The sequence below is a fragment of the Psychrobacter lutiphocae DSM 21542 genome, from assembly GCF_000382145.1.
Classification (GTDB): domain Bacteria; phylum Pseudomonadota; class Gammaproteobacteria; order Pseudomonadales; family Moraxellaceae; genus Psychrobacter; species Psychrobacter lutiphocae.
The window spans coordinates 1-42,273 of the sequence record NZ_KB907648.1 but is presented as its reverse complement, the minus strand read 5'-3'; the positions used below and the strand labels follow the sequence as shown (position 1 = coordinate 42,273).

At 42.5% G+C, this 42,273-nt stretch carries 29 protein-coding genes; 9 read left to right on the top strand and 20 right to left on the bottom strand.

Annotated elements, in window-relative coordinates; translation table 11 throughout:
* The 9 genes from H140_RS16525 to H140_RS0110045 form a co-directional block, all read right to left on the bottom strand.
* Positions 1-239 (bottom strand): transposase (locus H140_RS16525; protein WP_083932744.1); only part of this gene is annotated, 239 nt, incomplete at its 3' end.
* 105 nt (positions 240-344) lie between these two features.
* The gene (locus H140_RS0110080) at positions 345-1,616 is read right to left on the bottom strand and encodes a DNA cytosine methyltransferase (protein ID WP_019673534.1); all 1,272 of its coding nucleotides are present in this window, start codon (positions 1,614-1,616) and stop codon (positions 345-347) included.
* A gap of 10 nt (positions 1,617-1,626) precedes the next feature.
* On the bottom strand, positions 1,627-2,790 hold the full coding sequence (locus H140_RS0110075) for a hypothetical protein (protein WP_019673533.1): 1,164 nt from the start codon (positions 2,788-2,790) through the stop codon (positions 1,627-1,629).
* 261 nt (positions 2,791-3,051) lie between these two features.
* A complete protein-coding gene (locus H140_RS0110070; protein WP_019673532.1) occupies positions 3,052-5,994 on the bottom strand; it encodes a valine--tRNA ligase in 2,943 nt (980 codons plus the stop codon).
* Between the two features lie 327 nt (positions 5,995-6,321).
* Complete coding sequence (locus H140_RS0110065) at positions 6,322-6,822, bottom strand: YbjQ family protein (protein ID WP_019673531.1); 501 nt, start codon at positions 6,820-6,822, stop codon at positions 6,322-6,324.
* Between the two features lie 133 nt (positions 6,823-6,955).
* Complete coding sequence (locus H140_RS0110060; RefSeq protein ID WP_019673530.1) at positions 6,956-7,405, bottom strand: YbjQ family protein; 450 nt, start codon at positions 7,403-7,405, stop codon at positions 6,956-6,958.
* Positions 7,406-7,441: 36 nt separating this feature from the next.
* A complete protein-coding gene (locus H140_RS0110055) occupies positions 7,442-7,993 on the bottom strand; it encodes a YecA/YgfB family protein (RefSeq protein ID WP_019673529.1) in 552 nt (183 codons plus the stop codon).
* Between the two features lie 72 nt (positions 7,994-8,065).
* Positions 8,066-8,308, bottom strand: a complete 243-nt coding sequence (locus H140_RS0110050) for a PA3496 family putative envelope integrity protein (protein ID WP_019673528.1) — start codon at positions 8,306-8,308, stop codon at positions 8,066-8,068.
* 232 nt (positions 8,309-8,540) lie between these two features.
* Positions 8,541-10,034: a hypothetical protein gene (locus tag H140_RS0110045; protein ID WP_019673527.1), complete on the bottom strand. Its 1,494-nt coding sequence runs from the start codon at positions 10,032-10,034 to the stop codon at positions 8,541-8,543.
* 99 nt (positions 10,035-10,133) lie between these two features.
* On the opposite strand from H140_RS0110045, the gene serB reads away from it, so the two are divergent.
* The 5 genes from serB (at position 10,134) to hemJ (ending at position 14,980) form a co-directional block, all read left to right on the top strand.
* Entirely contained in the window at positions 10,134-11,447 is a 1,314-nt protein-coding gene (gene serB, locus H140_RS0110040) for a phosphoserine phosphatase SerB (protein ID WP_019673526.1), read from the top strand.
* A gap of 388 nt (positions 11,448-11,835) precedes the next feature.
* Positions 11,836-12,324 (top strand): AciT family ciprofloxacin tolerance protein, encoded by a 489-nt coding sequence (gene aciT, locus H140_RS0110035; protein WP_019673525.1) that lies wholly within the window; start codon positions 11,836-11,838, stop codon positions 12,322-12,324.
* Positions 12,325-12,570: 246 nt separating this feature from the next.
* Entirely contained in the window at positions 12,571-13,077 is a 507-nt protein-coding gene (locus tag H140_RS14455) for a hypothetical protein (RefSeq protein WP_019673524.1), read from the top strand.
* 247 nt (positions 13,078-13,324) lie between these two features.
* Positions 13,325-14,452 carry a biotin synthase BioB gene (gene bioB / locus H140_RS0110025; RefSeq protein WP_019673523.1) on the top strand — a complete coding sequence of 376 codons (1,128 nt, stop codon included), beginning with the start codon at positions 13,325-13,327 and terminating at the stop codon, positions 14,450-14,452.
* Positions 14,453-14,545: 93 nt separating this feature from the next.
* The gene (hemJ, locus tag H140_RS0110020; protein ID WP_019673522.1) at positions 14,546-14,980 is read left to right on the top strand and encodes a protoporphyrinogen oxidase HemJ; all 435 of its coding nucleotides are present in this window, start codon (positions 14,546-14,548) and stop codon (positions 14,978-14,980) included.
* A 115-nt stretch (positions 14,981-15,095) separates the two neighbouring features.
* Here the strand turns inward: hemJ and H140_RS14450 are convergent, their stop codons facing one another.
* From H140_RS14450 to H140_RS0109995, 5 genes are all read right to left on the bottom strand, one after another.
* The gene (locus H140_RS14450; protein WP_019673521.1) at positions 15,096-15,743 is read right to left on the bottom strand and encodes a hypothetical protein; all 648 of its coding nucleotides are present in this window, start codon (positions 15,741-15,743) and stop codon (positions 15,096-15,098) included.
* A gap of 162 nt (positions 15,744-15,905) precedes the next feature.
* Positions 15,906-16,397 carry a hypothetical protein gene (locus H140_RS0110010; RefSeq protein ID WP_019673520.1) on the bottom strand — a complete coding sequence of 164 codons (492 nt, stop codon included), beginning with the start codon at positions 16,395-16,397 and terminating at the stop codon, positions 15,906-15,908.
* A gap of 7 nt (positions 16,398-16,404) precedes the next feature.
* Positions 16,405-17,121 carry a ribonuclease PH gene (gene rph, locus H140_RS0110005; RefSeq protein WP_019673519.1) on the bottom strand — a complete coding sequence of 239 codons (717 nt, stop codon included), beginning with the start codon at positions 17,119-17,121 and terminating at the stop codon, positions 16,405-16,407.
* Between the two features lie 245 nt (positions 17,122-17,366).
* Positions 17,367-19,133 (bottom strand): AMP-binding protein, encoded by a 1,767-nt coding sequence (locus H140_RS0110000; RefSeq protein WP_019673518.1) that lies wholly within the window; start codon positions 19,131-19,133, stop codon positions 17,367-17,369.
* 308 nt (positions 19,134-19,441) lie between these two features.
* On the bottom strand, positions 19,442-21,169 hold the full coding sequence (locus H140_RS0109995; RefSeq protein WP_019673517.1) for an AMP-binding protein: 1,728 nt from the start codon (positions 21,167-21,169) through the stop codon (positions 19,442-19,444).
* 513 nt (positions 21,170-21,682) lie between these two features.
* Between H140_RS0109995 and mutY the strand changes: the two genes are divergently transcribed.
* Positions 21,683-22,891 carry an A/G-specific adenine glycosylase gene (mutY, locus tag H140_RS0109990; RefSeq protein WP_051086892.1) on the top strand — a complete coding sequence of 403 codons (1,209 nt, stop codon included), beginning with the start codon at positions 21,683-21,685 and terminating at the stop codon, positions 22,889-22,891.
* Positions 22,892-22,898: 7 nt separating this feature from the next.
* Here the strand turns inward: mutY and H140_RS0109985 are convergent, their stop codons facing one another.
* A complete protein-coding gene (locus H140_RS0109985; RefSeq protein WP_019673515.1) occupies positions 22,899-23,348 on the bottom strand; it encodes a hypothetical protein in 450 nt (149 codons plus the stop codon).
* 399 nt (positions 23,349-23,747) lie between these two features.
* Here H140_RS0109985 and H140_RS15915 point away from each other — a divergent pair, with 399 nt between their 5' ends.
* Both H140_RS15915 and H140_RS0109980 read left to right on the top strand, forming a co-directional pair.
* Positions 23,748-23,885, top strand: coding sequence for a hypothetical protein (locus H140_RS15915; protein WP_156819152.1), 138 nt, complete (start codon positions 23,748-23,750; stop codon positions 23,883-23,885).
* A 219-nt stretch (positions 23,886-24,104) separates the two neighbouring features.
* Positions 24,105-25,424: a lytic murein transglycosylase gene (locus H140_RS0109980; RefSeq protein ID WP_019673514.1), complete on the top strand. Its 1,320-nt coding sequence runs from the start codon at positions 24,105-24,107 to the stop codon at positions 25,422-25,424.
* 290 nt (positions 25,425-25,714) lie between these two features.
* Here H140_RS0109980 and H140_RS0109975 read toward each other — a convergent pair whose 3' ends face one another.
* The gene (locus H140_RS0109975; protein WP_019673513.1) at positions 25,715-26,611 is read right to left on the bottom strand and encodes an acyl-CoA thioesterase; all 897 of its coding nucleotides are present in this window, start codon (positions 26,609-26,611) and stop codon (positions 25,715-25,717) included.
* 529 nt (positions 26,612-27,140) lie between these two features.
* Here H140_RS0109975 and plsB point away from each other — a divergent pair.
* Complete coding sequence (gene plsB / locus H140_RS0109970; RefSeq protein ID WP_019673512.1) at positions 27,141-30,137, top strand: glycerol-3-phosphate 1-O-acyltransferase PlsB; 2,997 nt, start codon at positions 27,141-27,143, stop codon at positions 30,135-30,137.
* Between the two features lie 53 nt (positions 30,138-30,190).
* Here the strand turns inward: plsB and H140_RS0109965 are convergent, their stop codons facing one another.
* From H140_RS0109965 to H140_RS0109950, 4 genes are all read right to left on the bottom strand, one after another.
* Positions 30,191-32,143: a ShlB/FhaC/HecB family hemolysin secretion/activation protein gene (locus tag H140_RS0109965; RefSeq protein WP_083932740.1), complete on the bottom strand. Its 1,953-nt coding sequence runs from the start codon at positions 32,141-32,143 to the stop codon at positions 30,191-30,193.
* A gap of 489 nt (positions 32,144-32,632) precedes the next feature.
* The gene (locus H140_RS0109960) at positions 32,633-37,195 is read right to left on the bottom strand and encodes a two-partner secretion domain-containing protein (RefSeq protein WP_019673510.1); all 4,563 of its coding nucleotides are present in this window, start codon (positions 37,193-37,195) and stop codon (positions 32,633-32,635) included.
* 732 nt (positions 37,196-37,927) lie between these two features.
* A complete protein-coding gene (locus H140_RS0109955) occupies positions 37,928-38,797 on the bottom strand; it encodes an OmpA family protein (protein WP_156819150.1) in 870 nt (289 codons plus the stop codon).
* 113 nt (positions 38,798-38,910) lie between these two features.
* On the bottom strand, positions 38,911-42,273 hold a 3,363-nt coding region (locus tag H140_RS0109950; protein WP_019673508.1), incomplete at its 5' end, for a YadA family autotransporter adhesin.

The following is a 42,273-nucleotide window of genomic DNA, read 5'->3' as shown; positions in this document are numbered from 1 at the left end:
TGTAGTATTTTGTCCCATAGACCTGAGTGATTAGCTCGCCTAAAGAAACTCCATACTGTGGTGTAAGGCGGAAAGTCATTAGGAAGCAGACGCCACTGACAGCCTGTCTTTGTGATATAGAGTACCGCATTGACTAGCTCTCGCTTGTCCCATTTATAGCGCCGATGATGGCTAAAGTGAGGTTCAATGCGTCTCCATTGCTCATCGGTTAAGTCGGTTGGATATATCTTTCTATTCATGTGAGTATTTTAATTTACTTATCCTTGTGAATACAACTTCTTAGTTTAAATATTATAAAATATTGAGTATTTACAAAGCTCGAAAATTAAGCCTCATTCTAAAGCTCACTCGAGGGCATCTAAAAACTTAATACACTGCTTAGCAAGAGCACTGGCTAACTGTGGTGGTACTGCGTTACCTACATGCTCACAGCGCTTCGAATGGTTACCAATAAACTTATAGTCAATGGGGAAACCAGTAATTACAGCAGCCTCCCTAACTGTAATACTGCGGTGTTCGATCGGATGAACTGGAAAATTACTATGACCTGGTACTAAGGTTGGTGCTAATAAGTCCATTGATAATCGCATAGTATTGCCACGTGAATAAAAACTACTAATTTTTAGCTCATCAGGCAATTCATCCATACATTCTTGAATATTAGAACCTGCTTTAATATATTTAAATCTCTCTACAGTCTTTGGCGCATGGTTCATTGGACGGTTGTCAACATCTTCAGTATTAGTATAGTCAATAGCAGCTAATGCCTCACCAATACTAATAGGCTGTTTGAACTTAACATTCTCGATGCCCTCAAAATCTAGCTTTGTAGAGATTTCGCTAGAGTGATACTCTGGCATGGGATAAATAAAGCTATTAGGTAGATCTTTACGTATAGCTATAATAATTATACGCTCACGTTTAGTAGAAGAACCATACCAAGCTGAATTGAGAATTTTATGTGAAACATTATATCCAATCCTATCATAGATATGATACAAATCATCAAGAACAGATATAAGATAATTATTGTCTACTAACACTTTTAATAAACTTTCTTTTTCTTTACGTAATTCCGCTCCTCTTTTGAGAAACTCATCTGATATAGCACCTTTTTTACGTAAGTCCGCCTTTTGTCCTTTATAGTTTTCTAACGCTTGCCAGACAATGTCAACCCTATCTTTAATATCCTGAGGTGTATTTTCAGATAAAACCTTACCATTTGAGAATGCCTTAACATTCTCAATAATACTTATTTTGGGTTGTAAAACATCAACTAATTCCAGCTGTTTATGATAAAAATAGTTTCTCTCATCGTTTGGGGAACGTTCACCAGCCAAACTAAAGCCTTTACAAACAATTCCCCCCATCATTACGTCAAGCTCACCTCTGTCAAGCTTAATATTTTTCAATAAATTATCTGTATCAACATCTAAAATACTTTTACAGTCGACAAATGCACCTTCTTCAATCTCAGGATTATTGAGTAACAGTGTATCAATGCAATCTTGATTGTAATCATTTACATATACTGTTTTAAATCCGTTCTGCTTAAAACCAATATGGGAGCCACCAGCTCCCACAAAAGTTTCAAAAATTGTATAACTATTTTTCATGTTCCTCTCATTAACTTAAAAGTTTTCCCAACCTTGTTACATAATTATGAGCTTTGGTATGCATCTCAATTTTTCTAAGCAAGTAAGCATCTCTAAGTGAAGTAGGGTTATAGTTAAAAGTACGTTCTGTACTTCTTGGATCAAAATCAATGCAACCGAAATCATCACGCAATATATTCAACCACGATGATAAATAACGTGTATCAGACTGTGTGAAGTATAATATTTCTCTGCCATTATATAAATCTAAATAATCCTGCTTAATATCTGCTAGGGACTTATTTAAATTAAGATGATTTGAATCAAAATAGCTCATTAACTTGTCAATATAAGGATTGACATAAGATTTATACATTTCAAACAAAAACTCACTTACTTTCAAGCTACCATATTCCATACCTTTTTTTGTAGGCATATTATTACTATCTATAAACCCAAAAGAAGATAAACTAATAAAAGCATTGCGCCAGTTTCTGTTGTTGATTGAATCAGTTTCGCGCATTTTCTCTTCAATTTCATATCTATTCAGTTTTACTTCTTTATTAACTTTATAACTCAAATAACATAGATACTTTAAAAGCATATATATTTCAAAAAGGCGGTTGTCTCTAACATAATACTGGGAAATACTTGTAATATTATTAACCTTTGCATCTTCTAATGCTTTTAGCTCTTTTTTAGAAACTTCTCTAACTGCATTATTTACTTCATTAACTTCAATTATCTTAGTAGTATCAGGGTATTTAAAAAGCCCAACATTAAATAATTTGTTCTGAAATATGGAAGATGGAATAAATAAAACACTTTTGAATTCGGAACTATAACTACTATCAGATGGAGTACGATTAGAGGTAATACCCTTTTCCCAAAAGTATTCATATTGTAAAACCTGACCAATACCACGGACGTAACTAGTTAACCCAATATCAGCAGCCTTTACCTCAATAATCGCTTCGATTTGATTATCGTACACCAAAGTAAAATCAGCAATAATACCGTTTAAATATCTATCTTCATGAATAAGATTGAGAGCATCAAGAGAGGTTGGTAAGTCAAGAATAGATAGCAAATCAGACTTAATGTTATTATTACTAATAATCAGGTCATGAAAGTACCTTTCACGTACCGCTTCTTCTCGTAAGACTAATTCGTCAATGTCAATATGGTTAGCCACTAATCACCTCACTTTTGACCACTTACTAATATACTATTATAAGTCAATAAGGTTATTATACAACCATAGCATTTGATGTAAATTAAGATATAAAAGATGAAAACTCCTAAATAAATTAAAAATTTAGGCTTTTGCGCGAGGGACGAGCGCCGAGCAAAGTCATTAACAGTCGCCTACGCATGACCCGCATATTTCTCCCTGTCTAAATCAACAGATGCTGAGGCCATGCTTTTTAGGCTTTTGCTTTTTGTTTTGGCGCTTTTATAGCGCTTTTAACTGCTCAACTTGTTCACTCATCACCTTCAGTTGACTTTGTAACTCTTCAAGCTTAACCTTCTCGCCTGCAACCACGTCAGCTGGGGCTTTGCTGACAAACCCTTCGTTGGCCAGTTTGCGGGCGATGCCTTCGGCTTGCTTTTGTAGTTTTTCTTGCGATTTTGCGAGGCGTTTTAGCTCAGCGGTTGGGTCGATTAAGCCTTTCATCGGCACTAATACACGCAGTTTGCCGACCATGCTAGAAGACGATAACGGCACATCCTCCCCCTCGCCAACAATCGTTAAGCTCTCAACTTTGGCAAGCGCTTTGAATTGGTTTTCGATACGGCTGAGGCGTTCGGTTTGCTCAGTGGTGATGTTCTCAAGCAATACCGGCAAGCGTACTGCGTTGCCCAGTTTCATCTCGCCGCGAATGTTGCGCACGCCAGCAATCAGCTCTTGTAGCCAGGTCATGTCGGTTTCGACTTGGGCGTTGACTTGCGATTCATTGACGCTAGGGAAGTCGGCAATCATGATGCTGTCGGTGGTTTTGCGATTTAATAATGGCGCAACTGTCTGCCAAATCTCTTCGGTCAGATACGGCATGACAGGATGGGTAAAGCGCATCGCCGTCTCTAATACGTGCAGTAACACGTAGCGAATCTGAGCCTTACGCTCATCGGCAACGCTGTCATCATTAAGGCTGGCTTTGGCAAGCTCAACATACCAGTCACAATATTCATTCCAGATAAAGTCATAAATATCATGGCTGACCATGTCCAAACGGAACTGCTCAAAATGCTGATGGATATTGCTAATGGTTGAGTTCAGTCGGCTGATAATCCACTTCTCTGGTAGCTCCCAAACGTCTGGATTGGCTTGGCCATCAATGGGTAAGGCGTTGCCTTCTTTGTCGATACAGTTCATCAACACAAAACGGCTGGCGTTCCAGATTTTATTCGCAAAGTTGCGGTAGCCTTCAACTCGTTTTAGGTCAAAGTTGATGTCACGGCCGGTGCTTGCCAGCGAGGTGAAAGTAAAGCGCAGCGCATCGGTACCATAAGACGGAATGCCTTCTGGGAACTCCTTTCGGGTTTGCTTTTCAATCTTGGCCGCATCTTTTGGATTCATCATATTGCTGGTGCGCTTGGCAACCAAGGTTTCAAGATCAATACCGTCAATTAAGTCGATCGGATCTAGTACGTTACCCTTAGATTTTGACATCTTCTGACCTTGGCCATCACGCACCAGACCATGCACATATACCGTCTTAAATGGAATTTGTGGGGTGCCGTCAGCATTTTTCATAAAGTGCATGGTCAGCATAATCATGCGAGCGACCCAGAAGAATATGATGTCAAAGCCCGTCACCAACACGCTGGTTGGGTGGAAGGTTTCGAGCACTTTTTTGTCCGCTTGTGGATCGCCCCAACCTAGGGTGCTAAACGTCCATAAACCTGAGCTAAACCAAGTGTCTAACACGTCTTCATCTTGGCGCAGTTCAACACTATCATCTAGCTTGTACTTAGTGCGTACTTCGGCTTCGTCACGGGCAACATAGATGTTGTCATCATTGTCATACCAAGCAGGGATGCGATGCCCCCACCACAGTTGACGACTGATACACCAGTCTTGAATATCTCTCATCCATGACATATACATGTTTTTGTATTGCGCTGGTACAAACTCGATGTCGCCATTTTCTACCGCTTCGATAGAAGGTTTGGCAAGCTCTTCAACTGCCACATACCATTGGTCGGTTAACCAAGGCTCAACGATGACGCCACTACGATCGCCACGTGGCGCTTTGAGCTGATAATCTTCGATATCTTCTAGCCAGCCCTCTTCTTTGGCTTGCGCCACCAACTGCTTACGAGCTTCAAAGCGCTCAAGACCAACATATGCCTCTGGTGTAGTCTCTAGCTGTGGATCTCGAGTTTGCAAATCTGGATAAATCTGCATTTCAGGCAAGATATGTGCATATTTATCAAAAATATTAATCAGTGGTGTGTTATGACGACGTCCAAGCTCATAGTCATTAAAATCATGCGCTGGGGTAATCTTCACCACACCCGTACCAAAGTCGCTTTCGACATAATCATCGGCAACGATCGGTACTTCACGGCCAGTAATTGGCAGGGTGATGGTTTTGCCTACAAGGTGGGTATAACGCTCATCTTTTGGATTGATCGCCACCGCAGTATCGCCTAGTAGCGTCTCTGGACGGGTAGTAGCAACCACCACATAGTCTTTGCCGTCTTGGGTCGTTACTGATTTGTCAGTAAAATAATAGCGAAAATGCCACAATGAGCCTTTTTCGTCATGGTTTTCTACTTCTAGGTCAGACAGTGCGGTCTGAAACTTAGGATCCCAGTTCACCAAACGTTTACCACGATAAATTAAGCCTTCGTCATGCAGACGCACAAACACTTCTTTCACCGCATTAGACAAGCCTTCATCCATCGTAAAGCGTTCACGTGACCAATCTACCGAACTACCAAGACGGCGAATTTGGCTGGTGATGTTACCGCCCGACTCTTCTTTCCATTCCCACACTTTATCAATAAAGTCTTCACGACTCATGTCCGTACGCTTAATACCTTCGGCATTTAGACGGCGCTCAACGACCATCTGTGTTGCAATACCTGCGTGGTCTGTACCTGGTTGCCATAGCGTATTGTCACCCAGCATACGGTGATAGCGGGTTAGCGAATCCATGATGGCGTTATTAAAGCCATGCCCCATGTGCAATGACCCAGTGACGTTTGGCGGTGGCAAGGCGATTGAAAAAGACGTATCGCTATCAAAACTTGGCTTAAAATAGCCACTGTCTTCCCAGCGCTGATACATGCCCTTCTCGACTTCACTTGGGTTGTATGCATTTTCTAATTGCTTCAGTGCCGATTGAATGGATGCTGTCAGATTGCTATTTGTATTGGGATTGCTCATAATTTGAATATCTTTTAGTTTGTTTGTTAAAAGGTTTGTATGTTGATTAGATTACAAGGGGCTATATAACCAGAGAGTTACTAAACGCAGTGTCTCGCTAAGCCTACATGTGTAGTACTTGCACTCGGTTGCCTTGTCACCCTTTTAGGCTTCTTTCATTATAAATAAAAAACATTCGATACAAGAATGAATAGATTGATTTTAACTCAGAATGCTAGGGTTTGTTAATTATTCAGGAAGCTTAATGCGTTGATAGCGCTAAGTCGATTAAACGCTGGTGACACAAACTTATATGCTATACCTACAAACACCAATGCTAAACATATCCTAAGCCATGGCCGTATGCAACGGTGGTGGTATCTTTGGATTGTCCACTGTATAAACTGCTGTACCATAGGCAATGGCTTCAACCATACCGCCAGTAATATTAATATTGGTCACCTCCAAACGTAAACCAAACACCTGATTGTAGCCCAAAAACTGCGCTTCTAGCTTCATCCGCACCACAGCTTCTCGGCGGGCACGATCCAGTAAGGTCTCATAGGTGGTTAGGTTTTTGCCAAAGATATTAAGTATTCTGGCCACAATCATTTTAAAATAATCTTGCGCAATCACCACACTCCCTATGACCAAGACCCCTTGAGTACCTTCAGCAATTTTAGGCTGATAGAAGCGCTCGCTTGAAACAATGATATGTCCCAGCTCTTTTTCGGCAACCGCTAGCTTTTTTAGATGATCATGTTCATTATAACGACCAAATACCCAGCCCAATATAAACAGCCCAATAATAATGCTGTTGTTAAGTAAAAAATTAAGCAGTATCTCCATCCACTTTTGCCCTTAATCTACCGGTTAGCTGCTATTAGCAATCGCCGTTCGTTCAGCCCAATTAACCTTACTCTAACCAGACTTTGCCAAGCAAAGCTGTCATCAGGATCTGCCAAATAAAGCACGGTGTTACTTAAAGTTGATCCGTATTGGCGTTGGCTGACGAGCCTGGCAAAGGTGGGACATCTGATGACTCTGATTCAAAAGTCGGCTCAGATGATAGTGGCGGTGGCGCAGTGACGGATTGAGGTGGGTTGTTATTAGGCACGACTCTCACTGCTGTCCCATATACGAATAACTCAGAAGCACCTTGCGCAATGCTTGAAGTCGAAAATCGCAAGCCCACAATGGCATCTGCGCCCAAGGCTTGTGCTTTGACCAACATACGATCTATCGCTTCTTGGCGAGACTCTTCTAGCAGTTCGGTATAAGCGGTAAGCTCACCACCGACGATGTTTTTTAAACTAGCAAAGATATCTTTGCCGACATGCTTTGAACGCACCGTACTGCCATATACCACATCCAATCTTTCGGTTATGGTATAGCCAGGAAGGTGTTCAAGATTAGATAACAGTACGCTCATAGTAAACTCTTTGATGTCATAGATCTTTTCAAGAGATTATTCTTCTGTATGGAATAATAAAAATAACTCAGTTAAATTACCTTCGATGCTATTTGCCATTTGTGCCAACGCATCGTCATCACGACGAATTGCAGCTAAGCCCTCATCCTCTTCGCCATCCACCGTGTCTATACCACTAAACACCATCATAGGAAGAGTGAGCATAGCAACATCTTCACTGATCTCTTCATCGCTAAACCAATCTACGTTTTCATCACCATACATGGCATCAACAAAGCCAATTGACCAAGCCGTTAGCTCAGACTCAGGTGAAAAGTCCATTTCGCCAGACTCTTCGTCAAACTCTAATGGCAGCGCAATGCCCTCTTCACTTTGTAGGTCACCTAACATCTCCTCACGCCAGTTGATAATGGCATTTTTGATATCAGTAGCCACTTTATCCTCTTGACCTTCAAACAAATGGGATAGCCAGTTGGGCAGTGGCATGCCGACTATGGTTGCCGTCAAAAAACCATGAGTAGCAATGCTATCTAACCCATATTCATTGGCATCAGAGTTGAGGTAATCTTGTAAATCGTATAAGGTCATGATGGTCTCTTTTTTTTATCAAGGTCTATTGGCTACAAATAAAATGCGGTTAGCTTTTGCCAACCGCAAGTGTTAATCGTCATCATCGTCGAAATCGTCATCATCGTCGAAATCGTCATCAAAGTCATCGTCAAAGCCATCTTTTAGCTCACGGGCCAAACGCTTTTCTTCTAACATATTATCAATAAGACGACGCTTTTCAAGACTGGTTAGACGTGCCGCTTCAGCTTCTGCTTCCACTTCATCAACTTTTTTTGCATCATCATCATCTTCAAAGTTATCATCATCGAAATCATCAAGATCATTATCACTCATGTCTGCTTCCTCTTATCCTAATGGTCTGATTGACCGAGTAAATAGTAATGGCCACTCTTAGCTATTGATGTTATTGCTACTGTATTAACAACACCTTCTAAAAGTAGCTGCTTCAAGAATCAAGCGGTCGAATTCTATACAGCCCTGCTCAAATAGGCAATAGCTGAAGACTCGCTGGCAATATATCCAGTTTATAATATCGCCAGCTAACGACACATAAACCGCTGATCTATTAGCTTAACGCTGATAATAACACCCCATCACGCACGTTAATTAAGCGTTGCATCATAGAGTCACTTACCCCATCTAAATGGGCACAGTCACGCTCATACACAGTGGTTGGATTCTTCAAGCTACTCAACTGAATCAAGCCGCGTAACTGTTTAATACCTTCAACTGGCAATAAAGTCAAGATATCATTAGCTTTCGCATTATTTAGCATCAGATGCTGTAACTTATCACTACTCTCTTGGTCACTCACTCCCACCATGATCTCAAGCGCAAAACGCTGTAACTCTCGATGTTTCATATAAGTGACCTGATTAAGCATTACATAAGCTTTGGCAAGCATCATCGCTGCTAAGCCTACCTTACTATGACTGGTCGTGCCAATAAATTCAACCGTTGCTCCATTTTCATCAAATATAGGCTTATTTTTTAATTTAATACCAAATAATATTTGCTGCTTTAACAATTCTTCAATGGTGCGCTCTAGTAGCTGGGTACATAGTGCAAAATAAGGCTCTGACTTTTCATGCGCCAAAGTCTTTAACAAAGAATTCGGGTCATAAAAGTGAATCTGCACACTGGCTACCTTCAAAGCTCTGTCCGCTACTAAGGCTTTTGTCGCACCATCACTATTACTGTTGTGTTCAGCACCGTTTGCACTTAGGCTACCGTTTGCACTTAGGCCACCGTTTGCACTTAGACCACCTTCAGAACTGACGCTACCAGCACTATAATCGACAGGAAGATGCTCGTTAGGTTGACTACTACTCCGCTGCAAAGCACTCTGCCCTATGGCTGGGTCTGTCTTTGCGCTATTATCTACTGGTATCTTAGTATCACCAGTCTCAGTTGAGTCTTGATGTGCTTTGATATAGTCACCAAGTGCTTGATGTATATTCAAGCCAGCTTGCCCTGATGTGCTTGTGGCTGTGGATACGCCTTGCCCAGCTATGGGTAACCGATTTTGGCGAATCAAATAATCTTGCACTTCACGGCTTAATGCTGCCAATTGTGCTCGTGTTGGACGTGCAATATAACCATACAGCAGCCAAATTAATAAATGGGTGATAAACGATCCCAAAATAAACAGCCACTGAGACGCAATTATCTCGCCATTACTGGTCTTACGTAGTGTCATCTGTACCGAGCCAATCACCGTATCACCTAAGATCACTGGCTGCTCGATATTATCACCTTCAAGCATTTGTGCTTGCCCAGTTTGTAATAGCACTTCGTTGTCGATATCTTTGATGGTCAAGCTGGCCACATTATTTTCACTGGTGTAACGTCCAGTTAAAACACTCAAGCTGACCTTATCTTTACTTAATAAAGGTAGCTTCACCTCTTCAATCAGCTGCACTAGCATGCGCTCACCTGTTTGCATCTTGAGCTCATCGATTTGTTGACTGCTACTGATCAACAACAAAAGTGTCTGTATAAAAAAGCTGATAAGAATAATTATGGCAAACAAGCCTTGCCGTGGCGCTAAATAGGTCATGTTATGCTAAACTTTTGTTAATAGGTAGGGGGTGCGCTATTTTTGAGCACGCTCTATTATTCCTAATCTTGCTTACGCTTACAAGGGGCAACGCTCACCATGACAAAAAATACTACAACTAATTACCAAAATAATGCCATTTTGACCACGCAAACGGACATTAACGTGGCAAGTGACAATCAAAACTTAGCAAATTTTGCAAGCTTTGGCGCAGGCATGACCGCTCATTTGCAATCTTGGCTGACCGCCTTACAAAAAGCCAACGACTTATTGCCACAACAATTACGCTTTGATGATGTGCAACTGCAATGTAGCCAAAAAATTGCCGGCCAAATCTCGCTCAGCTTAATCGAGCAATTAGAGGCCTTGCCCGTATTTGCACTCTCCGTGGTGGTGCAAAAACAAGCACTCATCACCCCTGATAATGCAGACGCTGACAAAAAGACTGCGTTTGAAACACATATTGACGGCTGGTCACAACAAAACCCGTCCTGGCAACTTATCAAGGTGGCGCACAATACCGATGAGCTACAAGACATCAGTGGTAGTGATCGCTTAACGCCTGTCCTCACCTACCGCTATATCTTAATGCCAACCGATACCGCAACTATGCAACCAGGCAAAAAAGCCGCCGCCGCTCGTTTGCTAGATGATGGTATGACCTCACACCTACGTCAATTTATCGCCACCTTACCGATTACAGATAAGCTTGGCGGTGATGCAGCCATTGACTGTCATATCGTGTCCTTAGCCAAAATGTTACGCCCACACAAGGTGGCGGTATTTGATATGGATTCAACCTTAATTGAGCAAGAGGTGATTGTTGAGCTGGCCAAACATGCCAATATCGGTGACCAGGTCAGTGAAATTACTGAATCTGCCATGCGTGGCGAGATAGATTTTGACACCTCTTTTAGCCAGCGTGTGGCATTATTAGAAGGGCTATCCACCGAGGTATTAGATACTATCCAAGACAAGCTTAGCTTGTCAGCAGGAGCTCGTACCCTAATCGCTACCTTAAAGTCGCTCGATTATCATACAGTGTTAGTCTCTGGCGGATTTACCTACTTCGCCCAGCGTATCGCGAAAGAGCTTGGTATCGATGAGGTCTATGCCAATGAGCTAGATATAGAAGATGGTATTGTTACTGGCAATGTTGTCCTGCCTATTGTGAATGGGGAGCGTAAAGCCGCTATCGTTGAGCAGGTAACTAAGCGTATGGGAATTTCAACAGCACAAGCGATCTGTGTCGGTGATGGAGCCAACGACCTAGCCATGATGGCGATTGCCGATATTGGTGTGGCATACCATGCCAAACCAATTGTCCGTGCCCGTGCCGATGCAGCCATTAATGCCACTGGACTTGAAGGGGTGCTCTATGTACTAGGGTATTCAGCACAAGACTTGCTTTAAGCGAGCTGTATACAGCCTCTAGCAAAAAGCCAGACTTCTACTTTTGTGGCTGTGGAGTCTGGTTTTTTTATTTACTCAATTTAAATTATCTGCTTACAGCGTTGATTTGGTAAAAAGATGGATGTCAACATAAAACACCAACAATTGACACAGTTTTTTAACAATTTTTTTTAGCAATTAATTTTTTTGCGAACATTATGAATTATCTAGCCTACACACCCGAGTCGATTTTTTAAAAAAAATAAACGACAACTGCTGTCGTAAATTCGCCAGATAGTCTTTGTATTTTCATAAAACATCTGCATAATAACAAGTAACCAATCGCAACAATCAACACAGATGACTCATACTTAGTCTGTCTTTGTTGACCGTTCATGAGGCAATTAACATGGCAATTCTTACCATTATGGCGACTAGTCACACGGGTTCTACCAGCGCATTTACTTGGTCCACACTAGGCTTTGTGCTGCTTACTATCGGCTTAATCGCCACCTTTTTTTCAGACCGCCGCTACTTGCTTGGCTACTTATTTGCAGGCATGAGCTACTGGATTGTTATTGAAGGCATTCAATCAATTCTTATCAATATCACAGCCCTCAGCAAAGGCTACAGCTATGTCGCTGCATTGCTTATAACTTGGGTTACCCTAGCTGCATTTATTGGCTACCGCTACAAACAATACGCCAAACAAAACCGAGCAACAGTTAAACGTGGTGTTGAACCATTACCCCCTCGGCGTCAAGTCGTGCATAAGGTAAATACCGCAGCTCATAAACCGGTATTTATGCGTAACAGTGCAAAAGTACGTAAGCAACAAGATAAGTACATTGAGCACACCCCTATTTATAACAATTACAAGCCACGTTTTCGCAATTAACTGATTGCTAACGGCAACCTGCCCTTCATATAGCAGTTATGAAAAGCTTTATTCAAACAAAGTCTCGTCAATAGATGGGGCTTTGTTTTATTTGGTTTGGGTTTTGTTTTCATTTTTGTTTTAATAAACCTTGAGTTTGCATAAGTTCTAAAATTAATGTCAAAATAACTTGCAGACTGTTGAAGAAGACGGTATAAAGCATTATATCTGCACCTACTTCACTTACTTTTTAATCTGGATTTAACCATGTTTACGCTTCCTATTTTAGACATCAAACCCAATCCATTAGACGCTCTACTGGCTGCGATCGGTATCCGCTTGACCATGCTTACCAAAAGCAAAAACCCTGAGATTCAACAACTATTAAATGAGCGTAAAATTAGCATCGAGTTTGGTAGTAAAACAGATGGTATTGCCCGTTACTATGTCTTTGACACAGGAACCTTCAAACAGTACGCTGGTACTGCTAATCAGCCACGCCTACGCATTGACTTCAAAGACTCTATGACAGGTGTAAAACTGCTTACCGCTGGTGACATGGCCGCCTTTATGAGCGCTATTCAAGACAAAGAAATGACGGTTGAAGGTGATTACAGCCTGCTAATGTGGTTTGGCCAATTGGCAAAATATATCGTGCCAGAGATACCAGATGAGGTAAAGCCTCTGTTAGAAAAAGCTCGTCCTTTTGCAGAAAAAGCACAAGGCTTGGTGGCACAAGTCATTAGTAAAGCCAGCAATAAGCACTCACGCTAAGATACGCTGGTAAATAATTGGTTGCTATTAAGCCGTTACTATTAATTAATAGCTGTTAAATAGTTGATAGCTGTTAAATAGCTTATGCGCCTAAGTAGCATCTACTTGGGCGTTTTTGTTTGCGCGTTTTTATTAGCCCGTTTTTTTCAATTTTTTTAAACGTTTTTGTTTTGGCTACTTCGTTGTTAGAATACGATAACCAAATACAACAACTAAAAACAATAACTAAAAAGAACAAAGGACTGATATGAGAATCTTAGCCAACATTAAAGAGCCCGGCACCAGCACCTGCTTAAACCAGCAAGCAACAGACAGCCAAGCGCAACAACCCGCAGCTAACACAGTGAATAACCTAGATAATAGCACCACAAACACAACAAGCCGTGAGCGCATTGCCCAGCTGTTTGACTTACCCTTAATGGACTTACTGCTACAAGCGCAAAACGTACACCGCCAGCACTTTAACGCCAATGAAGTACAAATTAGCACCCTACTGTCGATCAAAACCGGCAACTGCCCAGAAGACTGTGGCTACTGCTCACAATCTGGTCACCACAGAGACAAAACCGGCTTGCAAGCAGAAAAGCTATTGGCCATCCAAAAAGTACTCACTGCGGCAAAACAAGCCAAAGCCTCAGGTTCTTCACGCTTTTGTATGGGTGCAGCTTGGAAACATCCCAGCGCCAAGGATATGCCCTATCTGGTTGAATTAATTAAAGAAGTCAAAGCATTGGGACTTGAAACTTGTATGACCTTAGGTATGCTAGACTCACAGCAAGCCGAGCAGCTGGCCGAGGCTGGGCTGGATTATTACAATCACAACTTAGATACCTCACGCCGCTATTATGATGAAGTAGTCAGCACCCGCAGCTATGATGAACGCTTGCAAACACTGGCACACGTACGCCAATCTGGCATCCATGTTTGTAGTGGCAGCATTGTTGGGATGGGAGAAAGTCGCGAAGATCGTATTGATTGGGTGTATGAGCTGGCAAGTATGCCCTTACCGCCAGAATCTATACCAGTAAACTTGCTGGTACCGATTAAAGGAACGCCTTTGGGTGATAAGGTTTTAAAAAAAGGTCAACTCCCTGTTTTGGAATGGATACGCACCATTGCCGTCACCCGCATCTGTTGTCCAACCAGCTATGTGCGCTTGTCAGCAGGGCGTGAAAGCTTGTCTGATGCGGAGCAAGCCTTAGCTTTTATGGCAGGTGCTAACTCTTTTTTTTATGGTGATAAGCTGTTAACCACCAATAATGCCAGTCAATCGAATGATGATAGACTAATGCAAATGTTAGGGCTCACCGCAACCAGCGCAAAGCCAAAGCTTACAGTGACCGATGCTGTCAGTGGTGAGCAGGCGCACATTTAAGTTTTAAGCCTTAACCTTTAATGTTAAATATTTAAGCTTTAAACGACAACCTTTAAAGCAAGCAAACCCATCTTTAAGTGAGTAAAATAAGTTATGGCAGAATATTTAAACTGGATAAAAGCGGCACACGTTATCGCCATGGTGTGCTGGTTTGCCGCTATTTTCTATTTACCAAGGCTGTTTGTGTATCATGCCATGAGTGAGGATAAAGTCAGTCAAGAGCGCTTTGAGCTGATGGAGCGCAAACTGTATCGCGGCATTATGACGCCCTCTATGATTGCCACTTGGCTATTGGGCTTGTGGATGTTGTATATAGGCTGGGATGTTTATAAAACGCAAGTTTGGCTACACCTGAAGCTGTTATTAGTCGTACTCCTATCAGCTTATCACGGGATTTGTGGTGCTTATCGCAAAAAACTAATTGACGACCCTCACTACAAAAGCCACGTGTTTTGGCGCTGGTTTAACGAGCTACCAGTATTTATCTTAATTGCTGTTGTGATTTTGGTAATCGTCAAGCCCTTTTAATCAGTTTCAAACGATAGCAACTTTTGTCAATGAAGCTAGAGTCTGTTGATATGCTATCAAGGTCGCCTAACCTATCTTGCAAGGTCGCCTAACCTATCTAGCAAGATTACATAGCCTATCTTGGTCGCATAATATTGTAGGTATGCGACACATCATAGACCTTATAGCGGGCAGGCTCTTGGCGGTTTTCGCCAGCATAGCTTAAGATTAACGCTTGATTGGCTTGACGATCTAGCCAACCGACAAACAAGCCGCTGTGCTCGACATCATTATAACTGTGATTGACATAATACAACCAGTCGCCCGGCTGTATCTCATTGGTGTCAACAAAGGGACCATAGGGATACTCGCCTTTAAATACCGTATCGCGTGTCACCCCTGCCCGCATAAAGGCAGCATTTAGATAGTCCCAGCATGAGCCATTGATAATTTCTTTGTGATCTAACGTCATTTGGCGCACAGTTTGTAATACTTGTTTACTAGCAGGGGTGGCCTGTTGCTCGGCTAAATATAGGGTATCTATATGTGCAACATCAATATTCGGTGCTGTGGCATAGCTTTGATAAAAATGCTGTGTGGCAGTGATCGTAGAAGGCGTGGGTGTGCTAGCTAAAAAAGACTGGGTCTTGAGCTGAATAAGGTCTGCTAGATCATCGGCATTGGCAGTTAATGGACTAATCAAAGCCGCACATAAGATTGCGCTGGCGATTGACTGTGGCTGTCGAATAGATAGCATCAGCTTAGCGATTGTGTGTTTATCCATCTCATCACCTTCTATCTCTATTAAAACCCCTTCTTGTCTTTATCAAAAATTAGCTAAGAGTATTAGACTAATTATTAGTGCTGTTTCTAGTTTTGATTCTGGTGTCGATTCCGGTGTTGCTGGTGTTGTCCGACATCTTGCTTTAGTATATCAACGACTGATTTAAGACGACTGCATCTTAATATTAGCATGACGTTTACCAAACTGCTGTCCTTCCAAAATGGCCTGCATCACTTGCGCTTCTTTTGCCGCATCAAAGCCTGTCACCTGACAGGTCACTTGGCCTTGTGCATCTTTAATCAACAAAGTACTCCCATTGACCGTCACCACCTCATCGGCTTGTATCACAATACGCTGGGCTTGCCCCATCCAATTGTGTACAAACTGACCTGGTTGCACTTTGACAATGCCAGCACTGATTTGGGTGGCCGTCCCCTTTTTTTGTCGGTTACGTCGTTTGTTAAATATAAAACTAAATACCACCAAGGCAGCCAGCGCCCCTATTGCCAAACGCTCTGGCAAAAGACTCATCGCCATTGCCACGCCAATAGCACCAAATAATAAAGCCACAGCAAACCAAAACAACCCATCACCTGTGCCACGCGCCTTGCCAGATAAGGTGATATTGGCTCCATTATCAGTAATTTGTAGCATGACTGACCTACCAACCTAAGGCTGTTTGTTGCAGCTTAACCAAGTCGGCAATACCCACTTCTGCCATCGCTAACATTTTATCGGCTTCCGCACGGGTAAAAGGTTTTTCTTCCGCTGTACCTTGGATTTCAATAAACTCACCCTTTTGGGTCATGACCACGTTCAAGTCTGTGTCACAGTTTGAATCTTCAGCGTAGTTTAAATCAAGCAATACCTCGCCATCTTTGACACCAACCGATACCGCTGCTACCAACCCGATTAACGGGTCTTCTTTTAGTTTTTTCTTTTGTTGTAGCACCTCTAATGCATCAATTAAGGCAATAGCTGCGCCTGTGATACTGGCAGTACGGGTACCACCATCGGCTTGTATAACATCACAATCAAGATAGATGGTACTTTCACCCAGCTTATTGAGATCTACCATGGCACGCAGGCTACGGCCAATCAGACGTTGGATTTCTTGGGTGCGTCCTGACTGCTTGCCACGAGCGGCTTCACGTTGATTGCGGGTATTGGTGGCACGTGGCAACATACCGTATTCGGCAGTCACCCAGCCTTGGCCTTGACCTTTTAACCAGCGTGGTACACCTGACTCAACACTGGCAGTGCACAGCACTTTGGTATCGCCAAAGCAGACTAGGACCGAGCCTTCTGCATGTTTGGTGTAGTTGCGTTCAAAAGTTACTTGGCGAAGTTGATCTGGCTGGCGGTTGTCTATACGCATTACTAAGTTGTTTCCTATATAAATACTGGCTCTAAAAGCAAGCGGCAAAGAGCGTCTTACTTTCAAAAAACAGTATAAGTTTTTATTTGTTAGTTTTTAACACCATTGATGATAAAGCAATAACAACACAATGAAAAGAGGAAGACGGCGCCCTCCCCTTTTTGTTGCTCGCATCATCTCTCGCACTGGCTTAAGTCTGTCGATATGAGTTTGACTTAATTTAATGCACCTTAGTCTAATGTGATTTAGTCTAAGCCTTCCATTTTACGCAACTCTTTACGTAATATTTTGCCCACGTTTGATTTTGGTAGCTCATCGACAAACTGTACATGACGAGGACGTTTATAGCCAGTCAGCTGTTTTCTACCAAACTTTAATAGCTCTTTTTCAGTCACATTTGAGCCTTTCTTTTTCACGACAAAAATCTTCGGCTCTTCGCCACGCTCTTCACTTGGAATGCCAATAGCACCTACTTCTAGCACATCTGGATGCTGTGCCATCGCCTCTTCAATCTCATTTGGATAAACATTAAAGCCAGAAACCAAGATCATATCTTTTTTACGATCTACAATTTTGATAAAGCCTTTTTCATCCATAATACCGATGTCACCAGTTTTGAAATATCCATCATCAGTGAAAGTATCTTTAGTCTCTTCTGGACGATTTTGATAGCCAACCATTACCTGTGGACCTTTGACACAGATTTCACCACGCTCAGCAATGGGCATCACATTGCCATCGTCATCAATTAAGATCACATCCGTATCTGGCGCAGGCACCCCAATTTTGGCGGTAAATTCAGAAATATTCATCGGGTTAAAGCTCACCACAGGCGAGGTTTCTGATAGACCATAGCCTTCAACAATTGGCAAGCCAGTAGCATCATGCCAAGCTTTTGCCACACTCGGCAACACCGACATACCACCACCGATGGATGCTTTTAGGTTTGAAAAATCCAAGTCTTTGAACTTTTCATGATTGACCAAGCCATTAAACAAGGTATTTACTGAAGGAATAAAGGCAGGCTTGTATTTGCCCATCTCTTTAATCAAACCATCCAAATCACGTGGGTTTGGAATCAATAAGCCAGTACAACCTTCATACATAGCATACATGCCACACACCATAAAGGAGAACACATGATAGAGCGGTAATGCAGTTAAAATGACCTCACCGCTGGCCATATCACCAAAGGCGGCATCCATGACCGCATTAATTTGTAGCATATTGGCAATTAAGTTGCCGTGGGTCAACATCGCCCCTTTGGCAACACCTGTGGTACCGCCAGTATATTGCAACAAGGCCACATGGCTTAAATCCAGCTCAGGACGCTTGTATTGATGTGCTGATACCGCATCTAAGACATGTTTAAAGCTGACACTGTTTGGTAGCGAAAAGCTTGGCACCATTTTTTTGACATGGCGCACCACAAAGTCCACCACAAAGCCACGTACCATACCCAGCATATCACCCATGCTAGAAATAATCACATGCTCAACATCCCCTTTATCTTGCACGTCTTGGAAGGTCTTGGCAAAGTTTTCAACAATAAAGATGGCTTTTGCACCACTGTCATGAATCTGATGTTCAAGCTCACGGCTGGTATATAGTGGATTAACATTGACTAAGATCATACCAGCACGTAGCACACCCAACGCCACCACAGGATATTGCAGCACGTTTGGCATCATCACTGCCACTTTATCACCGACGCTCAATCCTAAAGACTGCAAGTAAGCAGCGATTTGACGGCTATAATTGTCTAGCTCACGATAGGTAATCGAGGCACCCATGCAGATATAAGCATCGCGGCTGGCATAACGGGAAAAGTTGCGCTCAAACACTTCCAGTAGCGAGGTATCATCTGCTGGCTTTTCGATATGATCGGCAATGCCATAGCGCTCATAAGAGGCTAACCAAGGACGGTCACTTGGAATATCAGGGTAAGTTGGAAAGGTGCCATGTAGCTCACTGACGGGAGAGGTTTGATTGGCATTTGTATCTGTAGTCATGAAGTTACCTGTAATGTATATTGTTTATATATATGATTTTACTAAATGAATTATATGGTTATCTAGTTTACTACGTGTTAATTGAGTTGGATTGGTTTTTTACAGTTATTCTTATTATAAAGGCTACTCATGCTGACCTATATACCGCAACTGTAAAAGTGCGTATAAAAAGCGAATACAAAAAAAGGATACGGCAATTGCTCGTATCCTTTTTGAACTGTTTTTAATTGTACTCGTTAACTACAAAAACTTAAAGCTCAAGATGCTATATCAACTCAATCTTTACTGTAATCAGCTCATATTTATGACTATGCATTCTGCTTCGCTTCCATCTCACGCAAGTCTTTACGTAATATTTTACCGACATTCGACTTAGGCAACTCATCAACAAACTCAACAATACGTGGGCGCTTATAACCGGTTAAATTTTTCTTAGCATAATCAATTACTTCTTGCTCAGTTAAGCTTGGGTCTTGACGTACCACAAAGATTTTTGGCACTTCACCACTTTTATCACTATGCACGCCAATAACACCACACTCTAAGATTTTTGGATGACCGGTCATCACATCTTCTACTTCGTTTGGATAGACGTTAAAGCCAGACACAATGATCATGTCCTTTTTGCGATCGACAATCTTAAAGTACCCCTCTTCATCCATCACACCGATATCACCAGTACGGAAGTAGCCGTCTGGAGTCATGACTTCGTCGGTCGCTTCTTGACGCTTCCAGTAGCCCTTCATCACCTGTGGACCACGGACACAAATTTCACCGCGCTCACCGATCTCAACTTCATTACCCTCTTCATCTAAGATGGCCATGTCAGTCGCTGGGAAAGGCACGCCAATATTACCTGGGAACTCATCTAGACCCATTGGGTTGGCAGATGCCACAGGCGAGGTTTCTGATAATCCATAGCCTTGGACAATCACGTTACCTGTACCTGCTTTCCACTTCTCAGCAGTATCTTTTAATACCGCCATACCACCACCCATCGACATCTCAAGCTTACTGTGATCAAGCACCCTAAAGTGCTCACTATTAATCAAACCATTAAATAAGGTATTAACTGCTGGGAAGAATGCAGGTGGATAGTCTTTATATGCTTTTAGCAAGCTCTTGCCATCACGTGGGTTTGGCACCAGTGAGTTGATCGCCCCTTTGCGTAGACCATACATACCACAAACGGTAAACGAGAAAATATGATACAAAGGCAAAGCAGTCATAATAACTGGCTGTTCATTGCGCTCTTCGAAGTGATCAAAAGCATCACCAATATAAGTATCGGCCTGAATTAAGTTGGCAACTAAGTTACCATGAGTCAACATAGCACCTTTAGCAACCCCTGTGGTACCACCGGTGTACTGCAATACTGCCACATCATCAAGGCCGATATTGGTTGGACGAGTATAGCTCTTTTGTGCGCCTGTTTTTAGCGCTTGCTTGAAGGTCACACTGCCTGGGATATTAAACGGCGGCACCATCTTTTTCACATGACGTACCACAGTATTGACGATAAAGCCTTTGAACGGGCTCATCAAATCACCCATCGCGGTCACAATAACGTGATCTACCGTCTTTTTGGCGATATCAGCGTAAGTCTTAGCAAAGTTTTCTAAGATGATAAGCACTTTGGTTTCTGAGTCTTCAAGCTGATGCTCAAGCTCGTGCGTGGTATACAGTGGGTTGACATTGACTAGGATAAATCCAGCACGCAAAATGGCCAAGATAGACACGGGTGATTGCAAAATATTTGGTAGCATCACCGCCACTTTATCGCCTTTTTTAAGGCCAAGTGACTGTAAATAAGCGGCCATCTGACGACTATAACGATCTAAGTCATCATAGGATAGCTCTTGATTCATACACACAAAAGAGGTGCGGCCAGCATGCTTGGTAAAGTTTTCTTCCAAAATCTCAATCAGCGACGTATCCGCTGGTGGCATTTCAATCTCATATTGCATGCCATATTTTTCATAAGTCTTCAACCAAGGTCTATTATAGCGACGCAATTGGGTGGTTTGATTATCCATAATCTGTGGATCTCCTACAAGGTAATGATATTAATAAAATAAAGTTTAATACTTGATATAAGACGGTTAACAACAATAAACGTACTAATTTTATATGGTTTCACATGTTATTTAGTTGCACATGTTATATAGCTTCACACCGTTTTTGGTAAATATAGCCCCTAAAATTTGCTCCAATGTAACGGTAATTTTTCTGCAATAACGGTTAAATAACAAACAGTTATATATTCCAATCTAAAATACACTATTTCATTGGCTATTGACAACCTCAAACTGCGTAATATGCCATAAAATAAGAAACTGTACTGTCATAATAAGGCATTTAACCCATCAATTGTAAAAATATTAGCAAGCTTGTAAAGTTTGGGTGTCGCTATGCCACTGCCAATCTACGCCACACGCTTGATTTGTAGTATGGATATAACAACACAGAACCCAAGGATTATTTAGCTTCCAGTAAGCTGAATGGGCTATAATGATAGTTTTTGTGCGTTGATAAGTGTTGTTGCTATTATGATAACGTCTAACCCTATGTCTGTGCGTCACCCTAATACTAAGATCGACACCTTCTCCCGCCGTATCCTTAACTGGTTCGATACTCATGGTCGTCACGATCTGCCGTGGCAACAGCACAAAACCGACACCCCAAACCCCTATATCGTTTGGCTGTCTGAGGTCATGTTGCAACAAACCCAAGTCACCACCGTTATCCCCTACTTTCACCGCTTTATGGACTCGTTCCCCACCGTACAAGACCTTGCCAATGCAGACTGGGATATGGTGGCGGAACACTGGGCAGGATTGGGCTATTACGCCCGTGCTCGCAATTTGCACAAAGGCGCCAAGCAGTTGGTCGAGATTATTAATGACACTGGCGACTTTCCACAAACTGTCGAAGATTGGGAGGCCATCTCTGGCGTAGGACGCTCTACTGCTGGGGCGATTGTGGCGATGGGATTGCATGGTTATGGCGTGATTTGTGATGGTAACGTGAAGCGAGTGCTGACCCGCTGGGCAGGTGTTGAGGGTGATATCACCAAATCTGCAACCAATAAAGAGCTGTGGGCGCTGGCAGAGCGTTTGACGCCTGCCGATGACAGTGGCCACTTTGCGCAGGCGATGATGGATATGGGCGCAACCTTGTGTACGCGTCGCAATCCCAGTTGTGAGGCCTGCCCTATCCATGCCGACTGTATTGCTTATGCCGAAGGCAGGCCAGAATTTTATCCAGTAAAAGCCAAAAAAAAACCAAAACCTAGCAAGTTTAGCAATGCGTTAGTTATCCAAAACCATAAACACGAAATACTATGGTTACAGCGCCCTGATAGTGGGATATGGGGCGGACTTTGGGTATTACCGCTTCAATTTGAGAAAAAAACGCTGGGTAAAAAAGTGGTTGCCACTTCCGCAGAAGACTCAGTTTATGAGAGTGAAAATACGGTTGCCGAGCAGATTGTTGATAAATGGTTAGTTGATAATAGCTTGTGTGCTGACTCTATCACCGATGGTTTATTAGAGGCAGCCCCGATTAAGCATACCTTGACTCATTTTCATTGGTACCTGCAACCCAAACAGCTTATTTTGGATAATAAGCAATCGATAGCGTTAACACAGCACCTTGAAAAAGCGGATATTAACTTGGTTTGGTTATCAGCTAATGAGGCAAAGACAACGCTGGGATTGCCGAAGGCTATGCTTAAGGTGTTACAAGTATTGTCCTAATCAGTAGCTAGTTATACTTTGAGCAGTCAATTTCTGAAGAATACTCTGCCTTTTGGATATCTATCGCGTTTATGCCGCTCATCCAGTTTCTCTTATTGTCTGGAATATACTTACCATCTAGAAAAGTTTCAAATTCTGAAGAATCTGACGTGATAAATCTCTCACCACTGCATACATTTATAAAAAAATAAACCAAATCATAGCTCTTATTAGAAGGCACTTTGGTAGTAGAACCATAGACATAAGGCTTTTGTATATACCAACTATCTACGGCGGTAACTCTTGCTGCTAATGTCTTACCTTTATAGGTTAGGTTGTAATTATTACTAGATACGTATCTTAGCTTCAGATCACCTAATATGGGTGGCAGATAATGCTTATTAATAATGAATAATATAAAGCTCACAATTAAAGACAAAGTGATTAAAATAAAGGCTCTTTGCATGATTTTTTTCATACTTTCTCTTATTTTGGATGGTTGTGCCTATTTATTCATCTGAGATGCCGAATAGAGCTTTATTAAGATTACATCTGTCTGATAATCTCTGTTTAACTGTCACCTTAAAAAGGGTACAGAAGAAGTACAAGCCTCTGAAAATAAGGTGTGCAGGTAACGATACCCAGCAATAAACCCATGTAAAGTAGCCAATGAATAGCGATGCAAGGCTGTGTGGGCTGCCTTAACAAGGCGGTTTAGTCCCTGAGCACCGTTAAAAAATTACACTGCAATTTTAGGTGCGCAAGAGAAATCGCTCAAAGGCGATTTTCTAAAGTGAATATCCTTGCACGATCACTGGCTTGCAGTGACTTAGCTTCTCAGAAAATAACAGGTTTTTTCTTGTGTCGGGGTGAAGCAATGCTTCACTCTATCCCTTCTCAAGTCACTCAAATGTTGGAACGCACCAAGCCAATAATCACTGCGCCAGTGGGTGGTCAAAGTAGAAGCGGATGGCTGGATTGGCTCCAATATTTTAATGCTTTTATGTACAAATAGCTTTAAAAAATAATTATTGAAATCGTCTGCTCATCACGTCGCCCATATCGACTTTAAGCCGATTTATTGATACAGTGTTTTGACTTAATATTTTTAGCTTATAGTAAGGTCTGTTGATTCGGCAAACATTTGGTGGAGCTAAGCGACACGCTCGACACGATAAGCTGACCTGACCTTTTTATAACCCACAATATCACCAATAATATGAGACCTTCTTTCATGCAAAAGCAACTCGCTAACTTTCAATTAAAACATGGTCTAGCGCTTATTTCAGCGCTATTTTTGGCAAGCTGTTCAACCAAGCCTGTACAACAGGTACCTGTTATCACCCCAAAGCCTGCACCAGTAATTGTTATTAAGCCAGATACCACGCCACCTGTGCAGCAGCCAGCCCCGCAACCTGCACCTGTGTTACAGCCTAAGGCAAGCTATAATAGCTTCGAAGAATGGAAGTCTGACTTTCGAGCTCGTGCTATCAATCAAGGCTATAACCCTTATGACATCAGCCGCATCATGGACTCTGCACAGCTTAATAACAGAGTCATCTCATTGGACTCAAACCAAGCTGAATTTGTCAAAATGCCTTGGGAATATGCTGACTCAGCTGTATCAGGTGGTCGTGTCAGTAGTGGTCAAAGTAAGTTTAATCAGCAACGTAGCTTGCTGTCTCGCCTTGAGTCTCAGTATGGAGTGAATGCGGAGATTATTGCTGCTATTTGGGGTATGGAGTCATCATTTGGTTCTTTTACGGGTAGTAGCTATATCCCAAGCTCTTTAGGTACGCTCGCTTATGAAGGTCGCCGCCGTGAGTGGGCGGAAGAGCAACTGCTGGCCTTGATGAAAATTATCGAGCGTGGTGATGTGTCTCCTTCACAGCTAAAAGGTTCTTGGGCAGGCGGTATGGGACAAACTCAGTTTATCCCTGGTACTTGGCTTGAGCATGGTGTTGATGGCGATGGTGATGGTCGCCGTAACCCTTGGGCAACAGCTGACGCCTTGGCATCTACTGCAAATTATCTAAGTAACTCAGGCTGGATACGTGGTGTGTCTCCGTTTTATGAAACTACTCTGCCCAGCACTTTTGATTACCATTTATTGGGTCAAAAAATGCCTGCCTCAACTTGGCGTTCAATGGGTATCACTGCAAATGGCGGCGGGTATATTGATGACCATACCTTACTGGAGTTATGGTTACCTGCCGGTAAAGAGGGTCCTGCATTACTGCTAAGCCCTAACTTTGACGTGATTAAAGTGTATAACAACTCATCTAACTATGCACTAGGCGTGAGCTTATTGGGTCGTGCTATTGTCGGTCAGTCTGGTATTCAAAAGTCTTGGCCACGTTATGAAAAGCCACTAACCAAAGGGCAAGTTAAAAACTTACAATATAATCTCACTCGTGCTGGCTATGATACTCAAGGTATTGATGGCATTATGGGTACCAATACACGCAATGCATTTGCTCGTTGGCAGACAGACAATGGGCAGATACCCGATGGCTTTGTCACTCAGCGCAGTGCCAATTCTTTAATCTGGTAAACTTACCCAGCGATATTATACCAAATCTAAAAATTAAGCTATCGAGGAAAACGAGTGCAAACGCTACAAGTAGTAGGTTTAGCGAGTTTGACAAAGATAGGTTATTTTTCAGAAAAGGTATTACTAGCTGTTAAAAAAAGCAGGCTATGAAATTTCATAACCTGCTTTTTTAGTGCCTTTTTTAGTTTCTTTATTTATCTAAAACTTTATTCTCAAGCTTTATTATCTAACTGTCTTCTCTGATTCTTTTCTCTGATTTTCTTCTCTCTGCTTAAGTCTAATGGCAACAACTAACGGTCACGTAGTCGCATTAATCCTTCTTGCTGCACCGTAGCAATCAGATTACCATTTTGCCAAAACTGGCCATGATTGAGCCCACGTGAATGTGAGGTGGTATCGCACCACATGTCATAAAGCAGCCACTCATTGATATCAAACGGACGATGGAAATGCATTGAGTGATCAATACTGGCCGCCTGCAAGCCCTTGGTCATAAAGCTAATACCATGTGGCATCAGCCCAGTACCGACCAAGTAATAATCTGATGAAAATGCCAATAATGCCTGCTGAATAGCAACAGGCTGCTCACCCAGCTCCGGAATACGTAGCCAATTGGCCTGCTTGGGCTTCATTGGATCTGGCACCACTGGATTACGGGGCTTAACGGGCTTAATCTCAACATGACGTGGACGCATAAAGCGCTCACGCAAAGGCTCAGGTACATCGCCAACATGATGCTCTTTTAATGACTGCTCCGACTCTAAATCCTCTGGTGGCGGGTAAGCAGGCATGTCTTCTTGATAGTCCAAGCCACCCTCCATCAAAGAAAATGAGGCCATCATAGTAAACACAACTTGCTCAATCTGATTGCCTTGTTGATCTTGTTTGCACTGTACCGCAGTCACTTCTCGAGCTGATAAGCTGCGCCCATCACGCAAGCGGCGCACTTTATAGATGACTGGCTGATTAATATTACCGCCAAGCAAAAAATAGCCATGCAACGAGTGACAAGGCTTGTCCTCATCTAAGGTACGTGCAGCTGCCATAATTGCTTGAGCTAAGACCTGACCGCCAAAGATACGCTTGCCGACATAGTCATAACTTTTTCCTTCAAAAACATCAGTATCGATTTGTTTTAATTGAACCGTATCAAGCAGTTGATCTACGAGCTGTTTGTAATCAAACATCAATATTCTCCAAAACAATCTAAGTGGCCGAGCTGCATATATAAGCAGCACCTCGCTACTGGCTATGTATTAAGTTAACAAGAATAACTTTTTTATTGCAAGTTATTTAATGGGTCATTTTATGATAAGTGATTACAGCCCCTTGTTAATTTTTTTAAGAATAACAGCACTCAAGCTGATCTCATTGCTGTAATATTAAATCACCACCAGGCTTACTACTAATAAAGGTTTATAACCAGAAACCAACTCAATAACTCAATGCTCCCCAACTGAATGCTCTATGATAAGATATATTTCGAGCCTTATCATAAGAGTAAAGTTTTCAGAGAACACCTGTATTACTTTATTCATTTTTATGGCAATATAGGGGCAGTATCGTATAGCATTAATTTATATTTGAGTACCTTTTATATTTGAGCACCTTGACTTATTACAATAAGTAAATGTTGCTACAATAAGTAAATGCCATACCAAGTAAGCACTATACATCCCTAACCTTATCTTATTTTAATAGGTTTAATTCAGACTTATGCTTCCATCTCGTTTATTACACTCGCTAAAAGAGCGCTTAAAAAAGCAGCGCCAAGCACAAAAGACCAGCAAAGAGACACGCTCAGCCTCACAGCGGTCATCACCTAGCTTCCAAGAGCAAGCGGCTCAAGCAAGCGCTGCTATCTCTCGTTCTGGTCGCTCTGTCAACCAGTTGTATCGCAAACTATCTGGGCAGGCGCTTGAGCTGGCAGTAAAACCTAAAATCATTGGTGACCTGCCAGAGATTAGTAACGAGGCGGGTGCACTGACCTTTTATGTGCTACGAGAATACTCACGCTCTAATAGCATCTTGGTTGATCTACAAACCAAAGAGCATGACTTTCCCCCTGCTTTGGTCGGGGTGGAAGATCCACGTCATCAAATTGATGAAAACGCAGCCATTATATTTTTGCATCATCCCAACGCCAATGGCCGCAAGGTCTCACCACGTCTGGCTCGTCTGGTATCTGCCTGCCGCCAAAATCCAGAGCTAAAAATCAATCTGGTGCCTGTCTCTATTCTATGGGGGCGTGCGCCAGATAATGAAGACTCTTTATTTAAGCTGTTAATGGCAGACAACTGGGATGAGCCTTCTTTGACCAAGCAGCTGTTTAATATTGGGGTGATGGGGCGAGATACCTTTGTACAGTTCCATCCGCCACAGTCACTGCATGAGATTATTGAGTCGTTGACCGTTTCTAATCAGTCTGAAACTGAATCTAAGTCCGAAACTAAGCCTGACTCTCCGCTTCAAGCTCAGTCAGCGAACTTGGCAACCGACACGCCCGGCGACAGTGCCAAACAAATTGCCGCTGCCTTGCTAGCGGCTAACGAGTTACAGCAAAAGCAACCAAAGCACCAGCAGCCTAGCACATCGTCAGCCACTGCTGGCGCCTCATCTCAAGCTGATAAGCCAGAAACAAGTGCCTCAGAAAATGAGCTACTGCACCAAGCCAAACGCAATATCGAAGCGCAAGCTCTGTCTAGCTCAACAGCCTTGTTGACCGCGACAGAAGCCAACTTCAGCCTAACCTTATTGGTGCAACATAAGCTTAATGCTTATTTAGACAGCCATCGTCAAAGTATGATTGGCCCTGATTTGTCCGATAAACGCAACTTAGTCGATAAGCTGATTCACTCACCAGCCATCAATCACGCTTGTCAGCAAGAGGCGGAAGCCGAAGACATCAGCTTTACCGCTGCCAAACAACGGGCGCGCGGTTATGCCAATGAAATCGTCAATGATTATAGCTACTCAGTGATTCGTTTTTTTGAGCGCTTTTTAACTTGGCTATGGACGCAGCTGTATGACGGCGTTGAAGTACACCACTTTGAGCGAGTACGAGAACTGGCCGCCACCCATGAGCTGATTTATGTACCTTGTCATAGAAGTCATGTTGACTACTTACTGCTGGCGTATGTCATTTTCAAAAATGGTCTAAGCTTGCCGTACGTGGCCGCTGGTAACAACCTAGACGTACCCGTATTAGGGCCTTTACTGCGCAGTGCCATTGCCTTTTATATCCGCCGTAGCTTTAAAGATAACGAGCTGTATAAAGCGGTATTACGTGAATATTTGCACATGCTGATTCAGCGCAATACTCCCATTGAATACTTCATTGAAGGTGGGCGCTCACGTTCAGGTCGCCTATTACCACCTAAGATGGGAATGTTAGCGATGACGGTCCACAGTCACTTACGTGGCTCCACTAAGCCACTGGCATTTATTCCGACCTATATTGGCTACGAACGTATTATGGAAGGCGGCACTTATATTGGTGAGCTTAAAGGCAAGCCAAAAGAGTCCGAATCCTTACTGGGCTTATTGAAAGTCAGCCGCAAAATTGAGCGCATTTTTGGTCATGTTCATCTAAGCTTCGGCACGCCGCTGCACATGGAGGACTTTATGCGCAAGTTTGATGTCGAGCCCAATAGCCTGCCAGCCGATCGCACTGATACCCCACTAGACGCCAAGGCTTCTGCCATGGTTGACAACCTTGGGGTGAAAATCATGCAAAATATCAATAAGGCGGCTGTGGTCAACCCAATCTCTTTATTGTCGCTGGTATTATTATCGACACCAAAGGCTGCATTAGATGAAGAAAGCTGCCGTGAGCAAATCGCTCTGTGCCAGCGCATCGCCACTGGCATGCCTTATGCCCATGAGACCATCATCACAGATATGGAACCTCAAGCCATTATTGATTATGGTATTAAATTAAAGCTGGTAGAGCGCACCCCACATATCCTCGGTGATATGATTAAAGTGTTGCCAAAGCAGATGGCCATTTTGAGCTATTTCCGCAATAACATCTTACATGTATTTATTATTTCTTCGTTCTTAGCCGCCTTGGTTTATCGCAACGGTCGCATTGAGCGCAAGCGCTTAGACAGTATCGTGACTCAGCTCTACCCCTTCTTACAAAGTGAGCTGTTCTTGTTCCGTGCAGCGCGAAATCTGCCAACCTTAATTGAAGAAACACTGAGCAATTTAATTGAACAAGAAGTCATCGTCGACTTGGGCAATAACATCTTAAGCACCCCTGAGAAAAACAGTGAGCAGTATCAGCAGCTTGATATGCTTGCCGCTCCTGTGTCACAAAGTCTTGAGCGCTATTTCATGGCATTGGCGTTATTGGCTCAGCAAGGCTCAGGCCGCTTAACCGCAGAGCAATTGGTAGATCTGTGTCATCTGTTAGGTCAGCGCTTGTCTGTACTGTATGCCGATGACATTCCAGACTTCTTTGATCGTGCGCTATTTACCAGCTTCTTAAATGCGTTAATCCGCTTAGAATACGTTAGCAAAGATAAGGAAACGGGCCTGCTCGATATCGACGAACGCATTCATAACATCGCTCGTCATGCGCATTACATTCTAAACCCAGATATTATGCAGATTTTGCATCATGTGGCCAGTTTAGATGATGATGAAATTGCGCATGCCATTAGCGAGATTAACAATAAAAAGCTCAGTAAGTTTAGCCGTAAGCGTTAAGTTTTAGCTGATTAGGGGTAAACATTAAACGCTTTTTTAGGGCGTATTCCTAATTAAAAAAACCAACGCCAAGCTGCTGATACTTCAGTATCTTGGCGTTTTTTTATCTGCTGATTGGCATAGTCCACCCGAGCACGACTGGCACTGACATCCAGCTCCCACTTTCTCTCCAATGCCTTGTCTATAACATCATAACCTATCAGCTTTAACCCAGCGGTGGCACTCATCGCATCACTGGTATCATCCTCCAAATCACGGCCTGAATACTTCACTACCCCATAATCTGCGCCCACATAAGGCGACCAGCGTATCTGCTGCGTACCAAAGGCTTGCCAAGCTGACTGCATTGGCTCAAAGCTTAACGTATTGCGCAAAGTCACACCTGACTCTGCCGCATTATAAGCGTTACTAATACCACGCACGCCTGAATAAGTCGAGCCAAGCGATTGCTGAGTAATACCAAATAATAAGTCATCACTGTACTGCCCTTCTAGCTCATGCGTCATCTGCCAGTAGCCAATAAGCTGACCTGATGACACCATAGAATGCTGATGCGACACATAACCTGAAAGTAGCCAGCGCAAATAATCATCTTTTAATCCCTGTCCAGTTGCAGGATTATCATGATTACCAAAACCTTGTTCAACACTAAAATCGACCACCCACGCCCCTGTGGTCACCTTTAACGGATTATCTAAGTTACGATTGTTAAACAGCTTGGTATGATTGACGCCAAGTCGGGCACTGCTTAATGTCGGGCTTTGTACCGCCAAACGACTCCCTAATAACTCGCTAGTGACATCTTGATGCGCCAGCTGTCCATACACCGAGGAAATACTGTGTTGGTTGCGATGAAAGGTATAATCACCACGTATATTTGCCTGCCAGCTATCACCTGTCTGCTCAAGTAGTGAGTTGGGCAGCTTTATCGTGCGTTGGTATTCATCAGCAGCCAGCAAGCCCGACCACTGCCAGCGACCGTTAGGAATAGAGGTATAAATACTAACACTGCGCCGCTGATTGTCCTCGTCATAGCCATAATGTTCGGTAAGACTCTGCTGTATAGACATAGAGGTCACATCCGCTTGCCCAAAGATATTTCGTAGTGTGCCATGCAACCTAAGTTGATTATGGCCATAGCTGTCATCTGGATCATAACGCCACTCTAAGTCGGCACCTAGGGTGTCTATCTGCCCCTGTTGGCTCACTTTTAGGCGCACATCCTTACCAACTGGATAGATGTCTATCAACAACTGACCATCTATCACCCTCTCGCCATTACTAACCGCCTGATCAAGCAATGCCATATTGGCCGCTTTACCCAAGACATTACCAAACAAGCGTGATGTGGGTAACTTGGTGTGGTTATCTATATCTATAATTTTAGCCACAGACACGTGCCACAGCGAGATGCCTTGTTGACTGTCTGTTGGCTCAATCGTAATCTTAAAATAGCCAACATCCAGATATGCCTGAGTAATATGTCGTACTAGCTCATTCGCATCCGCCACAGACAAACACTGAGCACGATTCAATGGCGTAGCGATACTCTGCATCGGTGTAGATAGCCGCTGTGCTAGCTGACGCAGCTGCGTTTGTACTGAGTGGCTCAGCTCTGGCATGTTGCCAAGCTCAATACGCTGTGTTGGCAAGCAGTTAAACGTCTGCGTCTTATCCTCATCTACTGAGGGGGTTGCACCAGGCTCTTTGTCATCAGACGTTTTATCATCAGGCACAGTAGTGACTGCACGTTTATCTTCAGGCTGCGCTTGACGTAATGCTTCAATACGCTGCTGTTGTATCGCATCTTGCCATGCTTGTTGCTGTTCAATAGTGCGCTTCCAGATAGGTTGCGCTGTATTTGGTTGCTGCTGTATGCGGTTATTGTCGTTGGCAGTGGCGGCAATGGATGCTATCGGTACTGCCGTACAAAGTATGCCAAGTCCTGCCGCAGTAGCCGCTTGTATGAGGTGCTGGCTATCGTTCATTCTAAAGATTGAAAGCATATTGTCTCGATATGTTCTAAGTATAGTCAAAGAAAGTATAGTCAAAGAAGTCTAAAATGGTTTGAAGGCAACCAAGTGCAAGTACTGCTCATGTAGGCTTAGCAAGACACGCCCTAGTAGTTCGCTGACTATATAATTTATGAATACAGTATAAAAGCTGTATAAAAACCTCACTCTCAACCCTTGTTGTATAGTTGTAGTCAGATAAATGAGTTACAAGGCAACCGTGTGCAAGTACTGCTCATGTAGGCTAAACGAGGTTAACGCTGTAACTCTTTTATATGGCTGTGACTATAAGCGATGGCTTTAATACAGAATCTTTAATAGCAAGCTATATTTTGCTGGGATAAAAGCACCAGTTTACATTGAACTCTAATAAGTTGAGTGTAGGGTGTATAGAAAAAAAAGCCCACACCTAAAGTAGGCATGGGCTCCTATTAACCTACATTATTTGCGATATACTTACTCGCTAATAGTGCAAAATACTATCTACAATTTCACATTTGCCTTAGTGTTTGCGCCATCAGTGTCATCCCATTCATAGTCAACATCGACATTGACTGGGATGTCAAGCGCAATAGGCTTACCTGCCAACGCATCTGTGATTAAACTTGGGATAGTATCAACAAAGTCTGGTATGCTGAATGTCTCTCCATCTATTGAAGCACCTACTTTGTGTACAAAGTCATCATTATTACTGCGACTAACCTGGGCACCACCAAGATTGGCATCTCTCGCACTGACGTTGGCAGCATTTACCGCAATATTTCCACTACCAACCTTAGTGTTAAGTGAGTCAACATTGATACTGGTTTGATGGGTAATTTTCTGATTATCCACATCAAAACCTGCTTTACCTGATGCCTTTAAACCAAGAATTGTGCCGTTATTAAAGTCAGTTGTGATCGCATCTGTGACACTAATATTGCCTGCGATAATATCTTCAACAAGCTTAACTGGATTACCGTCAATAGAAGCCTCAGTATTTACATTGACTTTAACCACATCATCTTGAGCAGCATTAATGCTAAACTCATTACCCGCTTCAACATTGACAACACCTGCATTGATGTTAGCTTGTAAGTTGATATCGTTACCCGTATTAATATCAACACGGTCTGCGTTAACAGTACCGATTGCATAGTAAGCGCTGTTATCGGTTTCAACATTTAAGTGAGCGCCAGCAGTGTGACTATCAAAGCTATCTTCAGCAAGCTCCCCACCTAAGTTTGCACCAAGGCCAAAGTTACCAACATAGTCCTTTGACTCAGCAGCAGCAAGATTAACATCACCCTCTGCATGTGTATTGGTTAAGCTGATATTATCAGCAGTAATATTAGCGCCTTGTACTGACAGCGCATCACCTGCCTCATTTGCCGCAACAGTTAGGTTCTTGGTGTTAACAGTCGCACCCTGTGCTTTGTTGCTGGTTTCATTAACCACACCAAGTTTCGCGCCTAAACCAAGCTTATCACTGGCAAGATCAGGAGCAAAACCCCCATTACCATTCATAATAACGCCAACCGCACGATGGGTATCTTGTGCTGCTGCAATATTTGCACGATTACCTTTGACCACAATATTATCTGACTCAAGGTTTGCGCCATCAACCTGAGCTAGCTGTTGCCCAGCTACACTCACATCCTTGGTCTTAATAGTAGCAACTTTGGCTTGAGTATCTTCAGTACCCAAGTAATTAAAACCTGCTTTGGCAGATGCCGAAGGTAATACGCCAAGTCCAGTAGTGACCGCAGCAGGAATAACCGTAACGCCAACTGATCCACCTAGCTCAGCGCCACCGGCCGTATTCCATTGTTTATCACTGTCTTGAGCAATGACTGCTTTTTCACCTGCATTGATGTGATATTGCTGAGCTTCAACATCTTGTGCTGCCACAGCTTGAGTCACCGCATCAATCGATACAGTATCTGCTTTTAAGCTGCCTTTAATGGCTTTAGCATCTCCTGTTTGTAGATACTGATACGTGCCTTTACCACCTGCGTCCACTGTTACATCTGTGAAATCACTGGTTGACGCATTGATATTGATGTCGCCACGACCACGGTGAGAGGTGGTCACAGTTGAGTCATAAGCGGCTGTACCAGTATAGTCATCAGCATTGATATTAATGGCATTTGCAGAGATTTGAGTACCTGCATCTACCGCTGTATTTTGAGCGGCAATATTGGCATCATTAGTCGCTGTGATACCCGTGGTATGCGCCGTTTTCACCTCGGTAGTAACGCCATCACCGTCACCTGATAACTTGATACCACCACCTAAAGGCTTACTAGTGCCCGCAAATAGGTCTAATGCAGCATCACCGCCAGCGACTACTTTACGATCAACAACACGATCATATGAGGCATCATTATTAATGTCTTGACCCGCTAAGTCTACTGTTGCAGCGGTTATCTGCGTACCTTGGTTGCTCAAGCCTTCTTCTGCATTTAAGGTAGCTTTGTTACCTGCTTTAATCGTTGAGTTAGCCGCTTGATACTCATTGTGCTCATCGATGATCTGATTGTGCCCAATGCTAACACCGACTTGTACACCAGTTGCACCGCCTCTTACATAGGCTTCAGGTCCTGTGCTCTTATAGACTTTGCTATCTACTGCCGTTAAGGCTTCGGTTGCACCCGTGGACACTTGCTTGCCGTCAATAACCACACTATTAGTCGCATTGATATCTGTACCATTTAGGCTGACCTCTTGTGCTTTGAGCGTCGCATTATTGGCAGATATGGTGTTATTACGCGCATTTCCTGACCCTTTGGTAGTGAGCGTCGTCACCCCTTTAATAGAGCCTGAAGCCTCAACCTCAAGATTTTTTAATTGGTCAATACCGTCAGTCACCAATTTGGTCACGCTACCATTTAATACACCGTCAACACCGCCGTTAATCACATTGTCAAAGTCATCTTTTAGATCAAGGTTAGAGCTTGCTTTGCCATCAGTGCTGATATCATACGTTTCAGTCTTGGTAATATCAGTAGCATTGGCAGCATTGGTGGTTAATGCTGATGTCGCAGATGTATCAAGATCTCCCGTTGCCGCCACATCACTACCGGTCAAGGTAATATTGTCACCAGCTAAGGATAACTCTTTTGCAGACACATTACTGGCGACAGTGCTCTGAGCCAAACGATCAACCGCTGTTTTCTTATCGGTGATGTTAAACGCAGTACCATGACGGTCTTCTGCATAATCTTGCTCAGTGGCAAAGCCATTACTAATATTAACGTCACCTGCAGCAGTCACATTCAATGCATTATCCGCTTTGATACCACTAGCGCTGACTGTAACATCGCTATCACTGCTTAACGTGGTATTTTTGGCATTAATTTGACTGCCTGTTAATGAGGTTTGTGTTTTGTTATTGATATGGGTTTCACCACCACCAATACCACTCCAGTATTTAAAGTCTTCTTCATCCGTTTGGCGATTACTTGTATCGCTACTCGCTACGGTCAATGCGCCATCACTGGTTAAGTTAGCCGTATCCGCAGTTAGCTGAACACCTTCTAAGCGCTGTTCACCACCACTATTTAAGCTCACATTCGCGCCACTTATAGTGCTTTGATTTCCACTTTGAGTCGCTTGAGTAATTGTACGAGCACCTGATTTAAGATCTGCTGTTTCATTTTTATAACGGTTAATATCACTGTGCGATTTTTCTGTTGTCTCGCTTGTGGCAACTAAATCATTACCAGAGCTTAAAGAGACACTATTACCCTTGATATCAGCACCAGCGATTTTTAAATCTGCTGATGCATTTAAAGTGATATCATCATTAGCATTTAACTGAGACTGATGATACTGCTGATCTTTATCTAACGCTTCATTTTCATTAAACCATAGACCTTTGCTATTGCGTGCGGTTGTGCTATCGGTATTGGTGGTAGTCACACCACTTACGCTAATATTATCACCAGCAGCATTAATGCTATTACCTTGTAACTGGCTACCTTCAATGTCTATGTTGCTACCACCAAGCGCTATGGTATCTCCCGTAACCTTAGAGCCTTTAAAGGCTTGTGTTTCTTTATAACCAGAATGAGTCAACGTGACATTATCATCAAGCTGCTCTTTACTCTCTGGTAATTCAGTACGTGCGGTTTGTACCTCACCGCCGATAGATAGTTGCTTCGCCCCAACAAGTGACACTGATTTGCCTGAAATGTCACTGTCAGATACTTTTAAGGTATTCGCTGCCGCGTCAAAATCTTGGTCGGCACTGAACTGACCTTGTAAGGTCTGTGTCGCACCAGCGTCCGTATTATGCAAACGGATACGACCAGACTGCATACTGCCCAAAATCTGACCATCTAAAGTCACATGTGGCTGACGTCTTTCTAACTCACTAACATTAAGCGTGTCATAGTCGATATTTTGACGACCAGTGATAACATTAATGGCATCAGTGGCTGTGATATTGCCATTAATATCTACCTTAGGTGCCAATAGGTCTAAACGCTGATCACCCTTGACCTCACCAGTTAATGCTAAAACATTGTTATTGCGATCACCCACTATAAAGCTGGCTAAGCGCTCATCTTTAATAGTTGGCTTACCCACAACCAACGATGCTCGCTTGGTATTAATAAAACCTATATTTTCACCAGTAATACCATTTGGGTTGGCCAAGATATAGTCAGCAGCCATCCCAAATACTTCTTGTTGCCCTAAGATGAGTGATGGGTTTTTTGTCACTACTTCATTTAAAATAACGGATGCCGATCCAGATAAGTTGCTATTGGCTTCAAGCTGACCTGCTAGCTGTGACTCACCTGCCACCAATGAGTTATTTAACACTGCACCTGACTCACTCACATTAAACTTTTTATATTGGTTGTGTGATAGCCCTTTGGCGTTTGGATTGGCAATATTGACCACATCCACCTTGCCTACTTGGCTAACTGTTGTGTCGCCAATAGGTCTAATATTGTCAGCAAGTGCCGCAACACTCATAAAAGGTAGTACCAAAGCCATACTGACTGCACTAGCAATCCTACCTTGAGGGGATAATTTAAAAGTTTGTTTTGTATTCATAACCGTGCCCTTTACAATTGTACACGTTCTAAATGTGTACTTTTTATGTGGTTACTATCATGTCCCCATTCACCCTTCTCACTTTATTTTGCCCAAATAAGCAACTAAGGTGATTAAGACTGATACTAAAGAAGTCGCAATAGATAAAGTTTCTAATTAAAATTGCAATCAGAATCAATATCATTCTCATATAATCAGAAATACATGACAGTATTATTACAAACAACAATTCAGTCACATTTCACAATCACTTCCTTCTACTTGTAACTCACTGCCACCGTCAACTCAATCGACTTCATCATCTAAACTAGCAAAAAATAAGCATAGTGCAGATACTTTTTTTGTATCTTAATGTGACAAAATTGATTATAACTTATTGAATTTATTAGTCAGTTTACAAACTACTTATAATAGATTAGCATAAAAATATTTATTAAAAAAAATAAAAAAAATGACCTTGATATTAAATAAAACTTATACTGATGTCATACTACACCTTCCTCTCAAACCTCTAACAATCAAAAAAACAATCGAAATAAAAAAACAAATAATTAAGAATATATTAATAATAAAAAACAGTAGGTAGAAAAATTTGGTGGTTATGAAACCATAAAAAAGTCATTAAATAAGCAACAATAAAAAGTGCCGACCCCTAAGAGGTCGGCACTTTTTATTGTTGCTTATTATTGTTATTTGTCACTAGCATTTTTCAATACTAACAAATGAATACACCTAGTCTTGAGTAACTGTCACATCCAAGGTCACACGACGGTTTGGTTGCAGACAATCAATCTGTACTTTGCGTGGCTCTTTAGTTGAGCACTCTTTGACGGGCTGAGATTCACCAGCGCCAATAGCAATCATAGATGCTGGATGGACACCAAGATTGACTAAGTAGCTACGAACTGTTTGCGCACGTAGCTGCGATAAATTCATGTTATACATATCATCACCAAAACGGTCGGTATGACCAGTAATAATGATACGTGTTTCACCCATATCCTGATATTGACGGAGTTTGGCTGCTAGCTCATCCAACTCAGCACGACCTTGTGGTAGCATATTTTCAGGCTGCCACTTATCAAACTTGAATAAGGCATCTGCACCTAAGTTAATACGCTCTTTGATTGGCGCTGGCGCTTGGACGACAACAGGCACAGGCTGTGCCACAGGGGCAGGAGCTGGTGCTGGCTGTGGTGGACAGTCTGCTGCTGGATGCCAATAAAACTCTTGACCACGATAATCTTTATCAAAGATGACTTTATATTGACAGACTTTTACAGTGTCATCTGGCATATAAAACTTCATGATATAGTCCCACTCGCGTGCATGCTGTGCTTCGCTAAAGTGTGGACGGCCGATCAACTGATATAACTCATCTTTTAAGATGCCTGGTTTAATTTTTGCCAAGTTTTCACTGTTAGGAAACTGACCCTCATTTTGCCAGGCGTCATCTAGCTCAGGAAACTTAACATTTTCTATTTGTACACGACCTTCTTCTGTAATACCTTCACTCAGATATTTGGTACCCATACAGCCTGTCATGGCTAGCATTGCAAGACCGACTGCACCAAGACCTGCTAGTTTGTTTGTGTGACTCATTTTCATAAGAGTTCCTTCAAAATTTAAAATCTAATTGATAGTGTGAATAAGTTTTGTTGTCTCACACCTCAGCTATCGAGGTGTGAGAGCTTTTTAACGATTTGAGTATCGGACTAGAAATGGAAGCCAGCGCCTACTGCACCACCCGCATTACCTTCTGTATCAGCACTACCACTGATTTTAAATACCCAGCGACCATTGTCTGATAGCTTAGACAGACCAACGGCAACCGCAGCTTCACCGTTATAAGACGCCATACCACCCGTTAACATGCTCTTACCCGGTAGGTAAGCTTGTGGTAAGGCCGCCATTGCCATCGCTGATGAAATACCTGCGTTGGCTTCATCGCCGACTTTTTTGATCTTAGTATTTAAGTTATAGCCAAGATCTTTCAGCTGGTTAAGGTTAACAGCATCTGTACCATTCACACCAGGACCTACATTAGTAATAGTATTACCACCGTTATTCAGACCCTGATTGGTAAGAGTAACTGTATTATCAGGCAGGTCTGGGTTGGTTATTGTGATGCCGTTAGAGTCAACTGATGTATTACCTACATTAACTTTATCAAACTCAACTTCTGCTTTGGTTGCTACAGTCAAGTTTGTACCATCACGAGTAATTTCAATGTTTTTACCATTGATAAAGTCAACTGTATCACCTGGGTTAACCATCTCACCTTCATCACCATTAGCTTTAACAGTGAAGCCAGATTTGTTAATTGCTTCTGCAACATTGCCTGTAGTGGCAATACTACCAGGCTTACTGGCTGAAGCAGTACCATTTGGTGCAGTATTGATGTTACCAGTATTTACACTTAATTTGCCGCCTTCAGTGTTGATAGTGCTATCAGTTTCAACTGACACGACATAGTTATCTCCACCTTTATCATTTGGCGTATCAGATTTAGTAACTGTGATCGGACCTTCCCCTGATACCGAAGTGTGTTTTGCAGCTTCTGCATTAATCTTAGAGGTATCTACAGATAGATCGTAAATAAATCCATTGCCATCACCTTTAGGCTTAGCATTAACAATAATAGACTCATCCTTAGAGGTAACCTTAGTACGACCATTATCGACATAGCCTTTGTTGGTAACTGAGTTTGGACCATCACCAACATTTTCTACATTCATGTTGCCCGCATTGATATTGCCTGCTGTCACATTGTCAAACTTAACGTCACCTTTAGTAGCAACAGTAATATTAGTGCCATCACGCGTTACATTGATGTTATCACCACTGATAAAGTTAACTTCATCGCCTGGATTAACCATCTCACCAGCATCATCAGTTACAGCATCATTAGTCGCTTTCACAGTGAAACCAGAGTTGTTGATGGTATCAGCAAGGTTGTCTGCGGTGACTACTTTATCGCCTTCGCCCGCTTTAGGAGTATCAACTTTACCGCCTGTTACGGTAAGATCTGTGGTCTCAACCTTGCCGCCAGTACCACCTGTACCACCAACAGCTACCAATTTACCACCTACAATTTTGATTGTTGAACCATCAACATTCACATCGTATTTGATATTACTGGTTTTACCATCACTGTTGATATCTACAGTTGTAGCATTGCCGTTCGTAAAGTTGACGTTATCGTAAGCTTGTACAAAGTCTTTTTGTGTACCAGCTTGTTGCAGATTGAAGCCTGCATTTAATACGTCCCCTACTGTTGCAGCGCTAGATTTGTTGATATTACCAGGTGCTGGTGTACCATCTGTTGGTAAGTTAGGGCCAAGGCCTGTAATCGTGTTTGTATCGCCATTGATAGTAATTGGGTTATTACCACCAATATTAACAACGTTAGCTAACTTAAAGCCGACCTGGTTATCTGTTACGTCGGTGACGATATTACCGTCTGTACCTTTGTAGATAACCGTTTGACCTAGCTGTACATTATCATTGTGACCAGCACCATCCGCTATGTTAAAGCCTTTTCCAACATTAGCGATAGCATCTTTATCACTGTCTTTAAGCTCAACTTTGTAGTCAGTGATATCAGTATCGTCATCTTTGGTACCAACGACTTCTAGAGTTTCTGAAGATACGGTTGTCTTCTCAGCATCTACAGTATAGATAGGCTGATCTTTATCACCTGTTGTTGGAGTGATTGTTACGTTGTTACCTGCTTCAACTTCGGTACGTCCATCATCCACATACTGTTTGTTAACAATATGATTACCCTCCGTGATAGGACCTGTGTAAGTAGCACCTTCATTAGTTACAAAGAATTTATCACCAAGGTTAGTATCCCCTTTGACAGTGGTATTACCTTCAACGGTTGTGTTGCCATCAACTGTTAGATTCTCAGTAACGTTAACATTGGTAAACTTAACATCATCAGCGGTTGATACTTTAATACCGCCTTCGCCATCATCTTCTAGCTTGATGTTTGTACCAGTCACAAAGTTAGCTGTGTTGTCATCTTTCTTAATGGTTTTAACGTCTTTTCCATCAATTTGAGTCACAACTTCTTGTAAAGCACTGTCCGCATTTGCCAAGCTGTCTTTGGTAGCTTGTGATAAGTCAACTTTATAGTCAGTTAAGTTAGTGGTTGTATCTTTTTCACCTTTAACTACACTAACTGCATCTGAACCTTCTGATACTGTTGTGCCATCAGCATTCACTGTGTACGTATTAGTTTTCTCGTCTAGGTCAACGCTCGCAATGTTTGTACCCTTAACAACTTTAACTTTTGAAGCTGCTACGGTTTGTGTTAACTGATCAACGTTAACAGCGTCTTTACCATCTTTACCTGGAGCTAAGTTGGTGATGGTGTGGTTGTTCATGTCGATGCCATCTGCATTGATGACAGGTCCGCCGTTGTTAATAGTAACTTGGTCAAAGACTACGTCATCTTTGGTAGCAAAGGTGAACTCATTTCCAACACGTTTAACGGTTAAGTTATCACCTGCAGTATAAGTTACTGTCGCACCTGGGTTGATTAACTTAGCTCCAATTTCATTGCCTTCAGCTAGGTTACCACTTGATGCAACATTAAACCCTGAACTGTTTATCGCAGTTGCTACAGTATCAGCTGTTGCAAGTGCATTAGTATTTACAGATCCATCACTATTAGTAGGTGCGTTCACTGACCCATTACTGTCATGAGTTAATGTTGTGGTAACCGCTTTGATTGAACCATCCGCATTCTTAGTGATGGTTTTATTATCAGTATTAACGGCTACGTCAAAGATAGTAGCGCCAGTAACATCATCTTTAGTAGTGTTCACTGTGATTGATTTATCTTCAGATTTAACTACTTCTTTAGAAGCTGCTACTTGTGTGGTTAACTGACTAACGTTAACTGCATCTGTTGGTTTTTCACCTGGGGCTAGGTTGGTAATAGTTTTATTACCCATGTCGATGCCGTCTTTATTGATAACCGGACCACCATTATTAACCGTAATACTGTCAATATCGGTTAGGTCTTTCGCCATCACTAAGTTCAGATTACCATTAGCGCTGTCTAC

What these genes read in the sequence shown, in the direction of transcription:
- H140_RS0110070 (WP_019673532.1), bottom strand. Translation starts at nt 5,994, where the DNA reads ATGAGCAATCCCAATACAAATAGCAATCTGACAGCATCCATTCAATCG.
- bioB (WP_019673523.1), top strand. Translation starts at nt 13,325, where the DNA reads ATGAGAATCTTAGCCAACATTAAAGAGCCCGGCACCAGCACCTGCTTA.
- H140_RS0110010 (WP_019673520.1), bottom strand. Translation starts at nt 16,397, where the DNA reads ATGCTACAAATTACTGATAATGGAGCCAATATCACCTTATCTGGCAAG.
- H140_RS0109980 (WP_019673514.1), top strand. Translation starts at nt 24,105, where the DNA reads ATGCAAAAGCAACTCGCTAACTTTCAATTAAAACATGGTCTAGCGCTT.
- H140_RS0110050 (WP_019673528.1), bottom strand. Translation starts at nt 8,308, where the DNA reads ATGAGTGATAATGATCTTGATGATTTCGATGATGATAACTTTGAAGAT.
- H140_RS0109955 (WP_156819150.1), bottom strand. Translation starts at nt 38,797, where the DNA reads ATGAGTCACACAAACAAACTAGCAGGTCTTGGTGCAGTCGGTCTTGCA.
- H140_RS0110055 (WP_019673529.1), bottom strand. Translation starts at nt 7,993, where the DNA reads ATGACCTTATACGATTTACAAGATTACCTCAACTCTGATGCCAATGAA.
- hemJ (WP_019673522.1), top strand. Translation starts at nt 14,546, where the DNA reads ATGGCAGAATATTTAAACTGGATAAAAGCGGCACACGTTATCGCCATG.
- serB (WP_019673526.1), top strand. Translation starts at nt 10,134, where the DNA reads ATGACAAAAAATACTACAACTAATTACCAAAATAATGCCATTTTGACC.
- H140_RS0109975 (WP_019673513.1), bottom strand. Translation starts at nt 26,611, where the DNA reads ATGTTTGATTACAAACAGCTCGTAGATCAACTGCTTGATACGGTTCAA.
- H140_RS14455 (WP_019673524.1), top strand. Translation starts at nt 12,571, where the DNA reads ATGTTTACGCTTCCTATTTTAGACATCAAACCCAATCCATTAGACGCT.
- aciT (WP_019673525.1), top strand. Translation starts at nt 11,836, where the DNA reads ATGGCAATTCTTACCATTATGGCGACTAGTCACACGGGTTCTACCAGC.
- H140_RS0110065 (WP_019673531.1), bottom strand. Translation starts at nt 6,822, where the DNA reads ATGGAGATACTGCTTAATTTTTTACTTAACAACAGCATTATTATTGGG.
- mutY (WP_051086892.1), top strand. Translation starts at nt 21,683, where the DNA reads ATGATAACGTCTAACCCTATGTCTGTGCGTCACCCTAATACTAAGATC.
- H140_RS0109995 (WP_019673517.1), bottom strand. Translation starts at nt 21,169, where the DNA reads ATGGATAATCAAACCACCCAATTGCGTCGCTATAATAGACCTTGGTTG.
- H140_RS14450 (WP_019673521.1), bottom strand. Translation starts at nt 15,743, where the DNA reads ATGGATAAACACACAATCGCTAAGCTGATGCTATCTATTCGACAGCCA.
- plsB (WP_019673512.1), top strand. Translation starts at nt 27,141, where the DNA reads ATGCTTCCATCTCGTTTATTACACTCGCTAAAAGAGCGCTTAAAAAAG.
- H140_RS0109985 (WP_019673515.1), bottom strand. Translation starts at nt 23,348, where the DNA reads ATGAAAAAAATCATGCAAAGAGCCTTTATTTTAATCACTTTGTCTTTA.
- H140_RS0109965 (WP_083932740.1), bottom strand. Translation starts at nt 32,143, where the DNA reads ATGCTTTCAATCTTTAGAATGAACGATAGCCAGCACCTCATACAAGCG.
- H140_RS0110045 (WP_019673527.1), bottom strand. Translation starts at nt 10,034, where the DNA reads ATGACCTATTTAGCGCCACGGCAAGGCTTGTTTGCCATAATTATTCTT.
- H140_RS0109960 (WP_019673510.1), bottom strand. Translation starts at nt 37,195, where the DNA reads ATGAATACAAAACAAACTTTTAAATTATCCCCTCAAGGTAGGATTGCT.
- H140_RS15915 (WP_156819152.1), top strand. Translation starts at nt 23,748, where the DNA reads ATGCTTCACTCTATCCCTTCTCAAGTCACTCAAATGTTGGAACGCACC.
- H140_RS0110000 (WP_019673518.1), bottom strand. Translation starts at nt 19,133, where the DNA reads ATGACTACAGATACAAATGCCAATCAAACCTCTCCCGTCAGTGAGCTA.
- rph (WP_019673519.1), bottom strand. Translation starts at nt 17,121, where the DNA reads ATGCGTATAGACAACCGCCAGCCAGATCAACTTCGCCAAGTAACTTTT.
- H140_RS0110080 (WP_019673534.1), bottom strand. Translation starts at nt 1,616, where the DNA reads ATGAAAAATAGTTATACAATTTTTGAAACTTTTGTGGGAGCTGGTGGC.
- H140_RS0110060 (WP_019673530.1), bottom strand. Translation starts at nt 7,405, where the DNA reads ATGAGCGTACTGTTATCTAATCTTGAACACCTTCCTGGCTATACCATA.